A 57155-nucleotide genomic window follows, 5' to 3' on the forward strand; every position below is an offset into this window, starting at 1 on the left:
AACTGCAGGCGCGATAACGCCACGATATCAAGTTCCATAGTCTTTCTCCCACCCCCTACGGTGTGTCTGACAGGAAGGCGGCGCCAAATGCGCCGGACTGAAGATGGCAACCCAACGATCCGGAACAGACGAAGCTGTCGCGCAGGTCATCGGATCGTTACGGCATGAATAATGCAGGTGGGATGGCGGCTTGATCGAGTGCCATCGCCTCACGCTAAAGGTGGTTGTATCGTCTCGACCGGCGTATCTGGCGCCGGCATTGCAACGCCGAGATAGGGATCGATCCAGGCGATCTGATCGATAACGGATTTGACCCCTGGCACGTTCTCTGCAGCAACCTTAGCAGCAAGACGTTCTCGCTCGTCGAAAACGCTGCCCGACAGTTCGACGATGCCGTTCGACACATGGACATTGATGAAGCCGTTCCGGCTCCAGCTCTGATGCGCCAGTTCTGCGATCACCGCATTCGCGATCTCGTCGTCGCCGGCTGGCAGCTTGTCCTTCGGCGGCATGTTTGCCAATGCCCGCATCAGGTCGGATCTACAGACGATTCCGACCACTTTACCCTGGACGACGACCGGCAAGCGTTTGACGCCATGCTTTTCCATCAGGTCCACTGCAATGGCGAGCTCGGCATCTGGAGCTATGGTCACGACCTCGGACGTCATTACCTTTTCGACGGTCCTACCATGGGAGAGCACATATTCATCGGCGAGCTTGCCAGGGCTTGTCAGAAACTCCAGCAACCAGGATCGCTTGCGTTCGGTGCTCAATTCGCCGCGGCGAAGGAAATCTGCTTCGCTAACTATGCCGACAAGGTTGCCGTCATCGGCGATGACCGGAAGACCGCTAACGCGATGATCGAGCATAATCCTGACGGCATCGATAACAGACATCGCCGGACCCACAGTAATTGCGGGCGCATTCATGACGGCTTGGATCAGCATGTTCGTCTCCTTTTCAGAACGCATAGCGCAGCGAGGGGAGGCCTTGCGCGGCGTGATGAACCCAGAGTTATCAACACCTTCGCGGCGGCGCTTTGATCGGTGTCAAATTTGCGATGCGGCATGGAGGATAGGGTGATTTCAGCCGGCACGTCAGTTCCGCATAGCAGACGAGCGGACTCAAGGGCTTGAGCGCGAAGGCGAGGCCGCTGTTTCAACTAGGCCGGAACGAACATCATGACCGCGGCTACCCCCATGAGCGCGACGGTGATCCAGCCGATCCATGACGATATAGCTCCTATCCTATAGGGTCCCATGACCTTTGGATCTGCAGCCAACAACAGTATGACGGCAATCAGGGGGACCGCGAGGAGCCCGTTGATGACAGCGCTCCAGAATAGAGCGTTCATGGGCGTGATCGGTGAATACTGAATGATCAATGCGAGCAGCACACTTATTGCAATGACGCCATAAAAGCCCCGGGCATCATTCGGCGCTCGCTCCAGCCCGAATTTCCAGCCCATCGCTTCCGCCAAAGCATAGCCGGCGGAGCCCGCGAGCACTGGCACGCCTATGAGGCCGACGCCTAGAATTCCAAGCGCGAATATAAGGGCCGCGAATGGACCAGCCAGCGGTCGAAGGGCACTGGCGGCCTGAGCGGCAGTGTCGATCTGCGTGATACCGGCGACATTCAGCGTCACGGCGGTCGCCAGAATAATGAAGAACGCGGTAAGGTTGGAATAGAGCATACCGCTCCACGTATCCCAGCCAATCCGGTTAAGTTCGCGAGGTGCATTTGCGCTATCTTCGCACAGCGGCCTCGCCTCCGGTGCTGCATGCATTTCCTCAACCTCTTCCGAGGCCTGCCAGAAGAAAAGATAGGGACTGATCGTCGTGCCGAAAACGCCGACGACGACCGCCGCATAGGTCGATGTCGGAGTGATTGCCGGCCAGACCGTCCTTAGAGCAACTTGGTTCCAATCGACATGGACGGTGAAGAGGACCGCCGCGTAAGCCAAAAGCGAGATTGTGAGCCATTTCAGGAATGACACGTAACGATGGTAGGGAATGAAGACCTGAAGCGCGAGCGTGCCGAAGACGAAGAGCATTGTCATCAAATGACGGTTGAAACCGGTCACCAACTCCGCCACTTCGCCCATCGCGGCAACATCGGCGGCGATGTTCAATATGTTCGCTATCAGCAGCGAGAACACCACCACATAGAGCACAACTGGCGGAAATGTGCTCTTTATGTTTGCTGCGAGCCCGCGCCCGGTCACACGACCAATCCGTGCGCAAGTCGCCTGGACGACGGCCATCATCGGAAACGATACCGGCATGGCCCAAAGCATATTCAGGCCAAATTGTGCACCGGCTTGGGAATAGGTTGCGATACCACTCGGATCATCATCGGCGACACCGGTGATGAGACCCGGTCCGACTTTGGCGAGCGGATGTTGGCGCAGACGCGCCAAGCGATCCGGAAGTCGCGAATACCAAGATCTCGGCCGGTCGGCTAACAGCTCCTCGCTCATTTGGCACTGTCAGAAATATTGCTGACGCTCGCAGGCGAAATTACGGATCGATCAGTATAGCCGCCGGTGCCCCGCACCCTCTCGATAAGGGCCCGGATCGCCCGACGCTCGACATCGGAATCGAGCCGCCCCCGAATCTGCACCTGTCCGTCTTTGACGACGACCTCGACCTTGTCGTGGCCAATCCCGAGATCCGTCGCAAGCCGGGTCCGGATGGCAAGCCCCAGTGCCTCGTCCCCCCTCGCGATCGTCTCGACAGGCGCATCGATAATCAGGTTCAGCAAGTCGCACCGGCTGATGATGCCGACGAGTTGGAAACCGTCGATGATAGGAACTCGTTTGATCCCGTGAGAGGTCATTATGCCGGCGATCCGGCCGATTTCCGTATCGGAGCTCGCGCTTATCACGTCGCGGCTCATCGCTTCAGCGACGGACCAACCGTGGATTTGTATATAGTTGCTCAGTTCGTGCCGTTCATCGGCGCCGCTCGTGCCCTTGCCGATCGGACCCCAATTGCTCCCGAGCCGCGGCATAAGGTCGCCTTCGGTCAATATTCCACATACCGCACCGTCATCGCCGACTACCGGAAGGCCACTTATGTTGTTGGCCCTGAGCAAAATGGCTGCGTTTCGAACACTCATGGTTGGCGAGACCGTGATGACGTTCCGTGTCATGATGTCTTTTGCTTGCACGATTATTCCTCACCTTCGGTTACGACAGCTTTTCAACGGTTGTGTCAGCCGGCGCCCAGCTGCGACCCTCTACGTTTCTGCGCGAGGGAAAAGCTGTGGAGGCCGGTCAGTGCGGCTTGTCGCCTTTGGCTCCGCGCGTGGTTTGCTCTCCCTGTTTCCCTCGTGCGATGCAGTCTGTCGGGAAACGGTGCCTTTGCATTGATCGGTATCAATATTGGCGCGGCAGGAGCGCCTCTACCCACTAAACGCCCGAGGACTGCCTCGCGCATTTGACCTTCATGGAGAATGCACTGGTCCCCGGGGGGCAAGCCTTCATCGGGCTGAGCATTCAGATTCGATCTGGCGCAGACGAAGGTACCGAGTTGTCCTGATCGTTATTTCAGTAAGTGCTCCGTCAAGAGCCGCTCCACCATCGGCGTTGCTTCGAACATGCCGACGCCAGCCATCAGCGCAGTGGCGCTCGCCAAGAAAAAGCGTGCACCATAGTCGCGACTTCCAAGGGTCAAAGCATATGACGCCTTTGCCAGCGTATTGGCGATAACGGCCGCACCGAGAGCCGTTGCGGCAAATTCAGCACCAATGGTGTCAAGGATGCCAGCAATTGTGACGGTGATCGCATCAATATCTGCAAGCCCGGAGAGCGTTGAGACAACGAGCAAACCAGATTGCCCGAAAAAGGCGGCCGCGGCCCGCGCCAAAAAGCCGACAGCCACAAGAAGGAGCGCAGTTTTCAAAACGGAAAGCAGTTCGAACGGATTTCGTGCGCGGTGTTCAGTATGTCTCGCGGTATCATTCCGAGCAAAGATCAGCGAGAAACCGGCCATCACGAGGGCGGCGGCAACGAGTGCTGGGCTGAGGCGGCCTGCGATCGGTGGCGCAAGAATAGCAATATAGAGAAGTACTTTGAGATACGAAACGGCGTTTGCGGCCGTCGCGCCGGCAACCAAGAGTGCAGCCGAATGCCCCGCCGCGCTAAGGCGGGCATTCGTAACGGCAATCGCGGTTGACGATACCAAGCCGTTGACCGCTCCAGCGACGATCTCTCCACGAACTTGCCCGAATGCCTTGACTGCAACATAACCCAGGAAGGAAATGCCGGCGAGAAGAACGACCAATTGCCACGTGTCGGCAGGAGAAATCCCGCCGAATGGGCCGAGTGGTGCGGTCGGCAGGATTGGCAGGACGATGACAGCCATCGCAAGGAAAACAATCGCTGACCGCAACTCATTCCAACTCAATGTTCGAACGAACTGATGTAGTATTTCGCGGCTGGCCAGGATCGCTACGAGCGCAACGCCGCCTGCCGCCGCCAACCGCGCATTTCCGAGTACGGCGAGGGATCCCAGCGCAAATGTCGCCATCGCTGTGACGGTGGTGGTGACGCTGTAATTGCCCTCTGCGCGCAATTCCCGAAACTGATAGAGGCCGAAGATTGCGCTAAAGATCGCGAACATGGCGATGACGACCAGGCCATACCTTGCCGGCTCGACGGAAAGCGTCTGCTCAAGAAGGCCCGAAAGACCGCCCAGCATGCCGGCGATCATGAAAGTGCGGATGCCCGCGGTCCGTTTTCCGGCACTTTCCTCGCGCTCGCGCCAATGGCGCTCTACACCGACGACTGCCCCGATAGCCAGTGCCAAACCAAGCCGCTCAAAAGATTCGACACTCTCCATCCCAATTCCTTATTCGAACCCGTTGCATCTGTGTTGCTTCATCATCACATCTTTCCGGTGCGTCTGCTCAATGAAATCGCCGCTCCGATGGGCACCTGTCTTGAAACCAAGCCGATGATCAAGCGAGGCTGCACGATTATTGGCTTAATGTCATCGCCATAGACGAACGGGCGCCTCTTTCCAGCCGGCTGGACGTATCTGCTGCAGAGTCACCCTTGTGATCCATTCATCCCCATGTCGTCCTCCGCCAGCATATTGTTGTGACGTTCGGAGCGCTCGTGCATCGTATCGGTCGAAACAAGCTCGAATATGCCCGCTTGACGTTGTCGAAAACCAAGGCCGTGCCGGGCTTGGATGTCTTGGGTGCTACATCGGAGTGGGATCATGGTCTTTGGCCTCGCTTCGTGCATCGGGTCTCGTTAGAAAGCCTTAGCCGCACGATCGCCGAGCTCCGGAATACCTTAGGGGGGAGGGGCTCAGGCGACTGATCGCCGCATCGCACTATCGGGCGAGTTTGGCTCGCAGACGGCCGGCAGATGCGGTTGGATGCGCAGTGCCCGCAGAGCATTCAGAATGACGGCAACGTCGATCACCTCCTGCAGAAGAGCCTTGCACAGGCGTAAGATAGCCAAACGGCCGTCCTCGGCGACAGCAACAAGTACCGAGCCGGTCGAAAGTGCCTGATGACGACCTGCCGTTCGACCCGTTTGCCGCGCTACGAAATCGTCTCCACCCACGATGACGCTCCGACCGGCGACCTTTCCGATAACGCCTTCCCCCGGGATCTCGGTTGCATCCGATGGCACCAGTAGCGTTACACCTCGTTGCTGAGCAGCCGAAACGATGGCTTGGGCTACGGGATGCTTGGAAGCTTGGTCAAGTGCTGCAGCAAAACGGGGCACATCGTCTTCGGACATGCCTAAAGGGCTTTCGATCGCGATAATCTCCGGACGGCCGTCGGTAAGGGGGGCCTGTTTTAGCGAGCACCAATGTGCGGATGCGTGCCGCCATTTCGGGCGATGTCATCACCGCGTGGACAAGCATGACCATTCCCTCGCTTTTCTTTAGTCCTTGATAACCGCGATTTCGGGCGGACCGGCGAGTGTCAGCCGCAAGCGACCGCGGTCGACGCGTTGGAGCATGATCGGCCCGGACTTTTCCTCCAGTCGTCGGCGCAGCAGGATCAGCCGGGTTTCCAGATTGTCCTTGAAGTCCGGCAGCTGCAGACGTCGGTCGCGGCGGATTTCACGGTTGAGGAAGTCTTGCTTGCCGCTGCGTGCATAGTCTTCAAGAAAGTGCAGCAGCAGCCGTCCGGGCACGCCGCGAATGAGATAGTCGTCGTCGACAAACAACGAGCCATCTCGCTGGTAAAAGCGCACCGCGATCCGTCGACCGGTGGGCACGTTCGCAATCTCCACGGTCGGCACCTGCGCCTTCTCGTGCTGGTTCGTCTCCGTCCTCTCGCGTTCGTCGGAAAGGAAGGAGAGCGCGGTGGCCAGATGCGCGGCGATGACGGTCAGCGCCTCTTCGTCGCGATGACGGAAGGCGAAACGCTCCGTCGATTCGGAAAACAGCACGCCCACCAGCCGTCCTCGTGCGACAAACGGCAGCGCGATTTGGCTGAGCGGCTTGTCGAGCGCCGGAAGCGGGATCGGCGTCGTATCCTCGATGCCCGCCATGGCCCGCACCGCCTGGATGTAGCGCTGGCCGCGACTGAGGTCGGTGATCCGCACGTTGCGCCGTCGCTCGGCTGCTGCCCCGATAATGCCGCGCCCGAGCGGAACCTCGGCGCCGAAGCCGAAGCGGCCGTAGCCGCGACTGGCGATCGTCGTCAGTCCGCTGCGTTCGCCGTCCGGCACCAACACCATTGAATGCCGGTAGCCGAAGAGCTCGCCCAGGCCCTCAATCGCCACATCGAGCAGCGTTTCTGGATCGCCGCAGTCGGACATCTGCGTCGCCAGCCTTGCCACCTTGCCCATAAGGTCGGGCAGGTGGAGCGGCTCCGGCTCGACCAGCGGATTGGCGGCCGGTACGGCCCGACAATCTTCTACCCGGTAGATGTCGACTGCACGCAGCTTCATGATTCCGGTCAGCCGGCTTTCCAGAATCGCCAGATGGACCTCCACCTGTTCGAAGGTTTCTCCCTCCATCTCGGAGCGCTCGAACACCAGATCGAGCATGTGCTGCTCGCCGCTATAGCCGTCGACTACCATCACGGTCGCGAGCCCGTTGCGTGCCACATTAGTGGCAGTCTTCGAAAAGAATTGGTTGGAGAGCGCGACATGCGTCTCATCGACGTAATGCACATGCGAGAGATAGGAAATATTGGGCATTCCGTCCGCATCGATCGTGGCAATGATGGAGGGAATGACGCCCTCGAAACTGTCACGCAGCCTTTCGAGCGGAATCATGCGGCAGCTTCCGGCGTTAGCCTGCGTCCGGCGCCTGGGCCAGGCGTCTGCTCGAAGATCTCCCGAGGCTCGATTGTCAGGCAGACGAGTTCTTGGTCCGAGAGCGTGCTGGAGAGTTGCATCTGGGTGACGCCGAGCGCCAGCATCCGCGAGAGCTGTTCTGCGACGTAGGCCTGGCCCAACGCCTGCCAGGCGGCACTTGCGGGTTCCGCCTCCAGGATCCGCCCCTTAATCTGGCAGGCCTTGTAGTCGTCAGCCCGCACATAGGTCGTGGCAATCGGCCGACCGGCTAGTGCTTCGCCCACAGCCTTCGGCCATTGGCAGCGGGACGCGAGAAAGTGTATGTGCCTGCTCTGCCGGTCGAAGCGTACGCCCGAGCCGCGGCCAATCATCGGCCGGCCGGCTTCGTCGCGCGTCGCAAACAGGATCATGACAGGACTTTCTATGAATTCTACGAGTTCCGGCCCTAGCAATGTTTTCCCCCCTGAAATGCGGGAATAATATTTACTTAGGATATTCTTAGCAATCGTCCCAATTGCTTAGGATGGTTTTAGGAAGCGCTTTGGAAAGGCCTCGGCTATCTCTCGGCCATTAGCCCGGCACACAGGAAAAGGTGCCGGTCAACCAAGAGGAAAATCATCATGGGCCACGAATTCTCGCTTACCAGCATTCCCGATCTCAACGGGCGTTATGATATCTACGGGGCGGTGCACAAGGGCTTGCGCAAGGCCGGCTGTGACCTGCTGGGCCGCCTCGGCACGGCCGATTCTCACGATGCACAGGAGACGGCCTTGCTGATCGGCGACCTGCGCAACTACCTGATGCTCGCCGCGTCCCATGTCAGCCACGAGGACGAAAATATCCATGTGGAGCTCGCCGCCAAGGGCGTCTCGACCGTCAAGGTGGATGAGCAGCATGACGACCATCGCACCGCCTTCGGCGAGCTGGAAGAATTGATTGTCGCTTGGGAAAGGGCTTGGCCATCGCACAAGCCTGCTTGCGGCCGCAAGCTCTATCTCGCTTTCGCGGCCTATATGGCCGACGACCTCGCGCATATGCACGAGGAGGAAACGATGACCGCCCCGCTGTTGTGGCGCAACTTTACCGACAACGAAATCCTCGGCATCGAGATGAGCATCATCGCCTCCCTGCCACCGGAAATGAGCATGGCCTTCATGCGCATGATGATCCCGGCGATCAATCCAGTCGAGCGCGCCACACTCTTGGGCGCCATGAAGAAGGATGCGCCGCCGGACATCTTCCAGGCAGTCATCGATTTCGCAGTTCGTCCGAGCCTTTCAGCCAGCGATTTCACCCAGCTTGCCGACGCGCTGAAGCTGGCGGCTTGAGAAGACGACTACAGGCGGAGCCTCTATGCTCCGCCTGTAGCATCGCTTTGAGCTTCCGGAGAAGAGCCATGTGCAAACCAAACGGCCCGGCCAGCATGCAGGGCGAATGTCCGCGCCGCGGTGATTGTCGCGGCTGCTTTCCGTTATGGTCGGGGAGGGGATTGCCGCGCGTCTGAGGCACATCCAAGACTTGCAATGGTGAAGATAACGCAGCCGACGATGAAAGTCAGGCGATGCCCGTAAATATCGGCAAGCAGACCGGGGCTGATGAGGAGGGCGGCGTAGACAAGGTTGTAGGCATCCACCGCCAATAGCCTCCTCCGCAAGCCTGTCATTGAGTTTGTTGCTCACGGATGCTGGATCGATGCCATACATCGCAACATGACCCCTTCCGTGTCGGAGCCGCCGGAAGTCCCATCCGACCGAATTTAAGTGTGACGCCATCGGCCTCAACAAATTGCGGTCGCTCCAACTCCTCCTCCCGCCTGCTCAAATCCGAGGAACCCTTCCCTAGTCGCGTCTGTCTACCCATCTGCGTGGAGTTTAGCCTCAGGCTTGTGGCGTCAGTGATCAACAAACTGAGTAATTTGTGTTTTCTTGCACCTATTCTGAGATAGAGAACAAGTTCGCGAATTGTATTACACTGAAGACTATCATTTAGTTTGGGTTACTTCGAGCATTGTGGCTGTGTGATGATCGGCTTTCGCATGGCCTATTCAGCGTTCCCTCGGATTAATTTTATGTTAGGAGTGTGATGGCTGGGATATATTATCTGTGTGAGAACGTTCATGGCTGAATTCAAATTTGAAAAGGCACCTCAAGCAAGCGATGCTGCCGACATTTCGGGTGAGTGCCAGCGCCAATTGCAGCCGGTTGTCAAAGAAATAGTTCAAGCTGCAGTCGCTGCCGGTTGGAATCAGAAGGATATTCTTCTGGCAATGATCGACGTTGCTTGGGATCTTTACGAGAACCATCGCGATGATCATTAGCGGCCAACTGGCTATCAGCCACGTCGCCTAGTGAAGCGGAATTCCATCATATCGTTGCGCCGGATCTGTGGCAGATTTGGTTGTCAGTCAGCGGAGAGGTTCCGATAAGTTATTCTCTCCTTCTACGTGAAAAGTGCCCCTTTCAAACGCAGTGATTTGTACTATTTACTTCTCCTCCATAGGCCGATTTTGCGACAGCGTTGGGCAAGCCTTATTAGCAAATCGAGATCTCATACACGTATGGGACCTCGCGTGCCTATCGGAACTTGGGTAATTTCGTTCGGGCGGGGCGACGGAAAATGGACTGTGCGGCTGAGGTCCGGGAGCGGGCCGATCGATATGTGTTCGACATAATTCCAGAAAATGTAGGTCCAAGAAGGGCAATGATGCACGGGAGCGTCATCAGCTCGGTGCGCAAACCCGGATCGCAGACGTTTCTGGCCAAGGAGCATGCGATGGGAATCGTGCTCGCCCCCATGCGCGGCTTGCGAGCGTCTCTCGGCAGTGACCGGATCACCCAATATGATGCGCCGGTTGGCTGTCTCATCATCAATCCCGCCGGTGTGGACAGTAGCCTTGCCTGGTCCGAAGTCAGGAAAAATCTCGTCGTCGCCATTCCTCCCGGCACCCTGTCGGAACTGGCGCTTCAGGAGTTCGATCTTGCTAACGTAGAACTACGGCCGCCTGCTTTCGGGGTCGTCGATCCGATAGCTCTCGACATTGCGCAGCGGATGTCTGCCGAACTAACCGGGAAAGCAACTCCGAATGAACTCTATCTTGATTCATTGGTTACTCTCTTCAGCACGCATGTCCTTCGTACCTATGCAAGCCATATGAAACAGCCTCAGCCGCCCAGGGGAGGGCTCTCCTCCAAAAGTGCCCGTCGCATCGAAGAATATCTCCGTGAGCATTTTACGGAAAGGGTTCATGTCGCTGAACTGGCAGCCGTCGCCGGCATCTCGGCCAATCACTTTATAATAAGGTTTGCCAAGACGTTTGGAATGCCGCCACACCGTTATCTCATCAACATGCGGTTGGATTCGGCGGAAAGAATGCTCATTGAGGGCGAGATACCAATTGCGGAAATCGCTTATCTAACTGGCTTTTCGGATCAAAGCCATTTGGCAACGACGATGAAGCGATACCGAGGACGCACGCCAAAAGATTTGCGATTCGAGCGATAGCTTGTCGAGCCGAGAAAGGGTCTCGAACAATGGCGGCCCGAAGCCATACGGAAGAGCTCCGAGATTGCCGGATTGAATGGGTTGAAGGGCAACGCGTAATGGGTGTGGCAAAGCCGTCACACCTCCATGTGGCTGCGCAAAAACCGTAGTTTTCTAAAAAAAGTCCGGAATTTTCTAAAATACCGCTGCTGCGAAATAAGGCCATGTTCCCGGATGGTAACCATCCGGTGCTCTATGGACATTCAATTCCCTGAATTTGAAATCTTTGCTCCGAAGATCGAGGTAGCGTGGTCTGCCTTGCAAGACCGATATGCCAGCCGCCTGAGCGGCGCGGAAGTCGATTATCTGTTTGCTTCCCTTGTCTTCGGCCTGACCTCTCCGGCTTATGGAGAAGGGGAGCCGCTATTCCATTTCGATGTTTGCCGCGCCCTGGTGACGACGAAGCTCCCCTCCGATCGTGCCGACGCCGCATTGTATCGCGTTCCGGAGCTGACGCAGCCATGGGTCGATACCGTCCGCGAACAGCTCGAAAGCCAGGCCGCCAAAATGGGTCGCGCGCTTCGGCAAGTGCATAATTTCAATGACGACGCAGCCGCCGATGCGGGTTCACGCGTGCTCGGTCGTCCAGATAGCAGCGAGGAGAAAGCAGCATGAGCGAGTGCGTTGGGGAACGTCTGCAGACTAAATCGCCTATTGATGTTGTTGGAAATCGGGGGCCGGAGAGACGTGACAGTCGTTCCGCGCGCCGCAGGCTGATGGCAGTCCTGCGAACGGCTCATCGTGTATTGGGCATGAAACGCCTTCGGCTTGGTTTGGGAGTGCCGACAGCCGGCGGCACTGCCGGAGCGCTGCTTGTCCTTATCGGTGGCATGACCCCGCAGGCAGCTTTCGCGCAGCTTGCTATTGGTAACGGGGTCAATGTCAATGCCGCTGATTGTGGCACCAATCCGAGCGCAGTTGCGGCCGGCACGGCGATCGGCTGCGGAACCGTCGCCTCTGTCGCTGGCGCGACGGCCGTTGGCTACGGCACCAATGCGATTGGCCGGAACGCCACAGCGCTAGGCTCCAGCAACAGTGCAAACGGCGCCGGTGCGATCGCCGTCGGCTACGCTAATTCCGCTACCGGCATCAATGCGATTGCTTTCGGTCCCTTGTCCATTTCGAATGGCATCAATGCTGTCGCTATGGGTGGAGCGGCCCATGCCACGGGTGATGGGACGATGGCTTTTGGCGTCAACAGCGTTGCAAACGGCGTCGGCGCCACGACTTTCGGGAATAGCGCCCAGGCTCTGTCGGCGAACACGTTGGCAATTGGCACCAGCGCGACTGCCAATACTGCCGCTGGCGGCAGTATTGCGATGGGCACCGGCTCAAAGGCGGTGGCGACGGGCCAGGGTTCCCCGATTGCTATCGGCGTGAATGCCAATGCCAGTGGCACGGCACCGACCGGATTTAGTTTCGAAGCAGTAGCGCTCGGAACAGCGGCTAACGCCACAGGAGCCTGGTCGAGTGCCGTGGGTTCGAGCGCATCTGCGACGGGGACAGGATCCAGCGCCTTCGGCACGTCGGCCGCTGCAACGGCCGACCAGTCCACCGCGGTTGGGAATGGGGCAGCTGCTTCCGGCTTGAGGGGCTCGGCCATGGGTTACCTTGCCAAGGCCTCGAACACCGATACTATCGCCCTCGGCACGACAGCCACCGCATCCGGGACCAACGCGCTCGCCATCGGCCCTACCACGGTTGCGTCAGGAGATTTCGGGGTTGCTTTGGGCAACCAGGCACGGGCGCTCGCTGGCGGTGGTGCTGTTGCAATAGGCTCCGGCGCTGTCGTCGCCAGCACCGCGACCTCCAGCGTCGCGCTCGGCAACAATGCCAATGCCGGTGGTGTCCTGTCCGTTGCCACCGGCGCTGGTGCCAGCGCGAGCGGTGACAATTCTACTGCTACAGGACGTACGGCTGTCGCCAGTGGCACAAATTCCTCTGCATACGGATCCGGAACAAAGGCGACGGGAGACAATTCTCTGGCCGCCGGTGTCAGCGCCAATGCCGGCGGAGTGGCGGCCACGGCGGTGGGGCAGGGGTCGACAGCCGTCAGCGGATATGATGTGGCGCTTGGTGCCGGGGCAAAGGCTTCCGGTCAGGGAAGCGCCGTCAACTCGGCAGTGGCCATCGGCGCCGGTCAGGCGTTGAATGCAGGCACGATCGCGATTGGCAACGCCTTCAACGGCGGTGCGACCGCATCGGGACGTGACGCCATTTCGATTGGCACGGCGGCGTCGGCTGCGGGGGAATCCGGCATTGCCTTTGGCGCGGCGGCCAATGCAAGCCAGAAGAGCAGCGTTGCCATTGGCCCGAACTCCGCCGCCTCCGCTGAATCGGCCATCGCCATGGGCAATGGTGCCAATGCCTCTTCAACCGATGCGATTGCCATGGGCACCAATGCGAAGGCATCTGGCGGCAAGGCGGTCGCCATCGGCGCGGGTAATAGCGCTTATGGCGACGGCGCGGTCGCGCTCGGCGACCCGAGCTATGCCAGCGGCACAGGCGCCTTCACCGGTGGCGCCAACAATATCGCCAACAGCGATGGCACGGCGACCGCCACTGCGGCCAACCAGGCCGCCGGCGCAGTTGCGATCGGCAACAGCAACAAGGCGATCGGTCAGGGCTCGGTTGCGCTCGGCAACGGTTCCACCGCGGGTGCTTCCGGCTTTGTCGGCAATATCGCATTGGGCAATGGTGCGACAGCGACAGCCAGTTCCGGTGATGTAGCGCTCGGTTCGGGCTCGTCGACGCTTGCAGCGGTCGGCACCCCGAGCACTGTGATTGGCGGCAATACCTATAACTTCGCCGGTACGACACCGACCTCGACGGTGAGCGTCGGCGCAGCGGGCGCCGAGCGCACCATCACCAATGTCGCGGCGGGCCGGCTCAACAACGGTTCGACGGACGCCGTCAACGGCTCGCAGTTGTTTGCGACCAACCAGCAGGTTGATCTGAACACGACCGACATCGCCAATCTGAACAATACGATCACTAACATCAACACCGGCGGCGGCATCAAGTATTTCCACGCCAACTCCACGCTGCCGGATTCTCAGGCAATCGGGGTGAATTCGGTTGCAGTCGGACCGAATGCGGTCGCTAACAATGCCGGTGACGTGGCCATCGGTCTGAATGCTTCGTCAGGTGCGACAACGGCGGTTTCGGGCGCAACGATCGGCGGTACCGCCTATACCTTTGCAGGCACAAATCCGACCGGCGCTTTCTCCGTGGGTTCGGCGGGTGCCGAGCGACAGATTCAAAATGTTGCGGCCGGCCAGCTCAACGGCAGCTCGACGGACGCGGTCAACGGTTCGCAACTCTTCGCCACGAACCGAGCAGTCGATAGTCTTAACACAACGGTCACCACGATCGGCGGCAACCTGACCAATCTCGGCAACACGATCAACAACATCGCCGGGGATACATCGACGACTTATACCGATGCGAACGGTAAGGGCGTTCGATATGTCCGCACCAACGATCGCACCCTCGCCCTTAGCGATTCCTCGGCTCAGGGCATCGGCTCTACGGCGGTCGGCTACAATGCCACCTCGGTTGCCGACAATTCCCTTGCGCTCGGAAGAGATAGCCAGGCCACCATTGTTGGTGGGGTCGCTCTTGGCTCCGGATCGGTTGCCGATCGTGCCATCGCTCCGGCGGCGGGTCAGATTGCGGCTGGGCCGACGAACTTCATCCAATACAATACGACGGACAAAACCCTGTTGGGCGCCGTCTCGGTCGGCTCGAGCACGTCCTACCGACAGATTATCAACGTCGCGGACGGCACCAGCGCGCAGGATGCCGTTACCGTTCGCCAGCTCCAGGGTGCCATTGCTTCCGTGGCGACAACACCAGGCAAATACTTCCATGCGAACTCGGCTGCCGGTGATTCCCTTGCTGTCGGCGCTGAATCGGTTGCGGTCGGCCCGACGACTATTGTCAATGGCGACAATGGCATCGGTATCGGCAATGGCGCAGTCGTCGACCAGATTGCTCCGGGCGGAACGGCCATCGGCCAGAATGCCCACGTCATGCTGGCCGACGGCGTTGCCCTCGGCACGAACTCGCTGGCTGCGGGCGTGCAATCGGTGGCGCTCGGTGCTGGCGCGCAAGCCAACAACATCAACAGCGTTGCGCTCGGTGCCCAATCCACTACCACTGTGGGCGCGCAGACGAACTATACCGGTTTTGCACTCACAAGCCCGCAAAACTCGGTCGGCGAGGTTTCGATCGGCTCGGCCGGCTCGGCACGCAAGCTGACCAATCTCGCGGCTGGTTCAGCCGATACGGATGCGGTGAATGTCAGCCAGCTCAAGGGGCTTGGCACGAACATCACTAAGCTGATCGGAGGCAATACGACTGTAAACCCTGATGGGTCGATCACCGGCCCTACCTACAACATCCAGGGCAACAACTATAGCACGGTCTACGATGCCTTCGGGGCGGTTGATAACTCGCTGACTAACATCATGAATGGCGGTGGCATAAAGTATTTCCACGCCAACTCGACTCTGGCGGACTCCATCGCAAGCGGCACCGACAGCATTGCGATCGGTCCGCAGAGTGTCGCCAGCGGCACGAACAGCCTGGCAGCAGGCAACGGATCCACCGCCGTCGGTCAGGGTGCGGTTGCTCTCGGTCAGGGGGCGAAGGCCAATAATGCCAATGATGTGGCTTTAGGGTCCGGTTCCGTAACGCAGGCGGCTGTTGGTACATCCGGCACCACCCTTCAGGGAAAGCACTATGACTTTGCCGGCACCAACCCTGTCGGAACGGTGAGCGTGGGTGCGCAAGGGGCAGAAAGAACCATCACGAACGTCGCTGCCGGCCGCATTTCGGCCGACAGCACCGACGCCATCAATGGATCGCAGCTTTATGCGACCAATCAGGCGATCGACAGCCTGCAGACCGGTGTCGGGACGATCACCAAGAACGCCGTTACCTATGATCTCAATCCCGATGGCAGCAAGAAGAACAGTATCACGCTGCAAGGCGGTGATGTGAATGCGCCGGTGGTCATTTCCAATGTCGGCAGGGGTGTTGCCCCGACGGATGCGGTGAATGTGGCCCAATTGGGAGACAGCATCACTCAGGTCAAATCCTACACGGATACGGCTGCCGCCAATACGCTGGCTTCCGCTAACAACTATACGGATCAGAAGTTCGGGCAGTTGAACCAGCAGCTCGGCGACATCAGGTCCGAGGCGAGACAGGCGGCAGCGATCGGGCTTGCCGCGGCATCGCTTCGCTATGACGATCGTCCCGGCAAGCTGAGCGTCGCCGTTGGCGGTGGCGTATGGAGGGGTGAAGGCGCACTCGCATTCGGCGCAGGCTATACCAGCGAAGATGGACGAATTCGAGGCAATCTGTCTGGCACTGCCGCAGGAGGCCAGGTGGGCGTCGGTGCCGGCCTCAGTGTCACGTTGAATTGAGCGCTCATGCTAAGAGGAGCGCTCGCCGGCGTGCCGACTTTCGTCCTTTGCATGCTCTTGTTCGGCTCGATTGCGGCCGGACAAGACATGGTTCTCGTCGATTATCGCATCAGACCTTCCGACGTGGCGTTACCTGCGCAGGTGAAGCCTGGCGATTATCAAAGGGTCATTCGACCGTTCGAAAACTGGACGCTTATCTGTGACGAGAATCTGAAGATCCGCCAGCGGGTCTGCAACGTCACTCAGATCATCGAGAACGAGGCCGGGCAGGTCGCATTCAGCTGGTCGCTCGCCGCGACGAAGAAAGGCGACCCCTATATGATCTTGCGTGCGGCCCCGGTTGCCAAAAGCGACGGTGGTATCCTGCTGCAATTCGAGGGCCGCAAGGAGCCGATACAGGTTAGGTTCAACGGCTGCAACAATACGGTATGCGTCGGCATGCTGCCGGTCGGAGCCGTATTGCGCGAGCAGATTTCAAAGAATGCGGCGCCAACGGTTTCCTATCCGACTGTGGACGGGAGCACGATCAGCGTGACCGTAAATCTCAAAGGCCTTTCCACAGCGGTTAAGGCGATAAAGTGACGGATGGATTTCAATGACCCAGCAATCAATTCACGATCGCATCATGTCGCGAAGCACCAAGGGTGCCTCTATTGAGAACTTGGCCGTCGAGCAAGCCAAGCCGAAGCGAAGCTGGCGAAAGACCGCCGCCCTTTCGGTGATGGCCATCGCAATCGCTGGCGCTGGCGCCTATGCCGCCTTCCGATATGATGTGTTGGGTAACCTTCTCTCCCAGCCGGCGGTTGCGGCGGCGAACGACGCCAACCAGGCGCTGCCCGAAACGCCATTTCTCCAGCACGCCAAGCAGGCCGGTCTGCACTCCTGTTCGACCGTTTTCCCGGTTCTCGGACAGCTACTGACCAACGGCACGCAGTACAATGTTCAATCGGTGTGGAACGGTGAGGCGGCCGACAAGCATGCGGTACAGGCCCTCGTTGGCATGAACTATGCAACGCAGGGCTACAGCGGACCGGCCGCCGGCATCGTATTTGCAGCGCCAGTCGCATCCGGCTGCGAAGGAGCAATGGTTCGCGTCGCACCGTTCCCGGCTTCTTGCCCGGAAGTTTCGGCCAAGTTCCCGAATGGAAGCAAACTCGTCAACAATCTTGACCAGATCGGTGTCTACCAGCTCGGTAACGAAGGTGGTGATGCAATGCTTTTGCCGACAGGAAGCGGCTGCGTCGTCATATCGGTGGCTTCGGCAGCAGGAAAGCAAGGGAGCGCAAAATGAGATCGAAATCTGTGGTTGCAGCGATAGGCGTGCTGCTTGTCTCCACGGCCCATCTGTGGGCGGCCGATCTTTTTACGACAGAGCAGCCGCCGGCTCCGCCGCCTGACGAGCGCGGCATATGGGCAGCCATCGCCTATTCCGCCCCTGATGAAAAATACGGCTTCTTCTGGGGAGCCGACAAACGCCAGGAAGCCATGGATATCGCCCTCAAGCATTGCGAGCGGGATAAGGGCAGTAATTGCGTCGTTGTCAGCATCTTCCGCAATCATCGTCACTGGGATGACGACGATAAGTCCGGCTTTCCATACAATCATTGCGGTGCGCTTGCCGTCGGCAAAGAAAGTAGCAAGCGCATCACGCCGTGGGGTGCGAATTCGGCACCGACGCGCCGTGAAGCTGAAGGCCTTGCGCTTAAGGCATGTGAGCGTACCGGCTCTCAGTGCCTCGTTCGCGAATGGGTTTGTACGTGATCCCGTAAACCTCCGTCGGAATAGGCGTGAAAGCGTCGGTCGCTACCTGTTGTCAAGGACCCGAGACCGGCCCTGGTTGTCTCAGAAACGACAAGCAGAAGATGGCATTGAAACTGAAAGGTCTGCTCCATGTCACGTTCGTCATTCTATCCGTCTCGAGCGGTCGAGCGCATATCAACTGCAACGCTCGCCTTTGTCTGTGGAAGCTTTGCCCTGATGTTTGCTTCTTTTGCCGTCGCGCAGTCAGCTTTGCCAAATGGCGCTTCGAGCCTGCAGGAGACCTATCAGGATTGGCGTGTCGCGTGCAGCCAGCGCGAAAAGACGCTGGCTTGTCTGATCCAGCAAGATCAAACCCAGCAAAATGGCCAGAGATTGCTCGCCGTCGAAATACAGGTTCGACCTGATCGCAGCGCTGTCGCAACGCTGTTGCTACCCTTCGGAACTGCCCTTGATGCTGGCGTCACGACAAACATCGACGATCAGCCGCCTCTAAAGCCTGTGCGGTTTCGCACTTGTCTGCCGAATGGCTGTGTCGCCTTGCTTGCTATCGATGCGGAGACGCTTGGCAGGTTGAAAAGCGGCTCCCGTCTCAATCTCAAGGTCGTTGCCGACGGCGGCAACGGATTGAATTTTCCAGTATCACTACACGGTTTCTCTGCGGCTATCGATCGCGTTGCCGCCTTGGTTGCTCGATAGGCAAGCAGGTCATTCTAGTGCGGACGTTTCGACTATCTCTTGAAGGTGCGCACCTCTGATATCCGGCGCTATCGCATCGTCCTGGGAGAGAAGATCTCCAGCCTGCCTTTCGTCGCGAGCACCTCCACGAATGTGGTGATGCAGTCGGTGAAGGAAAACTGGTCCTAGAGCATGTCGCGCAAGACTGTGGACCGGTTTGCGACGACGGCACGCGTAAAGCCCAGGATTTTAAGTGCAGAATGCGCATCGAAAAGATCGCGATGCGCGCTGAATAGCTTTTGCTATGCCATTTCGAGCGTGGGTGCAATTTGGCCGCGTTCGACGATACCCCATCCTGTCACCAAGGCGATGATCTAGATTTCGCCATCCGAATCGGATCATTGCCGAGGGCTAAAATTAGTAAGGTGGAGTATGCATGGAAATGAATGCAAGCGACCGCGACCTAGTTGAGGTCATGAAGCGGTACTTTGCTGTCAAGGCCGAGGTAGAGGATGTAAAGAGCCGCCTCGAAGCGGCAAGGCGGGAAAGCGGCGAGGAGATCGAGATCTTCTACAATCCCCGCATCAATATTGATCACGCCGCCGATATTATTCACTCGCATTCCCTCAAGCAGGAGCTGGCCCGGTTGATGGATTGGGCCGAGGCGTGGGGCCGTCAGGGTTTGGCGACAGATCCTGCCTGACGGCCGCGTTCGGACCGTCAGGCAGGAATGGCCTGGTCGAATTGGCTCAGCTATCCGATTTCAGCTTGCCCGCCATTGCCCAAGAATCCTTCGAAATCTCGGTAATGATGATTTCCACCGATTCCGGTGGGCAAGCCAGCGTTTCGACGGCCGCCTTGGTCACCTCGCGAACGAAGGCGCGCTTCTGATCCTGTGTGCGGCCGGGATGCATTTCCAAGCGCAAGATGGGCATGGGTAACTCCTTGAGAAAATGTCGCCAATTGTTTGGCGCTACAGACTATCTTGCAAAACTCTGGAGCGATAAATACGCTCACACTTGCTTCATTCCAAACCTATGGGTACGCAATCATGGACAAGTTGGCTGGCATGGCGATGTTCGTCAGGGTGGTCGAGCATGGTAGTTTTGTCGCTGCCGCCGATGTCAGCCAGGTATCGGCGACAATGGTCGCCAAACACATCAGGACGATAGAGCAACGGCTCGGCGCCCGACTCCTTCATCGCACCACGCGCCGCCACCAGGTGACCGAGGTCGGTAAGCTCTACTACGAGCGCTGTAAGACCGTGCTGGCCGAGGTCGAGCTGGCCGAACAATCCGCATTCGAACTGCAGTCAGCGCCGCGTGGGCGCTTGCGGCTCGTCGCGCCCGTCAGCTTCGGGACGCAAAGCCTTGTACCGGCGTTGGTTGAATATCTGCATCAGAACCTCGACGTCAGCGTCGATCTGGCGCTGGACAACAATCTGCATGACATGATCGGTGAGGGCTACGAACTCGGTATCCATATCGGCGACCTGACGGATTCCGGCCTGGTCGCTCGCCCGCTAAAACCCTATCGGCGTATTCTCGCGGCATCGCCAAGCTATCTCGATCGCTGCGGCCGACCGCAAGTTCCGGAGGATCTCCTCAATCACATGTGCCTGGGCCATTCCTATTGGCGTTTGCAAGGCCGTTGGCACTTGGTTGGCCCTGAGGGTGAGGTCCGTGAGATTGCGATAAAGGGAAGGTTCACCGCCAACCAGGGAGGCGCTCTGCGTGTTGCCGCCCTGCACGGAGCAGGGATCGTTCTCCAGCCGGAGCTACTTTTGGCAGCCGATCTTGATGCTGGCCGATTGGAGCTCGTGTTGCCGGAATGGTCTTACAAGCCGACGCCGATGCATCTGGTCTATGCGCCTGACCGACGCCCGACCGCTATGTTGCGCAGCGCCATCGATTTCCTGGTTGCCCGTTTCGGCTGAGCTTTGCGTCTCTTTCGCGAGCTGCGAATCTATGATCAAATCTGATCATCGCATTGAAGGGTGAGGGGTAGGTGGCCAAGGTTACGTTGAAGGATGTGGCGGCTGCCGCAGGGGCTGGTGCCGCAACGGTGGAGCGTGCACTCAACGGGCGCGGCAATGTCTTGCCGGAGACTGCGGAGAAGATATTCATTGCAGCCAAACGACTTGGTTATCGCGCGCCGCTTGCCGGCACGAGACACGGTCTTGTGCGCATCGAGGTCGTATTGCTGCGGCCCGAGACCTATTTTTATTCGAGGCTCAATCGCGCCTTCGAGCGCATCGCCGCTCTGCTCGACAAGGATATACAGATCCAGAGGACCTTCGCGCGTGAGGACGACCCGGCCGATTTTTCCAGGCACATCGCAAATCCGAAAACGCGGCGCTCTGCCTTGATCGTCGTCGCGCCCGACCACCCTGATGTCGTCGGCAGTATTCGCCACGCTGCCGAGAGCGGCATACCCGTCGTCCAGATCATGACGCGGCCGGCTCGGGAGCTTGCTTATGTCGGCATCGACAACGAAGCTGCCGGCCGCACGGCCGCCTTCTATATGGCGCGCATGCAGGCCGGTACCGCCGGCACTTTCCTCGCACTTTGTCACAGCGGCGCTTACGAAAACCACAAGGCACGCATCCGCGGATTTTCCGACTATCTGCGGCATCAGGCAAACCCGTCGCATCGCTTCGTCGAGGTCATGTTCGATGAAGACGATGAAATGAAGACGATGGAGTTGCTGACGAGCGCCTTCGCCCGATATCCCGATATTGCCGGCCTCTATAGTGCCGGTGGCGACAACGCCGCGATCGCGACCGTTCTGCGCCGCCATCGGCAGCGGCCGGTCTTCTGGGTCGGGCATGAATTATCCGATGCGACGCGCGGCTATCTGAAAGAAGGCCTGATGACGATCGTGCTTGACCAGGCGCCGGAAGTTCAGGCGCGCCGCGCCATCGACCTGACGCTGAAGCGGCTGGGGCTGATCGACACGGATATCGATCCCGAGCCGGTTCGCTTTCTGACGGTTACCGCCGAAAGCCTTTGACGATATCAACCCTCTTGCTGATAAGGGAATGCCGGCAGAGATATCGCCAAACTCAAGGCTGACATAGCCGAAACCCCGCGTTCAGTCGCGGCGATCCGCTTGAGATTGTGACGAGGAGCAAGCTCAGGAGCCCGCCGCGCCAATCCCTTTCGGGCCATCCAAGCGGGCGACCTTCTGCTCCAAAGATCGCACCTCCTCTATCATAACGCCGAGTGCCGACATGATGAGCGCGTGGTCGCGGCCGTCCGCAGCCTTGGACAGAGCAAGAGCTCGGGCATTGAGCTCCTGACTTATCGAGTTGAGCCGATCGATCGTGTTCTGGTCCATAGCCATCTCCTTTGCAAACAACCGAACAGGGGTGCCATATGTTCGGGAATGCGCCGCGCGGGACATTTGTTCCGGTGATGGGCTTTCACCAAATTGCGGCAGGGCTCAGAGGGGTCGAGATAGTCTGGTCACCCGGGAAGACACGCCGGCCCGTTATAGGTAGCTTTCGCTGAGTCCGGGTCTGGTACTCACGCTTCTACCCGATTTGCAGCAATTGCTGTGCCGTCGAGCGAACGATATCGGCAAGTTGCGTCAACAGCGGACCGGTCGGCGCGCTCTTGCGCCAGCAAAGACCGATCCGGCGCGTCGGGTTGCCGTCTTCGAACGATAGCAGCCGTATCTTGTCCGATGACATCATGGGGCTGACGGTTGCCAGCGCAGGCAGCAAAGTGACGCCGACATTGGCACCGACCATGAGACGCAAAGTCTCCAGACTTGTTGCCTTAAAGGACGATCGGTGGCCTGCGCCGGAGAGTCGGCAGACGTCCAGCGCATGTTCGCGCAGGCAATGGCCCTCTTCCAGCAGCATCAGCTCGTGGCAGCCGAGATCGTCCATGTCGATGCTGTTGCGCTCGGCCAGCGGGTGCTTCTTGGGAACTGCCAGAAGGAACGGCTCCTCGAACAGGAACTCCGTCTGCAATTGATCGGTATCGACAGGAAGGGCAAGGAGCGCGGCATCGAGTTCGCCGTCCCTCAGACGCGACAGCAATGTGCCGCTCTTTTCTTCGATGAGCAGCAGTTCAAGCTCGGGAAAGCGCTCATGGATCGGAGGCACGACATGCGGCAGGAGATAGGGGCCGAGTGTCGGAAAGATGCCCAGGCGCAGCACGCCGAGTTCCGGATTCTGTCGCAGCAGCGCTGCATTCTTCAACTGCTGAACATCGACGAGAATTCGTGTTGCCCGCTCCACGGCATCCTTGCCGAAATCCGTCAGCATGACAGAGCGGGAATCGCGCTCGACAAGAGGCGTGCCAAGCTCGGTCTCGAGCTTGCGGATCTGGGCCGACAAGGTCGGCTGGCTCACAAGGCACGCCTCGGCCGCGCGACCAAAGTGGCGATACTTGGCCAGCGCGACGAGATATTCCAGTTCCCTCAACGTCATGAGACGTCTCGTGTCATCAGGCGGCCTTGGCTTCTTCTTCGTCCGGCGCAGACGTGCGGATCAGGTAGTCAAAGGCTGCAAGCGAAGCCTTTGCGCCTTCACCGAGAGCAATGACGATCTGCTTATAGGGAACCGTCGTGCAATCGCCGGCCGCAAACACGCCTGGGATCGATGTCTGGCCGTGATGGTCAACCTCAATTTCGCCGCGAGCCGAAAGGACGATCGTGCCCTTCAGCCATTCGGTGTTCGGCAGCAGTCCGATCTGCACGAAGACACCTTCGAGTGCCAGGGTGTGATTGTTGCCCTTCGCGCGATCCTCGTAGACCAGGCCGGTGACCTTGCTGCCATCGCCCAAAACTTCCGTCGTCTTCGCCGAAAGAATGATATCGACGTTGGCAAGGCTACGCAGCTTTCGCTGCAGCACGTCGTCGGCGCGCAGCTTGCTGTCGAATTCTATAAGCGTGACGTGCTTGACGAGGCCGGCAAGATCGATCGCCGCCTCGACGCCGGAATTGCCGCCGCCAATGACGGCAACGCTTTTACCCTTGAACAATGGACCATCGCAATGCGGGCAATAGGCGACGCCCTTGTTGCGATAATGCTCTTCGCCTGGCACGCCCATCTGGCGCCAGCGTGCGCCCGTTGAAAGGATGACGGAACGGGACCTCAGCGTCGCGCCGCTTTCCAGCTCGACTTCGAAGAGATCGCCGTGGCGACCGAGCTTCTGCGCACGCTGCAGATTCATGATCTCGACCGGATAGTCCTTCACATGCGTCTCAAGCGCCGTGGCAAAAGCCGGCCCTTCGGTATGCGGAACCGAAATGAAATTCTCGATTGCCATCGTGTCGAGCACCTGGCCGCCGAAGCGTTCGGCAACGACACCGGTGCGGATGCCCTTGCGGGCGGCATAGATTGCCGAAGCGGCACCGGCCGGCCCGCCGCCAACGACGAGGACGTCGAAGGTTTCCAGCGTCTTCAGCCTCTCGGCGGCACGCTTGACCGCACTCGTGTCGAGCTTGGCGATGATCTGCTCGACTTCCATGCGTCCCTGTCCGAAGACCTCGCCATTCAGGTAGATCGTCGGCACGGACATGACCTGTCGGTCGGCAACCTCCTTCGGGAAGACGGCGCCGTCGATAGCGACATGGCTGATCTGCGGGTTGAGGATGGACATCAGGTTCAATGCCTGCACGACATCGGGGCAGTTCTGGCAGGATAGCGAGAAGTAGGTCTCGAAGCGGAATTCGCCCTTAAGATCGCGGATCTGGTCGAGGATCGCCTGTTCGACGCGCGGCGGGTGACCGCCGGTCTGCAGCAATGCAAGCACCAGGGAGGTGAATTCGTGTCCGAGGGGGATGCCGGCAAAACGCAGGTTGATATCGTGGCCGGGGCTCGTCAATGCGAAGGAAGGCGCACGCTCGCTGCCATCGCGCTGTTCGGCAAGCGTGATTTTGTCAGAAAGACCGACGATGTCCTTCAGAAGAGCTACCATTTCCGCCGACTTGGCGCTGTCGTCGACATTGGCGCGGATCTCGATCGGACGCATGACCTTCTCCAGATAGGCCTTCAATTGGCTTTTCAGCGCGTCGTCAAGCATCGATATGTCTCCTGCAGGAAATGGGAATTCGTCGCCTGCCTGATGCGGCGGACGTATAGGCTCTCGTATCTATTGGGTGGCCTTCCCCTGATTCAGGGAAGGCCAATGGTTCTGAGATCAGATCTTGCCGACGAGCTGCAGCGAAGGAGCAAGCGTCTTTTCGCCTTCTTCCCACTTTGCCGGGCAAACTTCGCCCGGATGCGAGCGAACATACTGAGCAGCCTTGATACGGCGCAGGAGATCGACAGCGTTGCGGCCGATGCCTTCTGCGGTGATTTCCATGGCCTGAATAACGCCGTCCGGATCGACAACGAAGGTGCCGCGGTCGGCAAGGCCTTCGGCTTCGCGCATGACGTCGAAGTTACGCGTGATCGCGCCCGTGGGGTCGCCGATCATGGCATACTGGATCTTGCCGATGGTCTCGGAGCTGTCATGCCAGGCCTTGTGGGTGAAATGCGTGTCTGTCGAGACGGAAAACACTTCGACGCCGAGACGCTGAAGCTCGGAATAGTGGTCGGCGACGTCGCCAAGTTCGGTCGGGCAGACGAAGGTGAAGTCGGCCGGATAGAAGAAGAAGACCGCCCACTTGCCAGCGATGTCAGCTTCCGTGACTTCGACGAATTTTCCCTGCTTGAAGGCCTGGGCTTTGAACGGCTTAACGGCGGTATTGAGAACGGACATGGTACCCTTGCAATGTTTGGACAGATGTATTTCGCGCCGCAACATAGTGCGTGCGCCGCAATAAGCAAAATAGATAAATCAGAAAGAATCGATAGTTTCCATCTATCTTGGTTGGCTGGAGTTGCCACACTTGTGGATATCGCCAGCGCCTAAACGACGCAGTGCGACGAAGGAAACTGGTCGGGTGATCAAAGCGCTTACAGACTGGGTGAGGGCGGTTGCTGTTTAGATGGATGCCTTACGAATGATGCCCCGATTGAGATCTGCAGCTTTCTGCTACCAGCCAATCACGCAGCGTTTCGGCTTGCCTGGAAAGATGATCGGCTTCGATCAGCCAATAGAATTTGTCGGTATCCAAAGGTGATTCGAACAGAGTGACTAAGGTGCCGTTGGCCAATTCCTCGACAATAAGCGCGCCGGGGCAGAGACCGATGCCCTGGGAACCAACGATTGATCCGATCATCAAGCTGAAGTCTGCAAAGACGGGGCCAGGTCTCAAGGGCGTGCCAATCCCTGTATCCGCAAACCAGCGCGCCCAGGAGGCTGGCGTTTCGTCGTGAAGAAGTTCGAGGTCGAGCAGTTTGGCCGGTGTCTCGATGGGGCCGTGCCGACGTCGGTACTCAGCCGAACAGGTGGGGCGTGTCTCGCCGCTCAAGAGGGCAGTGGAATTTGCGCTGGGTTGGATTCCGTGCCGGATCAACAGGTCTACACTTGCCGCTTCCGGCGTCTTGGCATCAAGCGCATAGACGATGTTGATGCGAATATCGGGATGTTCTTCTCTGAATTTCGGCAAGCGCGGGATCAGCCAGCGAGTGGCGACGGACGCGATGCATGCGATGCTGACCGGTCGGTCATGGCGTGTCCCGGCCAACTTTTGCGCCGCGCTTTCGATTTGCCCGAGGCCACTTGTCACGGCCGCCCCAAATTCGCGGCCGGCTGCTGTTGCCGTCACCCCTCGGGCATGGCGCGTGAACAGCGCAACACCAAGCCAATTTTCGACGATTTTGACATGCTGACTTACGCCTGCGGCCGTAAGATTGAGCTCTGTTGCGGCCCTGGCGAAGCTCTCGTGGCGCAAGGCCGCTTCAAAGGCGCGAAGAGAAGCATAGGGGATGTGGCGCATGGAATAAGGCTAAGCGTGACTTAGCCAAAGAGCAAGAACATTGAGCGTTGTTTGTGGTCGCGATCGATTTACAGTGCGCATTCAATCGTAGCATGGATGGCGCCGCTTGCGACATTGCCCGCTTCGAATGCAAGCAAGGTTAAAATCCTCAACCGTCCAAGGACCTATATGACAATGAAGCAAGAAATCCGCGATGTTGCCGCGCCAGCTGATGCAGAGGAACGGCGCAGCAAGCCGCCGGTCGTTGTCTATCCGAATGAGACCTTACCGCCTTCCGGGTTGAATATTCTTCAGGCCGCAAGGCAAAGCATGACTAAGGTCGACGAGATCATCGTACCACCGCGGGAAGCCGGCGGCTTTCGGGTGCCGAAGGGCCACTTTTTTCGCATCGTCGGCAGGGAGGGGCCGCAGGTCGGCGACCTCAATCTGTGGAATGCCGACGACCTTTCGGAGCGCTTCTTTAGCGGCAAAACGCGAGCGCTTCACGCCACGCATGTCGGCGTCGGCGATCGGTTGTGGAGCAACTTGCCCTATCTGCGCCCGATGGCGACGATTACCCATGACACGCTTGGCTGGTATGGCTGGGATAACGATGGCGCCGGCGTTCACGATGTCATCGGCACGCGCTGCGATCCCTATACGAACCGGCTGCTGAAGGGTAATGATTACCACCATTGCTGCCACTCGAATTTGTCGCGCGCGCTTGCGTCAGCAACGGGCATTCCCGTTCGGGACGCTGAAATGCACGTGCATGATGTGCTGAATGTCTTCATGTGCACGGGCTTTACGCGCGACACCCATCAATATTTCATGAAAGCGAGCCCAGTGCGGCCCGGCGATTTCATCGAATTCTTTGCGGAGATTGATCTTTTGGGGGCCATTTCCGCCTGCCCGGGCGGCGATTGCGGCAGCGGCCACTCAAGCGATGCGGCGCCCTGCTATCCGTTGGGTATCGAGATCTGGCGGCCTGATCCCACGAGCCTTGCTGGTCGGAATTTTCCCGAGCCGAATGCCTATCCGAGAACGCATGGTCTTTAAGTGGGCGGATAGTCGCCAAATATATATTGCCGGCGGTCAGACCGCCGGCAAATCAAAATTCTTCATCAGATCTAGCATCTGAGAGGGCAGACAGCTCATCGGCTGCTTAGTTGCAGACGCGCACGCGCTCGTAGTGATAGCCGTCATCATACTGATTTTGAACCGGTTGGCTCTCGAACCAGCATCTCGGCGGCGGGGGGGCGACTTCATAGACCGGACCCCGGTTGGAAAGGGCGCCGCCGACGATAAGGCCGCCGATGAGGCCGGCAGCTAGGCCGCCTGCGATTGCCGCGCCATTGTTGTGACGGTGATGGCGGCGCCAGTCGTCATGTCCACGCCAGTCGCCACGATAGGGTGCTCGACCGTCATAATACTGCGCCTGTGCGTAGCTTGCGGGAGCCAGCGCGCCGCCTACCACCGTTGCGGCCAGCAAAACCGTGAGAATCTTTTTCTTTATCATGACTACCTCCAAAGCAGTCTTCGTGCTCAGCGAATACGCGAGCTATCTATTCAACGTCTAAAGCATGATTATGTTCAGCTGAATATTCTATGAATGGGCCGTTCATCGGCGCCAGTGCCTGAAAACTCTGCCGTTCTGGAGGCGATTCCGCAATGGGTCAGCCAACCGAATCGTGCCTGCGTGTCGATTTCAGCCATTCCAGTGTCCGCGATTCGGGATCGGGATTGCGCGTGATATCGGTCACGACGGCAGCGCAGTCGGCGCCGTTCTCGAATACCCCGGGGATCCGCTCCACGGTCAGGCCACCGATCGCGACAAGCGGAATATTGCCGGCAATGGCTTTCCACTCGCCGATGCGTTCGAGACCTTGGGGTGCCCAAGGCATGGCTTTCAGAATGGTAGGGTAGATCGGCCCGAGGGCGATGTAGTCGGGGTCGGCTGCGAGCGCTGTTTGCAGCTCGGCGCCGTCATGGGTCGAAAGCCCGAGCTTCAGCCCCGCTGTTCGGATGGCGCCGAGATCTGCCGCCGCCAGATCCTCCTGGCCGAGATGGAGGAAATCGCAGCCTTCCTCTATCGCCAATTGCCAATAGTCATTGACGACCAATTGGCATCCGTTGGTCGCGCAGATGGCCTTTGCCCTGCGGATATCCGCTCGGATTTCCGAAAGTGGGCGATCCTTGATACGCAATTGCACAAGCTTGACGCCGAGCGGCACCAGCCTCTCGATCCATGCCACACTATCGACGATCAGATAAAATGGATCGAGCCTCATGCAAACACCGCCTTTCCGATGACCGGCGTTGATGGCACGGCCATGTCGCGCGGCTCCAGCAGGCCCGCATTGAAGGCCTGCCTTCCGGCATCGATGGCCCCGGCAAACGCTTCTGCCATGATGCCCGGATCGCGTGCTCCGGCAACGGCGGTGTTCAACAGCACTGCATCGAAGCCCAGTTCCATGACGGTTGCCGCATGCGAGGGCCGGCCGATGCCGGCGTCTACAATCAACGGCATTTCGGGAAAATGCGCCCGTATCGAGCGAAGAGCGGACGGATTGAGCGGCCCCGCCGCGGTACCGATTGGCGCACACCAAGGCATGAGGACCTTGCATCCGGCTTCCATCAGTCGTTCGGCCACGACCAGATCGTCCGTCGTATAGGGGAAGACCTCAAAGCCTTCGCTTGTCAAAATCCGCGCCGCCTCGACCAGTGCAAAGACATCCGGTTGCAGCGTGTCATGATTGCCGATCACCTCGAGCTTGATCCAGTTGGTCTGGAATACCTCGCGGGCCATCTTTGCCGTCAGTACCGCTTCCGAGACGCCGTGGCATCCGGCGGTGTTGGGCAAAACGCGAACGCCGAGTTGACGGATCATCTCGAAGAATGCGCCGCCGCTGCGTCCGCCTGCCGCCTCGCGCCGTAGCGACACAGTGACGATCTCCGTCGCGGATCGCTTGACTGCCTCGGCGAGAACCGATGGTGAAGGATAGCGCGCGGTGCCGAGAAGAAGGCGTGATGCGACCTTGACGCCGTAAAGATCGAGCATGGTTCAGCCCCCTTGCATCGGAGTGAGGATTTCGATCCTGTCATTGTCGTTCAGCGCATGGTCGTCGCGATCCTCCCGGTGGACGAGATCGCCATTGACCGCCGTTGCGAGCCAGTCGCCCTCGTAGTCGAGCGCTGCAAGTAGCTGTGAAAGTGTGGTGACGGCGATGGTCTGGGTCTCGCCATTGATAATCAGGCGCATCTGGGGCTCCTCTGATTTGACTCCTCGGGAAAGACAAGATCCACAACGTCGACCGCCATTGCCGGCGCCAATAGGAAACCATGGCGGTAAAGGCCGTTGAGGCTTGTGGTTTTGCCTTCTCGGGTCACACGCGGAAAATTGTCGGGAAAGGCAGGGCGGATGCCGGCACCGGTTTCGACCACGGTGGCCTCGGCGAAGGCCGGATGCAGTGCATAGGCCGCATTCAACAGTTCCATCAGCGATCGTGCCGTGATCGGCCCGTCGAAGTCCGTTTCGATCATGGTGGCTCCGACCATGAAAAGCCCGTCGTCGCGGGGGACGATATAGACCGGAACGCGCGGATGCAGCAGGCGGATGGGTCGGGCGAGCGTGATCTCTTCCGTGTGGAGATACAGCATCTCGCCGCGAACGCCACGCAGGTCACAAGTGTGTCCGATCCGGGCAGCGCCTGTGCAATCGATGATCTCAGAGAAATCATCCTCGCAAACATCCGCTGCAACAAAAGCAACACCATGTGTCAGAAGCCGTGCTTTCAAACCAAGCAGCACGCGGCGAGGATCGAGATGGGCTTCCTCCGCAAAGAACAGTCCGTTCCTGAAGCGCCCGGCAAGGGCGGGTTCGAGAACCGCGATTTCATTCTCGTCGACCCAGCGATAACAGGTGGTGCGCGCGGCGAACCGCTTCAGCTCGTTCTGATCGCGTGTCGACGCGACGACCAGAGTTCCGTTGCGCACGACTTCGCCAGGTAGAATCTCCCCCCATCGGTCGGCGGCATCAAAGCCGCGCTTGAGCACGGCCTCATCGGCGTTTTCCCGTTCGCACCAGGGCGCCAGCATGCCGCCAGCGAGCCACGAGGCCGCTTGATCGAAGTTCGCGCATGGATCCAGAACGGTTACATCTGCCCCGCGAAGGGAAAGTTCGTGGGCGACGGTGAGGCCGGCAACGCCGGCCCCTTTGATGAGCACACGCATCTCATTCGGCCGGATGGGCCGACGTGTCGACCGGCATATAGAGGTCGCCGCCGTCGCGGTATTTGGCCGCCATCGCATCCAGTCCTTCCTTCTGCGCCTCGGCACGAATGTCGTGCGAAATCCGCATGGAACAGAATTTGGGGCCGCACATCGAGCAGAAATGTGCGACCTTGTGCGCTTCCTTCGGCAAGGTCTCGTCGTGGAAGCTGCGGGCGGTATCGGGGTCGAGCGACAGGTTGAACTGGTCTTCCCACCGGAACTCGAAGCGCGCGCGCGACAGCGCGTCGTCACGCACTTGCGCCGCCGGATGACCCTTGGCGAGATCGGCCGCATGGGCGGCGATCTTATAGGTGATGACACCGGTCTTGACATCGTTGCGGTCGGGCAGGCCGAGGTGCTCCTTGGGCGTGACATAGCAGAGCATAGCGGTGCCGAACCAGCCGATCATCGCCGCACCGATACCAGAGGTGATGTGGTCGTAGCCCGGCGCGATGTCCGTGGTCAGCGGCCCGAGTGTGTAGAAAGGCGCTTCACCGCAGACGGCCAGCTGCTTGTCCATGTTCTCCTTGATCTTGTGCATCGGCACATGGCCCGGGCCTTCGATCATCACCTGGCAATCCTTTGCCCAGGCGATCTTGGTCAACTCGCCAAGTGTCTCTAGCTCAGCGAATTGCGCTGCGTCGTTGGCGTCGGCGATCGAGCCCGGGCGCAAGCCGTCGCCGAGCGAGAAGGAGACGTCATAGGCGCGGCAGATGTCGCAGATTTCGGCGAAATGCTCGTAGAGGAAGCTCTCGCGATGGTGATGGAGACACCATTTGGCCATGATCGAGCCACCGCGCGATACAATGCCGGTGACGCGATTGACGGTCAGCGGAATGTAATGCAGGCGCACGCCGGCATGAATGGTGAAATAATCGACGCCCTGTTCGGCCTGCTCTATCAGCGTGTCACGATAGACCTCCCAGGTCAGATCTTCAGCAATGCCGCCGACCTTTTCCAGCGCCTGATAGAGCGGCACCGTGCCGATCGGCAGCGGCGAGTTGCGGATGATCCATTCGCGGATGTTGTGAATGTTGCGCCCGGTCGACAGATCCATCACCGTATCTGCGCCCCAGCGCGCGGCCCAGACCATTTTCTCGACCTCTTCCGCCATAGAGGATGTGACGGCGGAATTGCCTATGTTGGCGTTGATCTTCACCAGGAAGTTCCGCCCGATGATCATCGGCTCGCTTTCGGGATGATTGATGTTAGCCGGGATGATCGCACGCCCGGCGGCGACTTCCTGGCGGACGAATTCCGGCGTTACATCGTCGGGAATATGGGCTCCGAAGCTTTCGCCGTCGCGGACCAGGGCTTCGGCCTTCGCCTTGCGGCCGAGGTTTTCGCGGATGGCGATGAATTCCATCTCCGGCGTGATGATACCGGCTCGCGCATAGGCAAGCTGGGTCACGGCCTTGCCGTCCTTGGCCCGCAAAGCTTGCCGCTGCCCGGGAAACTCCGGCGTCAATCTGTCGCCGCTGACGAAGCCGTTGTCCTCCGGGCGGATATGCCGGCCCTCATAGGCTTCGACATCGCCTCGGGCGAGCACCCAGTCGCGGCGCAGCTGAGGCAGGCCCTGTTCGATGCGGATATCGGCACCTTCGATCGTGTAGGGACCCGACGAATCATAGACGACGACCGGCGGCTCGCCGGCTGTCGGATGGACGCTGATCTCGCGCATCGGCACGCGGATGTCGCTATGGATATCGCCGGGAATATAGATCTTGCGTGACGCCGGCAATGGGCCGGTGGTAACGGTTGGGGTGATGTTCTTTGCGGCAATGGTCATGGTTTGAGGCTCCAAGTTGCGGTTGGAGACCCAGTCATCAGCCGGAATGATGAAAAGACGCCGGCATGGAATCCAAGCGGGAATCCGAAGCCTTCAAGCGCTCGCACCGTCCCTACGCCAGTATGAACTGGATCAGGTTCAACGGGTCACTGCGCACGCTAGCAGTATCTCAGCCCCTTGCCGGGACCCCCCTGGTGAATGATGGAAGGCTAAGCCGTCTCTTCCGTTGCTGTCAACCCTGCTGGGGTTGTCATGGGTCACGTTCGACCAAAGCTGCTGATTCGTCATGGCGAAGTTGTTGAGGACGAGGGTGCCGCCTTCCTGCTCCGGCCGCGCTTGCCGACAGGACGGCCCCACTAACGGTTGCGGATCGGCATGCCATGCATCTGTGCCGGTTAACCCGTGGGCATATGCGGGGCGAGTGTTTCATGTGCTCCTGCCGATATGCGAGACACGTTATTTCCATGGCTGGGGAAATGTCGACGGCTCTCAGGCAGGAGTTGCATTTAGGCAACAGCACTCAAGACTAATGCCAGGTTGGGTTTCACATAATTGACAAACATACGGACTGTTTGTAACTCAGATGCGGGACACAAGTTGTCTTGCGGTCGAGTGATCGGCCGGATCGGTAGAGGCATTTCAAGGCCTTTGCCGCGGGGTCAAGTATGGAGGTTAGAGGGGACTCAAGCCAACATTATGTGCGTATCTGCCGGGCTGCCTGTCGCGTTTCGACCGAACCGAATTTTGAGGTGGTATTGCAGCTTTGCACTCGCGGTAAGTTCGAAATGCGAATTAAAACCAGGAGTTTATAATGAACATCAAGAGCCTTCTTCTCGGCTCCGCTGCTGCGCTGGCAGCAGTATCCGGTGCCCATGCGGCCGACGCCATCGTTGCCGCTGAGCCAGAGCCGCTGGAATACGTTCGTATCTGCGACGCATATGGTGCAGGCTACTTCTTCATTCCGGGCACCGAAACCTGCCTCAAGATCGGCGGCATGGTTCGTACCGAAGGCAAGTGGTATGACGCCTACAGCCCGAACACCCATAACGGCACGCTCTGGCACACCCGCGCAGAGTTGAGCATCGACACCGCGACCGACACCGAATACGGCCCGCTGAAGACCAACACTGTCATGCGTTGGGACTGGCAGGAAGGCAACTCCACAGACTCCAAGCTGTTGTTCGCCAACATCAGCCTCGGTGGCTTCCTCGTTGGTAAGGCCGATTCGCAGTATGTCTCGTACACCGGTTATGCCGGCGACGTCATCAACGACGACGTGGTCTATGACGGCCCGTACGAACTGAACCAGTTGACCTACAACTACGATGCCGGCAACGGCTTCACGGCAGTCATCTCGCTCGAAGACAGCAACTCCACTTCGGACGGCAAGAACTCCTACGGCTCCAGCTGGTGGACAGACGACAAGTCCAACCACTACGCTCCTGACGTTGTCGCCGGTGCTGGCTTCAAGTCCGGCGCATGGGGCTTCAAGGTTGTCGGCGGTTACGACTCGATCGTCGAAGAAGGCGCTATCAAGGCTCGTGTAGACGCTGACTTCGGCGTATTCTCGGCCTTCTTGATGGGTGGCTGGAACACCGACGGCAAGAAGCTCAACAAGTATGCCGGCACCAACGTCGACCGTTCGGCTTGCCCCGTTACGGATGCGTCGAAGTGCGGCTGGGGTGACTGGGCTGTTTGGGGCGGTGCAAGCGTTCCGATCAACGAAAAGCTGAAGTGGAATCTGCAGCTCGCCTACACCGACTCGAAGATCTTTGCCGCGACCACGAACCTGAAGTGGAACCCGGTCAAGAACCTGCTCATCGAACCGGAAGTATCCTACACCAACTTCGATTCTGTGAACCAGGATCAGTGGGCTGGTATCCTGCGCTTCCAGCGTAGCTTCTAATTGAGAGATTACCCGGCCCCGCGCCGGGTAAGAGAGGCCTGATGTTCCAATCCGTCAGGCTTCTCATCGTGATCGGTTGACCTCCGATCAAAGAGAAAGGATCCGGCTTTCCCTCCGGATCCTTTTTAGTTTCAGGCGACAGGCGTCGCCATGTCGTGTGTCTGGACCGACGGAAACCAAGTCTTCAAAACCATCTTGATGAACATCTGCCCGCAAGGCACGAGCTGGAAATTGCCCCGATCCAGCGTCCATTCGGTGATCAGGCCGCCGATGACGGCTGTCAGCGCTGACGCAGCGGTATCCGGCGTCCAGGGCGACGGCAGTTGGGTCTTCTCATTCATCAACTTGAAAATACGCTCGAAATTGTCGTGCATGTCCTGCCGGAAGGAGCTGGCACGGTTCGTCGTGCCGTCGCAGAAAGCCATATCGAGATGCATCATGACCTTCAGCATGCTGCGCTTGCGCGGGTCGTGCTGAACGTCCTCGAATATGGATGCAATGGCGTCGGCAACAAGGTCGAGTGGGTTGGGCGGCAATTCCCGCGACATCCGCTCGGCCAATTCATCGAATGGCTGCTGGGCCTCGTCGCGGATTGCGAACATCAGCCCCTGCTTGTTCTTGAAGTGCCAGTGAACCGCCCCCCGCGTCACACCGGCCGCCGTGGCAATTTCTTCCAGGCTTACGTTTTCATATCCTTTGTCGAGAAACAGCGCTTTTGCGGACTGCAAAATCTCATTCCTCGTTTCTGCAGCCTCCTCCTTAGTGCGCCTCATTCAGTTCTCCACATGTGCCCATTCTCAAGCGACCCCCTCATTCTTATTCTTAGTTTCTTGCTCCATCAACGTCGCACCGGTGCTCGTCATCTTCTTGGATCTGCAGCATAGGGCGGCGAAGCGAAGTTTGGACATTCTCTAAAAATCGAGAAAGAAAATCGCAACGAGAGGTATTCGTCAAGCACCTATAAGCCACGCACAAGTTTCCCTGTGCAATTTCGCGGCGTTGGGAAGTGCAATATCGAAAATGTGCAGATGCCGATAGCGCCATGACGGCGACAAATAACTTCGGGCGATTCTGAGTTCAGCCGCTTCATGATTGGCTTTATCCGCCAAACCGGGGCACAGAGCGGCTTTGATCTCCGTCCTCGGCAATCCTCCGCCCATATCGATGGTCAAGAGCCGTGGCATTGCGTCTGCGCGGGCGTGCCTTGGCGGTTCTGTGTTGAGTTCGTGTGGCGCGCAGGCCATCGGAGTCCCTCTCAACGCTCGCACCTGGAGGCCCCAATGACGAGCATTACCTCAGTTCTGTCCAATCGCTATTTTCAGTATCAGACATCTCGCTCAACATCGTCTGTCAACGACGATTCGGCATCCTTGATCCCGGCCGCCGGCTCTTCACCCGATGCAGGTACCTCTTCGTCATCGGACGACCAGTCTCAGATTTCTGCCGCCCAGCAACTGATCGCGCAGTTGATGAACGTTATTCTCACTCTTCAGTCCGGTAGCGGCGGTGGCGATGCTGACAGTTCGAGCGCGAACTCCGACGGCGATTCTGCCGGCTCGACATCAAGCTCTCAATCTGTAGCGGCGGCGAACTCTCAACGCAGTAAGCAGGCTGATCTGATCAAAGCCATGGACACCAATGGCGATGGCGATATCAGCGAGGCGGAATTCGTTGCCGCGCGTCCGGCAAGTGTCAGTGCGGACCAGGCTAGCAAGCTGTTTGAAAGCTTCGACAAGGATAAGACCGGCTCGCTCACCGAAGAGCAACTGGCAAAGGCGATGAAGGCCGGCCATCATATGCACCATGGCGGCAGGACGGGCGATGAGGAGCTCTCCAAGGCCTTTTCCTCCATGGATACCGATGGCGACGGTAATGTCACGGAAGCTGAATTCGTTGCTGCGCGACCGTCCGACATGGGTGCGGATCAGGCGACTGCACTGTTCGGCAGCCTTGATACGTCTGGCTCGGGATCCCTAACGCAAAGCCAGTTCGAAGCGGCAGTCAAGGCGCAGCGCCCGCAGCCCGCGGAACTTGGCAATCTCTACGCTTCCGATACGCAGGATCAGACGACAACCGACCTGCTGACACTCTGATAAGAAATCGCCTCGGTATTCGGATTTTTGCATGGGCCGGCAGCTCGGTGGGAGACCTTGCGGTCTTCCGGCCTGCGCGAGCCGGCTTTTTGTGGTTCCCGAAAGAGACATCGGGTCTGCGGAAATAATCCAAGATCGGCGATGCCGGAGCGACGGATTTCGACAGCCTGGCCGTTCAACGGTTGAGACCCCATGCTTCATGTCGAAGGAAAGAGACGCTGCGATCGGATTGGTATCCCGTGCCGGGAAAGACGAACAGACACAGCCCTCTTGTCAACGGCGGGGAAGGGGCGTGCAATGCGCAGAGCGCTCGAATTTTGGACGGTGGCGATTGTCGATGAAAAGGGATCGCACGCCCGAGAATGGCGACCTGGAAGGGGATCTGGTGGGCCGCATCGCCGCCGGCGATGTGCCGGCGATGCGCATGATGGTGACGCGGCAGCTGCCGCGTATCCTTTCAGTGGCAACCCGAATGCTCGGTGATGCCGCCGAAGCTGAGGATGTGGCGCAGGAAACCTTCCTGCGCGTGTGGAAAAATGCCGGCGGCTGGCGCCAGCGCAACGCTCGCTTCAGCACATGGGTGCATCGCGTGGCGATCAACCTTTGCTATGACCGCCTGCGCCGGCGCAAGGACGTTCTGGCCGAGTCGCCGCCCGAAATCGAATATGAGGGGCCGGCACCGGATGCGGGGCTGATGAGCGAGGAAGATCCATCGCGGCGGGTGGAACTGGCCATGCAGATGATTGCGCCTCGGCAGCGCGAGGCAATCATTCTGGTTTACTATCAGGCGCTGTCGAATGTGGAAGCGGCTGCGATCATGGATGTCAGCGTGGACGCATTGGAGAGCTTGCTGGCGCGGGGAAGGCGCTCGTTGCAGGCGCTTTTGTTGAAGGAGCAGGGCGATGGTTGAACATATCGCAGGTCCGATGAGTAGCGAGCGGTTCGCCGACATGGCCGACGCCTATGGCGGCGATATCAGCCGCTGGCCGCAGGCAGAGCGCGCGGCTGCCCGCGAATATGCCGCACAAAACAATGCGTATGATGTGCTGGATCGCGCCGCTGATCTCGATGCATTGCTTGACACCTATACGCTGAAACCGGTTTCCGCGCGCCTTGGTAGCCAGATCGTCGGGCAGCTTTCGCGCCGGTCGCGGATCCGCAACTGGTTCCGGTTCGGCTCGGCGGGCATTGGTCTTGTCGGCGTCGGACTTGCCGGCGCCTTTGCCGGCAGCGTCGCCATCGCCGTGCTGGCGCCAAGCCTAACATCGGAAGCCACCGTCGTGTCGGAGGGGACGAGCACCATGTTCGGCGACATCGGATCGGACGTGACCATAACGCAGGAAAGCCAATGACAGATCGCAGTTTCCGAATATTGGTCATAGCGCTGCTCGTGTTGAACACCTTTCTGATCGCGGGGCTGGCGGGCGGGGGATTGACCTGGATCCGCAATTCGCGGGCACCCGTCGGTGCAATGCCCCTGGGCGGCGAACAACTGCCGTCGGGTGAGAGGAAGGCACTGAGGGCTGCTCTCAACGAGGCACGCAAGGAAGAGCGCCAGACCATTCTCGATGCGCAGCAGGCCAAGGTCGATGCCGCTTCGATTTTAGGCCAGCCGACACTGGATACGGCGGCACTCTCGGCTGCATTGGCAAGGGCGCGCAACGCCGATATCGGCTTGCGGGCCAAGCTTGAGCAACGCGCCGTGGATTTCGCTGCAACGCTTTCTTACGACGAACGCCGCGCCCTTGCCGAAAGCATGATCCGGCGCAGCGTGCCGAGGGCCGCCGTCACGAAATGATCACACTCGCCGACCGACGGATCGGAAACGCACTCGCGTTTAAGCTATGTGTTTGATACAGGAGTTGGCAGGAACATGGCTCAGCAATCGAATGATGTTTATGCCGCGCTCGCCCTTTCCCGGTTCGGGTTGGGAGCTGACCACAATGGCACCGCGCCGATCGCATCCGATCCGCGCGGAGCATTAATGGAAGAGATCACCGAACGCTTCGTTCCTGTTCCAGTCGGGCCGGAACTTCAATCGACGGCCAATCTTCTGGTTTCTCTTTATGCTTTTCAGGAGCAGCGCAAGCAGGCGAGGCAGAAGGCGGTCACTGCTGTTGCCGCCGCGCCGCAGGACAAGCTGGTGCAAGGTCCGCCACGGCCGCAGCAGGCTGCACCACAGCCTGCCGGTGCCATGGCTGCCCAACCGGGTAATCAGGCAATGGTGCCGCCACCCGGCAAGCCTGCCGACAAGCCGATGCAGCCCGCCATGCCCTATCTTCCGCAGCAGATCCTGCTTGCCGAGGTGGATGCCCGCTTTAACGGCACCATCCGGCAGCCGCTCATCGGTTTTGGCGAGCGGCTTGCCATGTTCTGGGCAAACCACTTCGCGGTCGCAGTCTCGAAGAGCGAAGAGGTCCATATCGTTGCCGGCGCTTTCGAGCGCGAAGCCATTCGCCCGCATGTCTTCGGGCGTTTCGCCGACATGTTGCTTGCCGTCGAAACCCATCCGGCCATGCTCGGCTATCTCGACAATCAGCAGTCGATCGGGCCAAACTCCAAAGCCAACGGCAACAAGAAGCGCGGTCTGAACGAAAACCTCGCTCGCGAAACGCTGGAACTTCACACGCTTGGCGTCAATGGCGGCTACACGCAGACCGACGTGACGACGCTTGCCAAGATCATCACCGGCTGGACGGTGGCGCGCGCCGAAGGAAAGCTCGGCGCTCCCGGGACTTTCGTCTTCAATGCCGGCGCACATGAGCCCGGCGATCAGACACTCCTTGGTCTCACCTATGCCGACAACGGCGTTGGGCAGGGGCGTGAAGTGCTGCGGGATCTTGCCCGCCACCCCGCGACCGCGCAGCATATCGCCACGAAGCTAGTCCGGCATTTCGTCGCCGACACGCCGCCGCCGGCACTTGTGCAGACGGTTGCTGCCACCTTCAGCAAGACCGATGGCGATCTCTCGGCCGTCTACAGCGCGCTCGTCGGCTCTGAAGACGCCTGGAATCCAACACTTTCAAAGGTTCGCTCGCCGCTGGAATTCATGACCGCGCTTCTGCGCGCGAGCGGCGAAACGCCGAAGCCGAATGTCATTCTCGGCACCCTGAATGCCATGGGTCAACCATTCTGGGCTCCAGCCGGACCGAACGGGTTTGCCGATACCGTCGATGTCTGGGCGTCCAGCGAGAGCCTTAGCATGCGCATGGATGTTGCCAACATGATAGCGAATGCGGTGCCACCGCAGATCGATCCCCGCCGTTTCATCTCCGACAGTCTGGGGCCGCTTCTTTCGAAGGAAACGCTGCAGGCCGTGTCGCGAGCGGAAACGCGCAGTCAGGGCCTAGCGATCGCCTACCTTTCCCCCGAATTTCAAAGGCGTTGATCATGACTTGCGAATTGATGACTCCTACTCGCCGCGCCATTCTTGGCGCTTCCGGTGCCCTGTTTGCCTGGGCCTTCATCCCGCGCTTCGCCTATGCCGCGGGCGGGCGTGACCCGCGTTTCATCACCATCATCCTGCGTGGTGCGCTTGACGGGTTGACGGCCGTCCCACCCATTGGTGACCCCGATTATCAGGCTTTGCGGCAATCGATCGCCATGACGACGAGCGGTCCGCATGCGGCGCTGCCGCTCGACAGCTTCTTTGCGCTGCATCCTTCGATGCCGAATTTCAACCAGCTCTATCGTGCGGGACAAGCGGCTGTCGTCCATGCCAGCGCGACGCCCTATCGCGATCGATCGCATTTCGACGGTCAGGACGTGTTGGAATCCGGTTATGAAATGCCCGGCCGCGTCGATTCAGGCTGGTTGAATCGGATGCTCGAGGGGCTTCCCAAGGGCGATAAAGTTTCTCCAGATGCATCGGCGGTCCGTGGATTGTCGGTTGGCGCCAATGCGCCGCTGGTTATTCGAGGCAAGGCGCCGGTCCTCGGCTGGTCGCCGTCCAATCTTCAGCCCGTCAGCGACGACTTGCCGCCGCGGTTGATGGATCTCTACACTCACACTGATCCGCTTTTCGCGAAAATCCTGGCGGAGGGCATTTCCACCGGAAAGATCGCGGCCGGGCTCGACGTCAAGGCAAGGGGCGGTCCTGGCGATCCGACAGGCATGGAGCAGATGGCGAGAGGCGCTGCGCGCCTGCTGGCGCAAGATGACGGTCCCCGTGTCGCTGCCCTTGCCTTCGAAGGCTGGGACACCCATGCCGGTGAAGTTGACCGGCTGAACAAGCTGCTTGTCGGGCTCGATAATTCACTGGCGGCCTTCCAGCAAGAACTTGGACCGGTGTGGAAGGATACGGCGATCGTCGTTGCGACCGAATTTGGCCGGACGGCGCAGGTCAACGGCACGGACGGCACCGACCATGGCACCGGGACAACGGCTTTTCTTGCCGGTGGTGCGATCAAGGGCGGCCGGGTGATTGCAGATTGGCCGGGTCTCAAGCCGCCGCAACTGCGTGACGGCCGAGATCTTGCCGCGACGACCGACCTGCGCGCAGTCATCAAGGGGATCGCCGTCGATCTGCTTGGTGCGTCACCTGCGGTGCTGGCGCGCGACGTCTTCCCAGGTTCCGATCATGTCATGCCGATGAAGGGACTGATCGTATGATCGATATCCGGATGTCCCGATATCAGGGCCAATCGGCGTAGCCCGAGGACAAGGTGACCGTTGAGGCCTCGCTCTTACGGGCGAGGTCTCGATAGATGGCGGGCGAGAAGCCGGTTTTTTTCTTGAAGAAATGGCTGAAATAAGTGGGATCGCGGAAGCCGAGCCCATCGGAAATCTCCTGGACGGTGCGAGCGGATCGCTCCAATCGCAGTTTCGCCTCCTGCACGACCCGCTCGTGCAGCAACTGAACGGGCGAACGGCCAAGCTCGCTGCGGCAGATGGAGTGCAGCCGATCCGTGGTCACGCCGAGCTCCCGGGCATAATCCGTTATCGATCGATGCTGCCGGAAACCGATCTCGACAAGCTGCCGGTATCTTTGCAGCACCGATGCTCCACCGCCACGTCCGCGCTGCTCGGCAGCTTCCGTGCCGGCGGCCCGCCAAAGCGCCATCAAGATCAGGCGCATATAGGCTGCAATCGCCATCCATGAGGCGCGGGAGGGGTCGCCGAGCTCGCGCACGAAGCCCGCGACCAGCGGCTGCAGCTCGTTGACGGCGCCGGCATCCGGCTCGGCCATGAACCATGGCCGCTCGCTGAAGATTCTGAGCGCATAGGATTCGGCGCGATCACCGATTGCGTCGACGATGATTTGCGGCGAGGCACCAATGATGAAGCACGCGGCCCCGGCAGCCATATGCAGCTCGCAGCGCGACTGCGGCGGCATATAGGCGATGGTCGGTGCCTGCAGGGATCTTGGCTCTTCTCCCTCCAGCGCCAATGTCGCCGTTCCCGCTTGCAGCACGTAGAGATGATGAAACTGCGCGTATAGGCCCTTCTGAAAGCGGATCGTCCGAAGCGTCAATGACGGCTCGTGCCATTCTCCTCGCGCATGCAGATGAATGCCGCTGTCGGAAACCAACGCACTCTCCTCTGTGTGGCATGACGAACCGATGACATGATTGCCAGATACTTGCAATATTAACCCAGAAAATCACATTCAAAGCTCTCGGTAACCACGTAATCTCTCTCCATGAGCCTTTGGGAGGAGGCCTCCACAGGAACGATCAGGCGCTTGCGGTTCCATCTCGCTACGCCGGCCTGCGTCCCTCTCCCATCCGGAAAACTGCAGGCGGTGCCTGCACAAATGTGGACGATCGCGATGTTTGTGGCAAAGCTGCTGATCGATAATGAAGCGTCCGATGCTTTGGACGCAGCCACTTTCGAACGCATCGATCCGGCGACCGGCGATGTCGCCACCATCGCGCCGGCGGCTTCGGTGGCGGATGCCGCCCGCGCTGCCTCAGCCGCAGCGGCGGCTTTTCCCGCCTGGTCGCAGACCGGGCCTGGTGAGCGCCGGATATGTCTCAACCGAGCGGCCGACATTCTGACGGCACGTCGGGCAGAATTCGTTGCAGCGATGGTCGGCGAAACCGGAGCAACCGCGCTCTGGGCTGCGATCAATTGTGACCTCGCAACCGAAATTTTGCGCGAGGCAGCCGCCATGACGACGCAGGTCGCTGGCGAAATCATACCCTCCAGCGACCAAGGCAGCCTCGCTATGGCCGTGCGTCAGCCAGCCGGGGTCTGCCTTGGGATTGCCCCGTGGAACGCGCCGATCATTCTCGGCGTCCGTGCTATCGCCATGCCGCTTGCCTGCGGCAATACGGTCATCCTGAAGGCATCCGAACTTTGCCCTCGAACTCACTGCCTTATCGGCGAGGTGATGCGCGATGCGGGTTTCCCGCCGGGTGTCGTCAATGTCATCACAAATGCTCCCAAGGATGCAGCGGCAATCGTCGAGACATTGATCGCGCATCCTGCCGTGCGCCGGATCAATTTTACCGGCTCGACGCGCGTCGGCCGTCTCATCGCCGAAGCCTCGGCGCGGCATCTCAAACGATGCCTGCTGGAACTTGGCGGCAAAGCGCCGTTCATCGTGCTTGCCGATGCCGATATCGATGAGGCCGTGCGGGCCGCCGCGTTCGGTGCCTTCATGAACCAGGGCCAGATCTGCATGTCGACCGAACGCATTATCTTGATGGAGGCGATTGCCGATGAGTTCGTCGACAAGTTCAAGGCGAAGGCTCAGACACTTGTCGCGGGCAATCCGCGCGACGGCAACACGCCGCTCGGAACGATGATCACTGCGGAAGCGGCAAGGCGTGTTCGCGCCCTCGTGGAAGATGCCACGCAGAAAGGGGCGGTGATCGCCTGTGGCGGGCAAGCGCGCGGCACTTTGATCGACGCCACGATCATCGACCAGGTAACGCCCGCCATGCGCATCTATCGCGAGGAAAGCTTCGGGCCGGTCGCTGCGATTATCCGCGTCGAGAGCATCGATGAGGCGATCACCGTCGCCAATGACAATGAATATGGCTTGTCGTCCGCGATATTCAGCCGCGACATCAATCAGGCGCTCATCGTCGCAAAGCGCATCGAGACCGGTATCTGCCACATCAACGAAGCAACGGTGGCAGACGAGCCGCAAATGCCGTTCGGCGGCGTCAAATCAAGCGGCTACGGCCGCTTTGGCGGCAAGGCGGCCATCGACGAATTCACGGAGCTACGCTGGATCACGCTTGCATCGGGCAGGCGAGACTATCCGATCTGACGTTGGCGGCCGGAAATGCACAAGGGCATGCGGAGTAAGAGGGCTCCGACAAAAAGGGAGGAAGATCACATGACGGATAAGTTCAACAGACCGATATTGACGAGTGGGTTGACGCGGCGCGGGTTTATGGCGGCGACGGCAGCCGGTGCCACCGCAATGGCAATCGGCAACCGTGCCGCTTTTGCCGCAGACGATACGCTGAAGGTCGGCTTTATCAGCCCGCGCACGGGGCCGCTTGGCGGTTTCGGTGAGACGGATGGCTATGTTCTGGATCTCGCGCGCAAGGCCCTGGCCGGCGGCCTGCAGGCCGGGGGTAAAACATGGAAGGTGGAGATCCTCGACCGCGACACGCAGTCCGATCCTTCACGGGCCGGACAATTGGCAAAGGATCTTATCAACAATCAGGCGGTGGATCTGATGCTGGCCGTTTCGACGCCGGAGACGATCAATCCCGTTGCCGATGCCTGCGAGGCGGCGGGCGTTCCCTGCCTGTCGACCGTTATGCCGTGGGAGGCCTGGTATTTCGGTCGTGGCGCCAAGCCCGGCGCACCGTCGCCGTTCAAATGGACCTATCATTTCGGCTTTGGCGTCGGAGAATTCCTGAAGACCTATATTTCGCAGTGGAACCTGATCGAGACCAACAAGAAGGTCGGCGTCATGTATCCGAACGATGCGGATGGCAATGCGATCCGCGCCAATCTGGCGCCGGCGCTCGCCAAGGCCGGCTTCACCATCGTCGACCCCGGCGCCTACGAGACTGGAACGACAGACTTCTCCTCGCAGATCGCGCTGTTTCGCCAGGAAGGCGTGGAGATCTTCAACAGCTTCCCGATCCCGCCGGATTTCGCCGCTTTCTGGCGGCAGGCGGCGCAGCAGGGGCTCACCCAGCAGATCAAGATTTGCCAGATCGCAAAGACCGGGCTCTTTCCGTCTGACATCGAGGCGCTCGGCGATCTCGGCATGAACATCGGCAGTGCCGCCTATTGGCACAAGGCCTTTCCCTACAAGTCGACATTGACGGGTGTCTCCGGAACCGAGCTTGCCGATGGCTATGAGGCGGTAAGCGGCAAGCAATGGACTCAGCAGCTCGGTGCGAGCCTTTCGCTTCTCGATGCCGGTTTTGACGCTCTCAAGGCTGCTTCCGATGCCAAGAGCAAGGAGGCCGTCGCCAAGGCAATGAGCACGCTGAAGACAACCACGATCGCCGGAAAGGTGGACTTCACCAGCGGTCCCGTCGCCAACGTGTCTCCAGGGCCGATCATCGGCACGCAATGGGTGAAGGCGCCTGCAGGTTCGAAATTCGCGCTCGACTATGTCGTCACTGAGCACGCGACCGATCCGAACGTGCCCGTCGCGGCCAAGCTCATTGCTTATAATGGGTGAGACTATCGTGCGGGAGCAAGAACGACATAGGCCAGACCGGGATTTCCTGTCGGCCAAGGGAATCCACAAGCGCTTCGGGGCGCTTGTGGTTCTCGAAAACATCGATTTTTCCATGGGAGACGGCGACGCCGTCGGCATTGTCGGTCCGAACGGAGCGGGAAAGACGACCTTGCTGAGCGCGCTCGCCGGTGCCTTTCCGCTGAGTGCGGGGACGATCTCCTTCGATGGAAAGAACGTCACCGCCTTGACGGCGGCCGATCGCTGTCGGTCTGGCCTGGTGCGAACGCATCAGATTCCCAAACCATTCAGTGGCATGACAACCTTCGAAAACGTCTTTGTCGCCGCCTCCCATGGCAAGGCGTCCGGGCGCGACGAGGCCTATGAGCGGGTGGTTGATTCCTTGCGGCTCTGCGGCATGCTCGGCGTCGCCAACCGCCGGGCGGACACGCTTGGCCTGCTCGACCGCAAGCGACTGGAACTGGCCCGCGCCCTTGCAACGGCCCCCCGGTTGCTGCTGCTCGACGAGATCGGCGGTGGATTGACCGACGGCGAAGCTGCGGAACTGGTCGAGACCATTCTCGAATTGCGCCGCCGGGGCATCGGCATCGTCTGGATCGAACATATGGTCCATATCCTGCTGCAGGTCGTCGATCGGCTGATCTGCATGGATGCCGGTAAGATCATTGCCGATGGTGATCCGAAGGCTGTCATGAACGACGCCGACGTGGTGCGTGCCTACCTGGGAGGAACGCCCGCATGACGATCCTTTCCATTCGCGATCTCGATGTTCGCCACGGCTTGCTGCAAGCAGTGCGCGGCCTCAGTTTCGACCTCGCCAAGGGTGAAGTGCTCGCCCTCGTTGGAGCCAATGGTGCCGGCAAGACGACATTGCTGCGCGCCATTGCCGGCGCGCATCTTCCCGCCGGTGGTCAGATCTTGCTCGACGGCGCCGATATCACGCTCATCCCGTCGCACAAACGCATTGCGAAAGGCATTGCCCTGGTGCCGGAAGGCAGGCGGTTGTTTTCGCAAATGACGGTCGAGGAAAATCTGCTGCTCGGCAAGAGTTCGGGCCGCAAGGGCGCCTGGACGGTCGAGAGGGTCTTCGACGCCTTTCCGAATCTGAAGCCGCGCCGCCATGCCAAGACCGGCCATTTGTCGGGTGGCGAACAGCAAGCGACTGCGATCGGCCGGGCGCTGATGAGCAATCCCGATATTCTGCTGCTCGACGAGGTATCGCTTGGGCTATCGCCGCTGGTCGTGGATCGGGTTTACCAACAGCTGCAAGGCCTTTTGTCATCCGGCACGACGATCGTTCTCGTGGAGCAGGACCTGTCGCGGGCGATGAGCGTGGCAAACCGCATCATCTGCATGCTCGAGGGGCATATCGTCCTTGATAGACCGGCGTCAGGCGTCACGCGCGACGATGTCACCAGAGCCTATTTCGGCCTGCATCGGGCAACGGCCGAAAGGAGCGCGTCATGATCAATACCTTGCTTCAAGGTGTCCTGCTCGGTGGCTATTATGCCGTCATCGCCTGCGGATTGTCCTTCATGTTCTCGGTCATGCGCGTCATCAATCTCGCGCATGGCAGCCTTGCCGTCGTCGCTGCCTACGGCCTTTGGTTGCTGGCTGCGAAACTCGGCGTTCCGCCTTTCGCCGGCTTGCTGATCGTCCTGCCAGTCATGGCGGTCATGGGTTGGGTGCTGCAGAGATTTGTGCTCGAGCGAAGCGCTCGCGGCGGCACGCTTCTGCCGATCCTGACGACGTTCGGCTTGTCGATCGTGATCGACAATCTGCTGTTCGAGCAGTTCGGCGCCGACACGCGCTCGCTGGCGCCGTTTATCGGCAATCTCTCTTACGCTTCTTGGCAACTGCCGGGCCATATCTTCGTCGGTAAGCTGGCCGTGCTGATGATGGCGAGCGCGATCGTTATTCTCGGCTGCCTGCAGCTCTTCCTCAGCCGTTTCGCCCTCGGCCGGTCCATTCGTGCGACGGCGGAGGATCCCGATACGGCAGGTCTCGTCGGCATCGACGCTCGCAAGGTCAATGCGGTTGCAACCGCGATTACCATGGTCACCGTAGGCATCGCCGGGGCGTTCCTCGCGATGCGGGCGACCTTCAATCCCTATTCGGGTGGGCCGCAGCTGCTGTTTGCGTTTGAAGCGGCGGTGATCGGCGGTGCGGGTTCTCTCTGGGGAACCCTGTTTGGCGGCATCGTTCTCGGCCTGGCGCAATCCATCGGCGCTCAAATCCACCCGCAGGGTTTCCTGATCGGTGGCCACATCGCCTTTCTGCTCGTCCTATTCGTTCGGCTCCGCCAGCTCCCTTTGCCGGGGCTCAGTAGGATCCGCGCTCTTCTTCGGAGCCCGACATGACCACGATTGTTCCCGGAATATCTGTCGAGCGCTGGACCGCCTCGTCCCGACGGACATTGGCTCTGATGATCGTTGTTGTCATCCTGTTGGCCGCTTCGCCCGCGGTTCTCGCGGCCGGCGCCATCGACCGGATGACCACGCTGTTCATTTACGTCGTCCTTGCTGCCATGTGGAATGCGCTGGCGGGCTTCGGCGGTCTGGTTTCCGTCGGCCAGCAGGTCTTCTTCGGTCTCGGCGCCTATTTCACCATTCGTCTGGCGGATGCAGGACTGGATCCATTTGTCTCGGTGTTTGCCGCGGCTGTTATCACCGGCATTCTGTCCGTGCCGTTGTCATGGCTCATGCTGCGGCTGAAGGGTGGGGAATTTGCGATCGGCATGTGGGTGCTCGCCGAGCTTGCCCATCTGCTCGTCAATCTCGATCGGCTCATTCAGGGGGAAACCGGCACCTCGCTCATTGCATTGAATGGCTATGACAACAGTGTGCGGCGAGTGGCGATCTACTGGCTGGCACTTGCAGCGATGATCGCCTTGCTTGGTGCCCTCTTTGCCCTGATGCGCAGCCGGGCTGGCGCTGCGATGCAGGCGATCCGTGACAATGAGGACGCAGCAACCTCAGTCGGCGTCCGCGTCGCCGCGACCAAGCGATTGCTCTTCGTTCTTGCTGCTTTTGGTATCGCCGTTGCCGGCGGATTGTGGCTGGCGACCGCGGTCACCTTCCAGCCAAAGACCTATTTCAGCGTGCAATGGACGGCCTACATGATCTTCATGGTGCTCGTGGGCGGCATCGGCAAGTTCGAGGGCGCGATCCTCGGGGCGCTGTTGTTCTTCGTGATTGAAACCGTCTTTGGCGGGACGGGGGTCTGGTATCTGGTTGGTCTCGGCGCGGCAGCTCTGCTGTTTTCGCTCTATTTGCCGCAGGGTCTGTGGGGCGCGATCGAGCGACGCTTTGATCTCCAATTGTTGCCGGTCGGCTACCGGCTGACCATCTCGGATCTTTTCAAAGACAAGCAATAGCGACACAGCCAATCGTCGCGTTTCATGAGGAAGGTGAAATCATGCTTTTCGGCAAGACCATCGTCGTCACCGGGGTCGCTTCGGGTATAGGCGCACGCACCGCTGAACTTGCGGGCCAGTTGGGCGCTGATGTTATCGGGATCGACGTGCGCGAACCATCGCAGGGCATCGCGTCCTTCATCAAAGGCGACATTTCGAACGCTGCGGGCGTGGCCGATATCGTCAGGCAATTGCCTCGCAGGGTCGACGCATTGGCCAACGTCGCCGGCCTTTCCGGCAGTACTGGTATCGCGGCAACGCTTGCGGTCAATTTCTATGGCCTGCGGGCGCTTTCGCAGGTGGTCGCCCCTCATTTGCGGGAGGGGGGCGCGATCGTCAACGTCGCCTCGATCGCAGGCTATGGTTGGCGGGCCAATCTGGAGCGGGCAAAGACGCTGACGGCGATCGAGGGCTTTCCCGACGTCGCTGCCGTCGCTGCGGAGCACGGCTTGAAGAACGAAGAGGGTTATCCGCTGTCCAAGGAATTGCTACTGCTCTGGACCATGCAGGCGGCCCATCAGCCGCTGTTCAGGGATCGCGGCATTCGCGTCAACGCCATTAGCCCCGGCCCGGTGGAGACGCCGATCCTCAAGCAATTCCGCGCGGTGCTCGGTGACGAGCGCGTCGATAGCGACATCACGCGCGTCGGGCGGGCCGGAACGTCAGCTGACATCGCGCCTGCGATCCTGTTCCTCTGCTCGGATGGCGCGCGCTGGGTAAGCGGCGCCAATCTTCCGGTCGATGGCGGGCTCGAAGCCTCCATCAATGCCGATGTCCTCGGCTTCTAAAGCGCATCGCGAACCTTCGGGTTCGCTCCTCGCGCTTTAGGTCTTTGAGTTCACGCATGTCGCGCAAAACCGCTACGCACTTTTGCGCGACTGCATTGGAAAACATCCTCATCAGGAGACAACAGATGAATATTTCCCTTCTCATCAACGGCGTCGACAGGCCGGCGGCCAGCGGGCGCACTTATGACCGCCTCGACCCCTTTACCGAGAAGCTCGCAAGCCGCGCACCGGCCGCTGGTCTTGAAGATGTTGCCGCCGCGATCGAGGCGGCTTCCAACGCCTTTTCCGCATGGTCGAGCACCGGTCCAGGGCAACGTCGCACGATCTTGGCGAAGGCGGCCGATATCATGGATGCGAAGGTCGGTGAATTCACGCGCCTGATGATGGAAGAGACAGGCGCGACGGCACCCTGGGCCGGCTTCAACGTCATGCTGGCGGCCAATATCCTGCGCGAGGCCGCGGCGATGACCACCCAGATCGGCGGCGAGATCATTCCGTCAGACAAACCCGGCACGCTTGCCATGGGTGTGCGTCAGGCGGCCGGTGTCTGCCTTGCCATCGCACCCTGGAATGCACCTGTCATTCTCGCCACACGCGCGATCGCCATGCCGATCGCCTGCGGCAACACCGTCATCCTGAAAGCCTCCGAGCAGTGCCCCGGCACGCAGCGGCTGATCGCGACCGCATTGACGGAGGCCGGCCTTCCTGCCGGGGTTATCAACGTCATCACCAACGCACCCGAAGATGCGCCTCGGATCGTCGAAGCGCTGATCGCACACCCCGCAGTACGTCGCGTCAACTTCACCGGCTCCACCAAGGTCGGCAAGATCATCGCGGAGCTCAGCGGCAAGCATCTGAAGCCTGCACTGCTGGAACTTGGCGGCAAGGCGCCGCTCGTTGTGCTTGACGACGCGGATATCGATGGGGCCGTCAATGCCGCCATTTTCGGTGCCTTCATGCATCAGGGCCAGATCTGCATGTCGACGGAGCGCATTATTGTGCATCAGGCTGTTGCCGATGCCTTCGTTGCCAAGCTCGCCGCGCGCGCCGCAGCACTTCCGGCCGGCGATCCGCGCGGTCATGTGGTCCTCGGCTCGCTGATCAGCCTCGATGCAGCCAAGAAGATGGAAGAGCTGATTGCCGATGCGCAGGCAAAGGGAGCCAAACTGGTTGCGGGCGGCAAGCGCACCGGCACCGTCGTCGAGGCGACGCTGCTCGATTTCGTGACACCGGATATGCGGGTCTATGCTGAAGAATCCTTCGGTCCGGTGAAGCCGATCATCCGCGTCGCCGATGAAGACGAAGCCGTACGTGTCGCCAACGATACCGAATATGGTCTCTCGTCGGCCATCTTCAGTCGCGACGTGCAGCGCGCCCTGGCCGTGGCGGCGCGTATCCAGTCCGGCATCTGCCACATCAACGGCCCGACCCTGAACGACGAGGCGCAAATGCCGTTCGGCGGCGTCAAGGGCAGCGGCTATGGCCGCTTCGGTGGGAAGGCGGCAATTGCTGAATTCACCGATCTCAGATGGATTACCATCGAAGATCCGGCGCAGCATTATCCCTTCTGATCAAACGGCATTGCGGCGGCCAAAGCGTGTTGGCCGCCGCAATGCGAATTCACCGCATGCTCCTGAGCTGCGCCCGTCAGGCAGGACGAGCCGCATTGGCGACGACGACCGGGATCAACAGGTCGCCCCAGTTGCCGTCCCCGCCATGGTGGCGGGACGAGCGGACGAGTTCGACGGAGACGCCCGCCTCGACCGCATTCATGACCGCCTGGTTGAGGCGGTGCAGTTCATTGGCCAGCATGCGGATAACGGCCTGCTGATCGGAATTCATGGTGAGAGATTGCTCCTCGGCTCTCTCGCGAACGCGTGCTATCGACGGCATGTCTTTCTCCTCCTTTGATCTCGATTTCACTCTGCTGCCGGTTTGAACTGGGCATGCTCGGTCGAGCCGTGCATGGCCGTAGTCGATGACTGGCCGCCGGTGATTGCCAGCGACACCGCGTCGAAATAGCCGGTTCCGACTTCGCGCTGGTGCTTGGTGGCGGTGTAACCATTGACCTCCGCTGCGAATTCCGCCTGCTGCAGCTCGGAATAGGCAGCCATTTGGCGGGCCTTGTAGCCGCGGGCAAGCTCGAACATGCCGAAGTTCAGCTGATGGAAGCCGGCAAGCGTTATGAACTGGAACTTGTAGCCCATCGCCCCCAGCTCGCGCTGGAACTTGGCGATCGTCGCATCGTCCAGGTTCTTCTTCCAATTGAACGACGGCGAGCAATTGTAGGCAAGCAGCTTGCCCGGATGTACCCGATGCACGCCTTCCGCGAACTTCCGCGCCTGCTCGAGATCCGGCTTCGACGTCTCGCACCAGATGAGATCGCAATTCGGTGCGTAGGCGACGGCGCGGGCGATGCAGGGCTCGATGCCATTCTTGACCTGATAAAAGCCCTCGATCGTACGTCCCGCATCGTAATCGACGAAAGGCTGGTCGCGTTCGTCGATGTCGGAGGTCAGGAGCTTGGCGGCTTCCGCGTCGGTCCGCGCAACGACCAATGTCGGTACGCCCATGACGTCGGCCGCCAGACGAGCTGCGTTGAGATTGCGGATGTGGGCGGCGGTCGGGATCAGAACCTTGCCGCCAAGATGGCCGCACTTCTTCTCCGATGCCAGCTGATCCTCGAAATGGACGCCTGCAGCGCCTGCCTCGATATAGGCCTTCATGATCTCGAAGGCATTAAGAGGGCCGCCGAAGCCGGCTTCGGCGTCGGCAACGATCGGAGCGAACCAGGTGTCGACCGACAGACCTTTTCCTTCTGCGGTCTCGATCTGGTCTGCGCGCTGCAGTGTCCGGTTGATGCGCTTCGCCAGTTCCGGACCGGCATTGGCCGGGTAGAGGGACTGGTCGGGATACATGGCCGATGCGGTGTTGGCGTCCGCAGCAACTTGCCATCCCGACAGGTAGATCGCCTTCAATCCGGCGCGAACCATCTGCATGGCCTGATTGCCGGAAAGCGCTCCGAGTGCGTTGACGAAATCTTCTTCGTGGATGAGCTGCCACAGGCGGTTTGCACCCATCTCGGCCAGGGAGTGGCGAATGGCGACAGATCCGCGCAGCCGCTTCACATCCTCGGCGGTATAGGGCCGTTCGACGCCATCGAAACGGCCTGTCGGTGCGCTTGGAACCAGTTTGTAAAAATCTGTCATGCCAGTCTCCCAATGCTGTTCTTCTGATCGTGATGTCGATGTTGAATGCATGACGATATTTACAAAATACTCGTGTGAATGGCCAGGAAAACCGATAATCCCCAATGGATAAAGGGGTTATGATGTGTTATCGTTGACAAAGTGGATGTGTAAATTTGTAAATAGTGTAAATCACACCTCCGGCGTACCGCTGTAAAAGGAATGACAAATGGCCGAGCGCAAGATCTTTGCCGGACCTCGGGTTCGACGCATCCGTACTGGTCTTGGCCTAATGCAGACGACGATGGCGCAGGCGCTGGACATATCACCGTCTTATCTCAATCTCATTGAGCGCAATCAGCGACCGTTGACCGTGCAACTGCTGTTGAAGCTGGCGGCCGTGTACAAGGTGGACCTCGACGAATTGCAGGGCGAGCAAAGTGGCAATGCCGGGCAGTTGCGCGAAATCTTCGCCGATCCGCTGCTGGTCGGTGAGATCCCGGGCGATCAGGAGCTGATCGAACTTGCTGAAGCGGCGCCCAATGCCGCCAATGGTATGATCCGGCTCTATCGGGCCTATCGGGAACAGGCAGCGAGATTGTCGGATCTTGCCGAACTCCTGTCCCGCGAGGGCAGGATCGCTGAGGTTGCCGGTCCACGCCTGCCGCTGGATGAGGTGCATGATCGACTGCATGGCAGGGCGAATTTCTTTGCCGGGATCGAGGATGCCGCCGAGGCCTTTCACGCCCGCCTTGTGCCCGGCGACGATATCGCCGGCGCTCTGAAAGCCTGGCTGAAAAGCGAACATGGCATTGCCGTGCGTCTGCTGCCGGTGCACGCCATGCCCGGTTTGCGGCGGCGCTACGACCGGCACTCCATGCGCTTGTTCCTTTCGGAGCGGTTGTCGCCCTTCGACCAGCTTCGCGAGATCGCAACCGAGGTTTCGCTACTTGTCATGCGTGACGAACTTGCCGTCGAGGTCGACGCCCTTGGTCTCTCAACGCCGGAAGCCAGGCGGATCGCCCGCTTCGAATTAGCGCGCTACGCATCGCATGCACTGTTGATGCCCTATGCCGCGTATCTTTCGGCGGCGCAGCGCTTGCATTACGACATTGAGGGGCTCGGCGCGCGTTTCGGCGTGTCCTACGAGCAGGCGGCCACACGGTTGACGACGTTACAGCGTCCAGGTGCCGCAGGCATCGCTTTCTTTTTGATGGAAGTCGATAGCGCCGGTCATCGCCTTCGAAAGGCTGGGGCACAGGGCTTCCCCCAGGCCCGTTTCGGTGGGGGCTGTCCCAAGCTCAACGTTCACACCGCCTTTGCTCAGCCGGGACAAATACTGACCGAAGCCACGGAAATGCCTGACGGTCTGGGCTTTCTGACGATATCGCGGACCATCGAAGGCCCTCGGGCGGATTTTGGCGAAAGGATTCGCCGCACCGCGCTTCTCGTGGGCTGCGACATCGCGCACCGCGATGAGGTGGTTTACGGCAAGGCACTGAGCTCGATGCCGGTTGCGATCGGTCCTGCCTGTCGCTTGTGCGAACGCCAGGGCTGCCTTGCAAGGGCAGAGCCGCCGGTTACGCGACCGCTTGGTCTAGACGAGATGGCGACAGGCCTTAGCGTGTTTGATTTCCAGTGAGGGCGAAAGCCCATCGGGCAAAAGTGTGCGGCGATCTTGCCCGCGCAGTTGGGTGACATGTAAGAGTGGCAAGCCGAGATGCGAAGGCTCGGCTTGCCATGATCGGTTGATACCAGCCCGTCAGGCGTAAAGCCCGAACTGGGCATTGTGCAGCCGGGCGTAAGCGCCATGGCGTGCGATCAGCTCGTCATGCGAGCCCTGCTCGACAATGCCCCGATCACCCATGACGATGATGCGATCGGCGTTGCGGATCGTCGAAAGCCGATGCGCGACGACAAGGGTGGTGCGTCCTTTCGCCAGTTCCAGCAAGGCCTGCTGAATTGCGTACTCGGTGGCTGTATCGAGCGCGGAGGTGGCCTCATCGAGAATAAGGATCGGTGGGTCTTTGAGGAAGATGCGAGCGATCGCAAGTCGCTGTTTCTGACCGCCCGAAAGCTTGACGCCGCGCTCGCCGGTCGGCGTGTCGAGCCCGCCGGGCAGCGAACGGACAAAGTCGGCAAGTGAAGCGCGCTGCAGCGCCTTCATGATATCCTCGTCGGTCGCGCCGAGCTTTCCATAGGCGATATTCTCGCGGATGGTCGATCCAAACAAAAAGACATCCTGTTGCACGATGCCGATCTGATTGCGCAGCGACGTCTGCGTCAAGTCCCTGATATCGATGCCATCGATGGTAATGCTGCCCGATGTGACGTCATAGAAGCGCGGCAACAGCGAGCAGATCGTCGTCTTGCCGGTGCCAGATGCGCCGACGAAAGCGACTGTCTCGCCGGGAGCGATGGTCAAAGTGAGATCATTGAAGATCGCGCTTTGATCGGAATAGCCGAAGCTGACGTGTTTGTAGGCAATATCGCCTTTCAGGTGATCGACCGCGATGGCGTTCGGCCGGTCGGCAAGATCCGGCTCCGTGTCGATCAGCGAGAGGAAGCGTTTGAAGCCCGCAATGCCCTTGGGGTAGGTTTCAATCACTGACGTAATCTTGTCGATCGGCCGGAAGAATACATTGATGAGCAGCAGGAAGCTGACGAAACCGCCATAGCTCAGCTCTCCCGATATGACGAACCAAGTTCCTGCCATCATGACGATGAGCTGTACCAGACGCGTGCTGAAGTAGCTGAGAGCGATGCCTGCCGTCATATAGGCGTAGCCGTCGAGCTTGGTCGCCTTGTAGTCGTCATTGTCGCTGGCAAACAGCTGGCTCTCGTATTTCTCGTTGGCAAAAGCCTTGACCACGCGAATGCCGCCGACGGTCTCCTGCATGCGGGTGTTGAAATTGCCGACCTTGCCGAACAGGCTGCGTGAATTGAGCGTCATCTTCGAGCCGTAGCGGCTGACCAACCAGGTCATGAAGGGCACAATGGTGGTGGTCAGCAGCGCGAGCTTCCAATGGACACTGAACATCAGCAGGAAGGCGCCGATGAAGGTCATGATCGCAATGAACAGATCCTCGGGGCCGTGATGGGCAATCTCGCCGACTTCCTCGAGATCCTTGGTGACATGCGTGATCAGATGTCCGGTCCGGTTGTTGTCGAAATAGCGGAAGGACAGTTTCTGGATATGGTCGAAGGCCTGGCGACGCATGTCGGACTCGATCGAGATGCCGAGTGCGTGGCCCCAATAGTTGACGATGGCAGAGAGGCCAGTGTTGAGCGCGTAGACGACAAGCAGCAGCGCAGCCGTTCCGAAGATCAGGCTCCAGTCACGGCTCGGCAACAGTTGATCGATGAAGAGCTTGATTGCCAGGGGAAAGCCGAGTTCCAGCAGGCCTGCGAGCACAGCGCAGCCGAAATCGAGGAAAAACAGCTTCCTATAGCGTGCATAATAGGAGAAGAAACGACGAAGCATATATGCCCTCCATGGGCATCAAGAGGATGGGAATGGGCGAGAGCGGACCGAGGGACAGCCCGAATTCGGTGCTGCCAGTCAGCGTCAGTTGGAACCGAAATTTCTCATCTGGGCGATCCTCCTGCTTGAGTCGCGGAGACTGATATAATCCACGCGTGCATCGCTGTCATCCCCTTAACCGATGGATGACCCGCCCTTGGACCAAGAACTGACTGTCTGCGCCTAAGGCGTGCCTGGCAGTTGAGCCGCGTTCATCCGCGCGATGACCTCGGCCCGCGTCGGAGCGCCCGACCGCCCGCCAAAAACCTCGCATTTCATGGCCGCGGCAACCGATGAGAGCTGGATTGCATCCGCCGGCGTCATCCCTTCAGCGATTGCAAGCGCAAAGGCCCCGTGAAAGATATCGCCGGCTGCCAATGTGTCCAAGGCCCTGATGCCAATCGTCGGACTGTGTCTGATGAGATCGCCTTGGTCATCGAACCAGAAACTTCCGGCGGCCCCGGCTGTTACGCAGATGAAGGCATGGCTGAATTTTTTCTTCAGGAGGCGGGCCATTTCCGCGAAGTCCGCAACGCCGGTAAGGCGTCGGGCGGCAGGTTCGGAAAAAACGATATGGGTCGCTTCCGGTGCCAGGCGTTCGATGATGCCGTCCGGTGCCACATCGCCATCGAGAACGGCCGGCTTGCCCAGGCCGCGTGCTGTCCGCAGTACTTCAAGCGCCAGGGATGGCCAGCGCACGTCGACGAGTACCGCGTCGAAACCGGCGACATCGTCATGCGTGAAGTCTTTGACGTCGTGATGCAGTTTCGGATCGTAGAAGGGGACGATCAGTCTTTCGCCGTGATCGTCGACGAGGATTGTCGATACGGCAGACCGGGCGCCTTCGACACGCAGCATGCCTTCGGTGGCGACGCCGGCAGCGGTCAGATCACGGATGATCCGCTCGCCGGTTTCATCGCTGCCGACAGCACCCCAGAGGCTCGCTCGTCCTTCGAGCCGAGCAACGGCATAGGCCGCGCTCGAAGCCATGCCTTCGGCGATCTGCAGCATCTCATACGGCAAGACCTTGCCCTCGCCGGAGGGCAGCGT

At 59.7% G+C, this 57155-nt stretch carries 53 protein-coding genes, 2 pseudogenes and 1 riboswitch (1 of these 56 running past the window's edge); of the genes and pseudogenes, 30 read left to right on the forward strand and 25 right to left on the reverse strand.

Features of this window, described 5'->3' with window-relative positions; genetic code table 11:
• Positions 1 to 209: 209 nt before the first annotated feature.
• From GGD46_RS18990 to GGD46_RS19020, 7 genes are all read right to left on the reverse strand, one after another.
• On the reverse strand, positions 210 to 947 hold the full coding sequence (locus tag GGD46_RS18990) for a CBS domain-containing protein (protein WP_184706715.1): 738 nt from the start codon (positions 945 to 947) through the stop codon (positions 210 to 212).
• A 215-nt stretch (positions 948 to 1162) separates the two neighbouring features.
• Complete coding sequence (locus tag GGD46_RS18995) at positions 1163 to 2419, reverse strand: NRAMP family divalent metal transporter (protein ID WP_246806380.1); 1257 nt, start codon at positions 2417 to 2419, stop codon at positions 1163 to 1165.
• A 56-nt stretch (positions 2420 to 2475) separates the two neighbouring features.
• Positions 2476 to 3153, reverse strand: a complete 678-nt coding sequence (locus tag GGD46_RS19000; protein WP_210325639.1) for a CBS domain-containing protein — start codon at positions 3151 to 3153, stop codon at positions 2476 to 2478.
• A 392-nt stretch (positions 3154 to 3545) separates the two neighbouring features.
• Positions 3546 to 4844 carry an MgtC/SapB family protein gene (locus tag GGD46_RS19005; protein WP_184706721.1) on the reverse strand — a complete coding sequence of 433 codons (1299 nt, stop codon included), beginning with the start codon at positions 4842 to 4844 and terminating at the stop codon, positions 3546 to 3548.
• 476 nt (positions 4845 to 5320) lie between these two features.
• On the reverse strand, positions 5321 to 5761 hold the full coding sequence (locus GGD46_RS19010) for a hypothetical protein (protein WP_184706723.1): 441 nt from the start codon (positions 5759 to 5761) through the stop codon (positions 5321 to 5323).
• A 147-nt stretch (positions 5762 to 5908) separates the two neighbouring features.
• Positions 5909 to 7255, reverse strand: coding sequence for a GAF domain-containing protein (locus tag GGD46_RS19015; RefSeq protein ID WP_184706725.1), 1347 nt, complete (start codon positions 7253 to 7255; stop codon positions 5909 to 5911).
• Complete coding sequence (locus GGD46_RS19020) at positions 7252 to 7686, reverse strand: hypothetical protein (protein WP_246806382.1); 435 nt, start codon at positions 7684 to 7686, stop codon at positions 7252 to 7254. Before GGD46_RS19020 ends, GGD46_RS19015 begins: the two co-directional genes overlap by 4 nt.
• A gap of 210 nt (positions 7687 to 7896) precedes the next feature.
• Here GGD46_RS19020 and GGD46_RS19025 point away from each other — a divergent pair, with 210 nt between their 5' ends.
• The 11 genes and pseudogenes from GGD46_RS19025 (at position 7897) to GGD46_RS19075 (ending at position 19390) form a co-directional block, all read left to right on the forward strand.
• Positions 7897 to 8604, forward strand: coding sequence for a hypothetical protein (locus GGD46_RS19025; protein ID WP_184706729.1), 708 nt, complete (start codon positions 7897 to 7899; stop codon positions 8602 to 8604).
• Between the two features lie 788 nt (positions 8605 to 9392).
• Entirely contained in the window at positions 9393 to 9593 is a 201-nt protein-coding gene (locus GGD46_RS19030; protein ID WP_184706731.1) for a hypothetical protein, read from the forward strand.
• Between the two features lie 455 nt (positions 9594 to 10048).
• Entirely contained in the window at positions 10049 to 10777 is a 729-nt protein-coding gene (locus tag GGD46_RS19035) for a helix-turn-helix domain-containing protein (protein ID WP_246806383.1), read from the forward strand.
• Positions 10778 to 10903: 126 nt separating this feature from the next.
• Complete coding sequence (locus GGD46_RS19040; RefSeq protein ID WP_246806384.1) at positions 10904 to 11431, forward strand: hypothetical protein; 528 nt, start codon at positions 10904 to 10906, stop codon at positions 11429 to 11431.
• A gap of 137 nt (positions 11432 to 11568) precedes the next feature.
• Positions 11569 to 16251, forward strand: coding sequence for a beta strand repeat-containing protein (locus GGD46_RS19045; protein ID WP_409527692.1), 4683 nt, complete (start codon positions 11569 to 11571; stop codon positions 16249 to 16251).
• Positions 16252 to 16257: 6 nt separating this feature from the next.
• Positions 16258 to 16833, forward strand: a complete 576-nt coding sequence (locus GGD46_RS19050) for an invasion associated locus B family protein (RefSeq protein ID WP_184706737.1) — start codon at positions 16258 to 16260, stop codon at positions 16831 to 16833.
• A 13-nt stretch (positions 16834 to 16846) separates the two neighbouring features.
• Positions 16847 to 17542: a hypothetical protein gene (locus GGD46_RS19055; RefSeq protein ID WP_184706739.1), complete on the forward strand. Its 696-nt coding sequence runs from the start codon at positions 16847 to 16849 to the stop codon at positions 17540 to 17542.
• Positions 17539 to 18012 (forward strand): DUF4189 domain-containing protein, encoded by a 474-nt coding sequence (locus GGD46_RS19060; protein WP_184706741.1) that lies wholly within the window; start codon positions 17539 to 17541, stop codon positions 18010 to 18012. The genes GGD46_RS19055 and GGD46_RS19060 overlap by 4 nt, the downstream gene beginning before the upstream one ends.
• Before the next feature lie 216 nt (positions 18013 to 18228).
• Entirely contained in the window at positions 18229 to 18708 is a 480-nt protein-coding gene (locus GGD46_RS19065; protein WP_246806386.1) for an invasion associated locus B family protein, read from the forward strand.
• 21 nt (positions 18709 to 18729) lie between these two features.
• Positions 18730 to 18876: pseudogene (locus tag GGD46_RS19070) on the forward strand (Lrp/AsnC ligand binding domain-containing protein); the annotation flags it as partial.
• A 247-nt stretch (positions 18877 to 19123) separates the two neighbouring features.
• Complete coding sequence (locus tag GGD46_RS19075) at positions 19124 to 19390, forward strand: hypothetical protein (RefSeq protein WP_184706745.1); 267 nt, start codon at positions 19124 to 19126, stop codon at positions 19388 to 19390.
• A gap of 46 nt (positions 19391 to 19436) precedes the next feature.
• On the opposite strand, the pseudogene GGD46_RS19080 reads toward GGD46_RS19075, so the two are convergent.
• Positions 19437 to 19634, reverse strand: a pseudogene (locus GGD46_RS19080) (4-oxalocrotonate tautomerase); the annotation flags it as partial.
• 104 nt (positions 19635 to 19738) lie between these two features.
• Between GGD46_RS19080 and GGD46_RS19085 the strand changes: the two are divergent.
• Entirely contained in the window at positions 19739 to 20623 is an 885-nt protein-coding gene (locus tag GGD46_RS19085) for a LysR family transcriptional regulator (RefSeq protein ID WP_184706749.1), read from the forward strand.
• 71 nt (positions 20624 to 20694) lie between these two features.
• The gene (locus tag GGD46_RS19090; protein ID WP_184706752.1) at positions 20695 to 21699 is read left to right on the forward strand and encodes a LacI family DNA-binding transcriptional regulator; all 1005 of its coding nucleotides are present in this window, start codon (positions 20695 to 20697) and stop codon (positions 21697 to 21699) included.
• A 123-nt stretch (positions 21700 to 21822) separates the two neighbouring features.
• Here the strand turns inward: GGD46_RS19090 and GGD46_RS19095 are convergent, their stop codons facing one another.
• The 5 genes from GGD46_RS19095 to GGD46_RS19115 all read right to left on the reverse strand — a co-directional run bounded on the left by GGD46_RS19095 (position 21823) and on the right by GGD46_RS19115 (position 26529).
• Positions 21823 to 22026: a hypothetical protein gene (locus GGD46_RS19095; RefSeq protein WP_184706755.1), complete on the reverse strand. Its 204-nt coding sequence runs from the start codon at positions 22024 to 22026 to the stop codon at positions 21823 to 21825.
• A 196-nt stretch (positions 22027 to 22222) separates the two neighbouring features.
• On the reverse strand, positions 22223 to 23128 hold the full coding sequence (locus tag GGD46_RS19100) for a LysR substrate-binding domain-containing protein (RefSeq protein ID WP_184706757.1): 906 nt from the start codon (positions 23126 to 23128) through the stop codon (positions 22223 to 22225).
• 16 nt (positions 23129 to 23144) lie between these two features.
• A complete protein-coding gene (gene ahpF, locus GGD46_RS19105; RefSeq protein ID WP_184706759.1) occupies positions 23145 to 24725 on the reverse strand; it encodes an alkyl hydroperoxide reductase subunit F in 1581 nt (526 codons plus the stop codon).
• 117 nt (positions 24726 to 24842) lie between these two features.
• Positions 24843 to 25406: an alkyl hydroperoxide reductase subunit C gene (ahpC, locus tag GGD46_RS19110; RefSeq protein WP_184706761.1), complete on the reverse strand. Its 564-nt coding sequence runs from the start codon at positions 25404 to 25406 to the stop codon at positions 24843 to 24845.
• A gap of 238 nt (positions 25407 to 25644) precedes the next feature.
• A complete protein-coding gene (locus GGD46_RS19115; RefSeq protein WP_184706763.1) occupies positions 25645 to 26529 on the reverse strand; it encodes a LysR substrate-binding domain-containing protein in 885 nt (294 codons plus the stop codon).
• A 174-nt stretch (positions 26530 to 26703) separates the two neighbouring features.
• On the opposite strand from GGD46_RS19115, the gene GGD46_RS19120 reads away from it, so the two are divergent.
• A complete protein-coding gene (locus GGD46_RS19120) occupies positions 26704 to 27567 on the forward strand; it encodes a DUF1989 domain-containing protein (protein ID WP_184706765.1) in 864 nt (287 codons plus the stop codon).
• A gap of 106 nt (positions 27568 to 27673) precedes the next feature.
• Here GGD46_RS19120 and GGD46_RS19125 read toward each other — a convergent pair whose 3' ends face one another.
• The 6 genes from GGD46_RS19125 to thiC all read right to left on the reverse strand — a co-directional run bounded on the left by GGD46_RS19125 (position 27674) and on the right by thiC (position 32569).
• The gene (locus GGD46_RS19125; RefSeq protein ID WP_184706768.1) at positions 27674 to 28027 is read right to left on the reverse strand and encodes a hypothetical protein; all 354 of its coding nucleotides are present in this window, start codon (positions 28025 to 28027) and stop codon (positions 27674 to 27676) included.
• Between the two features lie 157 nt (positions 28028 to 28184).
• Positions 28185 to 28799: a thiamine phosphate synthase gene (locus GGD46_RS19130; RefSeq protein ID WP_184706770.1), complete on the reverse strand. Its 615-nt coding sequence runs from the start codon at positions 28797 to 28799 to the stop codon at positions 28185 to 28187.
• The gene (locus GGD46_RS19135) at positions 28796 to 29569 is read right to left on the reverse strand and encodes a thiazole synthase (RefSeq protein WP_184706771.1); all 774 of its coding nucleotides are present in this window, start codon (positions 29567 to 29569) and stop codon (positions 28796 to 28798) included. Before GGD46_RS19135 ends, GGD46_RS19130 begins: the two co-directional genes overlap by 4 nt.
• Positions 29570 to 29572: 3 nt before the next feature.
• Positions 29573 to 29770, reverse strand: a complete 198-nt coding sequence (thiS, locus tag GGD46_RS19140) for a sulfur carrier protein ThiS (protein ID WP_184706773.1) — start codon at positions 29768 to 29770, stop codon at positions 29573 to 29575.
• Positions 29761 to 30741, reverse strand: a complete 981-nt coding sequence (gene thiO, locus GGD46_RS19145; RefSeq protein WP_184706775.1) for a glycine oxidase ThiO — start codon at positions 30739 to 30741, stop codon at positions 29761 to 29763. The genes thiS and thiO overlap by 10 nt, the downstream gene beginning before the upstream one ends.
• 1 nt (position 30742) lies before the next feature.
• A complete protein-coding gene (gene thiC / locus GGD46_RS19150; RefSeq protein WP_184706777.1) occupies positions 30743 to 32569 on the reverse strand; it encodes a phosphomethylpyrimidine synthase ThiC in 1827 nt (608 codons plus the stop codon).
• A 91-nt stretch (positions 32570 to 32660) separates the two neighbouring features.
• A riboswitch (TPP riboswitch) is annotated at positions 32661 to 32772 on the reverse strand.
• Positions 32773 to 33380: 608 nt separating this feature from the next.
• On the opposite strand from thiC, the gene GGD46_RS19155 reads away from it, so the two are divergent.
• Positions 33381 to 34475 carry a porin gene (locus GGD46_RS19155; RefSeq protein WP_184706779.1) on the forward strand — a complete coding sequence of 365 codons (1095 nt, stop codon included), beginning with the start codon at positions 33381 to 33383 and terminating at the stop codon, positions 34473 to 34475.
• Positions 34476 to 34606: 131 nt separating this feature from the next.
• Here the strand turns inward: GGD46_RS19155 and GGD46_RS19160 are convergent, their stop codons facing one another.
• Positions 34607 to 35248 (reverse strand): TetR family transcriptional regulator, encoded by a 642-nt coding sequence (locus tag GGD46_RS19160; RefSeq protein WP_184706781.1) that lies wholly within the window; start codon positions 35246 to 35248, stop codon positions 34607 to 34609.
• A 507-nt stretch (positions 35249 to 35755) separates the two neighbouring features.
• Here GGD46_RS19160 and GGD46_RS19165 point away from each other — a divergent pair.
• From GGD46_RS19165 to GGD46_RS19190, 6 genes are all read left to right on the forward strand, one after another.
• Positions 35756 to 36568: an EF-hand domain-containing protein gene (locus GGD46_RS19165; RefSeq protein WP_184706783.1), complete on the forward strand. Its 813-nt coding sequence runs from the start codon at positions 35756 to 35758 to the stop codon at positions 36566 to 36568.
• A gap of 199 nt (positions 36569 to 36767) precedes the next feature.
• Positions 36768 to 37478: an RNA polymerase sigma factor gene (locus GGD46_RS19170; RefSeq protein WP_281414680.1), complete on the forward strand. Its 711-nt coding sequence runs from the start codon at positions 36768 to 36770 to the stop codon at positions 37476 to 37478.
• A complete protein-coding gene (locus tag GGD46_RS19175) occupies positions 37471 to 37920 on the forward strand; it encodes a hypothetical protein (RefSeq protein WP_184706787.1) in 450 nt (149 codons plus the stop codon). The genes GGD46_RS19170 and GGD46_RS19175 overlap by 8 nt, the downstream gene beginning before the upstream one ends.
• On the forward strand, positions 37917 to 38366 hold the full coding sequence (locus GGD46_RS19180) for a periplasmic heavy metal sensor (RefSeq protein WP_184706789.1): 450 nt from the start codon (positions 37917 to 37919) through the stop codon (positions 38364 to 38366). The genes GGD46_RS19175 and GGD46_RS19180 overlap by 4 nt, the downstream gene beginning before the upstream one ends.
• Before the next feature lie 75 nt (positions 38367 to 38441).
• Positions 38442 to 39956, forward strand: a complete 1515-nt coding sequence (locus tag GGD46_RS19185) for a DUF1800 family protein (protein WP_184706791.1) — start codon at positions 38442 to 38444, stop codon at positions 39954 to 39956.
• Positions 39957 to 39958: 2 nt separating this feature from the next.
• The gene (locus GGD46_RS19190) at positions 39959 to 41179 is read left to right on the forward strand and encodes a DUF1501 domain-containing protein (protein WP_184706793.1); all 1221 of its coding nucleotides are present in this window, start codon (positions 39959 to 39961) and stop codon (positions 41177 to 41179) included.
• A gap of 22 nt (positions 41180 to 41201) precedes the next feature.
• Here the strand turns inward: GGD46_RS19190 and GGD46_RS19195 are convergent, their stop codons facing one another.
• Positions 41202 to 42098, reverse strand: a complete 897-nt coding sequence (locus GGD46_RS19195; RefSeq protein ID WP_184706795.1) for a helix-turn-helix transcriptional regulator — start codon at positions 42096 to 42098, stop codon at positions 41202 to 41204.
• A 240-nt stretch (positions 42099 to 42338) separates the two neighbouring features.
• On the opposite strand from GGD46_RS19195, the gene GGD46_RS19200 reads away from it, so the two are divergent.
• The 8 genes from GGD46_RS19200 (at position 42339) to GGD46_RS19235 (ending at position 50965) form a co-directional block, all read left to right on the forward strand.
• Positions 42339 to 43790, forward strand: coding sequence for an aldehyde dehydrogenase (locus tag GGD46_RS19200; RefSeq protein ID WP_184706797.1), 1452 nt, complete (start codon positions 42339 to 42341; stop codon positions 43788 to 43790).
• A gap of 69 nt (positions 43791 to 43859) precedes the next feature.
• The gene (locus GGD46_RS19205; protein WP_184706799.1) at positions 43860 to 45173 is read left to right on the forward strand and encodes an ABC transporter substrate-binding protein; all 1314 of its coding nucleotides are present in this window, start codon (positions 43860 to 43862) and stop codon (positions 45171 to 45173) included.
• An 85-nt stretch (positions 45174 to 45258) separates the two neighbouring features.
• On the forward strand, positions 45259 to 45933 hold the full coding sequence (locus GGD46_RS19210) for an ABC transporter ATP-binding protein (protein ID WP_409527693.1): 675 nt from the start codon (positions 45259 to 45261) through the stop codon (positions 45931 to 45933).
• Positions 45930 to 46658, forward strand: coding sequence for an ABC transporter ATP-binding protein (locus GGD46_RS19215; RefSeq protein ID WP_184706804.1), 729 nt, complete (start codon positions 45930 to 45932; stop codon positions 46656 to 46658). The genes GGD46_RS19210 and GGD46_RS19215 overlap by 4 nt, the downstream gene beginning before the upstream one ends.
• Complete coding sequence (locus tag GGD46_RS19220) at positions 46655 to 47551, forward strand: branched-chain amino acid ABC transporter permease (protein ID WP_184706806.1); 897 nt, start codon at positions 46655 to 46657, stop codon at positions 47549 to 47551. The genes GGD46_RS19215 and GGD46_RS19220 overlap by 4 nt, the downstream gene beginning before the upstream one ends.
• Positions 47548 to 48567: a branched-chain amino acid ABC transporter permease gene (locus tag GGD46_RS19225; protein ID WP_184706808.1), complete on the forward strand. Its 1020-nt coding sequence runs from the start codon at positions 47548 to 47550 to the stop codon at positions 48565 to 48567. The genes GGD46_RS19220 and GGD46_RS19225 overlap by 4 nt, the downstream gene beginning before the upstream one ends.
• Before the next feature lie 41 nt (positions 48568 to 48608).
• Entirely contained in the window at positions 48609 to 49394 is a 786-nt protein-coding gene (locus tag GGD46_RS19230) for a coniferyl-alcohol dehydrogenase (protein WP_184706810.1), read from the forward strand.
• A 125-nt stretch (positions 49395 to 49519) separates the two neighbouring features.
• A complete protein-coding gene (locus GGD46_RS19235; RefSeq protein ID WP_184706812.1) occupies positions 49520 to 50965 on the forward strand; it encodes an aldehyde dehydrogenase in 1446 nt (481 codons plus the stop codon).
• Between the two features lie 76 nt (positions 50966 to 51041).
• On the opposite strand, the gene GGD46_RS19240 is transcribed toward GGD46_RS19235, so the two are convergent.
• Both GGD46_RS19240 and aceA read right to left on the reverse strand, forming a co-directional pair.
• Positions 51042 to 51287: a hypothetical protein gene (locus GGD46_RS19240; RefSeq protein ID WP_184706814.1), complete on the reverse strand. Its 246-nt coding sequence runs from the start codon at positions 51285 to 51287 to the stop codon at positions 51042 to 51044.
• Between the two features lie 26 nt (positions 51288 to 51313).
• Complete coding sequence (gene aceA / locus GGD46_RS19245) at positions 51314 to 52603, reverse strand: isocitrate lyase (protein WP_184706816.1); 1290 nt, start codon at positions 52601 to 52603, stop codon at positions 51314 to 51316.
• 208 nt (positions 52604 to 52811) lie between these two features.
• On the opposite strand from aceA, the gene GGD46_RS19250 reads away from it, so the two are divergent.
• On the forward strand, positions 52812 to 54224 hold the full coding sequence (locus GGD46_RS19250; RefSeq protein ID WP_184706817.1) for a short-chain fatty acyl-CoA regulator family protein: 1413 nt from the start codon (positions 52812 to 52814) through the stop codon (positions 54222 to 54224).
• 120 nt (positions 54225 to 54344) lie between these two features.
• Here the strand turns inward: GGD46_RS19250 and GGD46_RS19255 are convergent, their stop codons facing one another.
• Complete coding sequence (locus GGD46_RS19255) at positions 54345 to 56066, reverse strand: ABC transporter ATP-binding protein (RefSeq protein WP_184706819.1); 1722 nt, start codon at positions 56064 to 56066, stop codon at positions 54345 to 54347.
• A 222-nt stretch (positions 56067 to 56288) separates the two neighbouring features.
• Positions 56289 to 57155 carry the 3' portion of a sugar kinase gene (locus GGD46_RS19260; RefSeq protein WP_184706822.1) on the reverse strand. It continues 96 nt past the right edge of the window, so the window shows 867 of its 963 coding nt (coding positions 97–963); its start codon lies off the right edge, out of view — the gene reads right to left on this strand; it ends in the stop codon at positions 56289 to 56291.

The sequence above is a fragment of the Martinezella lusitana genome, assembly GCF_014207095.1.
Taxonomy (GTDB): Bacteria; Pseudomonadota; Alphaproteobacteria; order Rhizobiales; family Rhizobiaceae; genus Rhizobium; species Rhizobium lusitanum_B.

Coding starts and splice junctions, on each gene's coding strand:
- GGD46_RS18990 (WP_184706715.1), bottom strand. CDS start 947: ATGCTGATCCAAGCCGTCATGAATGCGCCCGCAATTACTGTGGGTCCG.
- GGD46_RS19000 (WP_210325639.1), bottom strand. CDS start 3,153: ATGACACGGAACGTCATCACGGTCTCGCCAACCATGAGTGTTCGAAAC.
- GGD46_RS19005 (WP_184706721.1), bottom strand. CDS start 4,844: ATGGAGAGTGTCGAATCTTTTGAGCGGCTTGGTTTGGCACTGGCTATC.
- GGD46_RS19010 (WP_184706723.1), bottom strand. CDS start 5,761: ATGTCCGAAGACGATGTGCCCCGTTTTGCTGCAGCACTTGACCAAGCT.
- GGD46_RS19015 (WP_184706725.1), bottom strand. CDS start 7,255: ATGATTCCGCTCGAAAGGCTGCGTGACAGTTTCGAGGGCGTCATTCCC.
- GGD46_RS19020 (WP_246806382.1), bottom strand. CDS start 7,686: ATGATCCTGTTTGCGACGCGCGACGAAGCCGGCCGGCCGATGATTGGC.
- GGD46_RS19025 (WP_184706729.1), top strand. CDS start 7,897: ATGGGCCACGAATTCTCGCTTACCAGCATTCCCGATCTCAACGGGCGT.
- GGD46_RS19030 (WP_184706731.1), top strand. CDS start 9,393: ATGGCTGAATTCAAATTTGAAAAGGCACCTCAAGCAAGCGATGCTGCC.
- GGD46_RS19035 (WP_246806383.1), top strand. CDS start 10,049: ATGGGAATCGTGCTCGCCCCCATGCGCGGCTTGCGAGCGTCTCTCGGC.
- GGD46_RS19040 (WP_246806384.1), top strand. CDS start 10,904: ATGTGGCTGCGCAAAAACCGTAGTTTTCTAAAAAAAGTCCGGAATTTT.
- GGD46_RS19045 (WP_409527692.1), top strand. CDS start 11,569: ATGAAACGCCTTCGGCTTGGTTTGGGAGTGCCGACAGCCGGCGGCACT.
- GGD46_RS19050 (WP_184706737.1), top strand. CDS start 16,258: ATGCTAAGAGGAGCGCTCGCCGGCGTGCCGACTTTCGTCCTTTGCATG.
- GGD46_RS19055 (WP_184706739.1), top strand. CDS start 16,847: ATGACCCAGCAATCAATTCACGATCGCATCATGTCGCGAAGCACCAAG.
- GGD46_RS19060 (WP_184706741.1), top strand. CDS start 17,539: ATGAGATCGAAATCTGTGGTTGCAGCGATAGGCGTGCTGCTTGTCTCC.
- GGD46_RS19065 (WP_246806386.1), top strand. CDS start 18,229: ATGTTTGCTTCTTTTGCCGTCGCGCAGTCAGCTTTGCCAAATGGCGCT.
- GGD46_RS19075 (WP_184706745.1), top strand. CDS start 19,124: ATGGAAATGAATGCAAGCGACCGCGACCTAGTTGAGGTCATGAAGCGG.
- GGD46_RS19085 (WP_184706749.1), top strand. CDS start 19,739: ATGGACAAGTTGGCTGGCATGGCGATGTTCGTCAGGGTGGTCGAGCAT.
- GGD46_RS19095 (WP_184706755.1), bottom strand. CDS start 22,026: ATGGACCAGAACACGATCGATCGGCTCAACTCGATAAGTCAGGAGCTC.
- GGD46_RS19100 (WP_184706757.1), bottom strand. CDS start 23,128: ATGACGTTGAGGGAACTGGAATATCTCGTCGCGCTGGCCAAGTATCGC.
- ahpF (WP_184706759.1), bottom strand. CDS start 24,725: ATGCTTGACGACGCGCTGAAAAGCCAATTGAAGGCCTATCTGGAGAAG.
- ahpC (WP_184706761.1), bottom strand. CDS start 25,406: ATGTCCGTTCTCAATACCGCCGTTAAGCCGTTCAAAGCCCAGGCCTTC.
- GGD46_RS19115 (WP_184706763.1), bottom strand. CDS start 26,529: ATGCGCCACATCCCCTATGCTTCTCTTCGCGCCTTTGAAGCGGCCTTG.
- GGD46_RS19120 (WP_184706765.1), top strand. CDS start 26,704: ATGAAGCAAGAAATCCGCGATGTTGCCGCGCCAGCTGATGCAGAGGAA.
- GGD46_RS19125 (WP_184706768.1), bottom strand. CDS start 28,027: ATGATAAAGAAAAAGATTCTCACGGTTTTGCTGGCCGCAACGGTGGTA.
- GGD46_RS19130 (WP_184706770.1), bottom strand. CDS start 28,799: ATGAGGCTCGATCCATTTTATCTGATCGTCGATAGTGTGGCATGGATC.
- GGD46_RS19135 (WP_184706771.1), bottom strand. CDS start 29,569: ATGCTCGATCTTTACGGCGTCAAGGTCGCATCACGCCTTCTTCTCGGC.
- thiS (WP_184706773.1), bottom strand. CDS start 29,770: ATGCGCCTGATTATCAATGGCGAGACCCAGACCATCGCCGTCACCACA.
- thiO (WP_184706775.1), bottom strand. CDS start 30,741: ATGCGTGTGCTCATCAAAGGGGCCGGCGTTGCCGGCCTCACCGTCGCC.
- thiC (WP_184706777.1), bottom strand. CDS start 32,569: ATGACCATTGCCGCAAAGAACATCACCCCAACCGTTACCACCGGCCCA.
- GGD46_RS19155 (WP_184706779.1), top strand. CDS start 33,381: ATGAACATCAAGAGCCTTCTTCTCGGCTCCGCTGCTGCGCTGGCAGCA.
- GGD46_RS19160 (WP_184706781.1), bottom strand. CDS start 35,248: ATGAGGCGCACTAAGGAGGAGGCTGCAGAAACGAGGAATGAGATTTTG.
- GGD46_RS19165 (WP_184706783.1), top strand. CDS start 35,756: ATGACGAGCATTACCTCAGTTCTGTCCAATCGCTATTTTCAGTATCAG.
- GGD46_RS19170 (WP_281414680.1), top strand. CDS start 36,768: ATGTCGAAGGAAAGAGACGCTGCGATCGGATTGGTATCCCGTGCCGGG.
- GGD46_RS19175 (WP_184706787.1), top strand. CDS start 37,471: ATGGTTGAACATATCGCAGGTCCGATGAGTAGCGAGCGGTTCGCCGAC.
- GGD46_RS19180 (WP_184706789.1), top strand. CDS start 37,917: ATGACAGATCGCAGTTTCCGAATATTGGTCATAGCGCTGCTCGTGTTG.
- GGD46_RS19185 (WP_184706791.1), top strand. CDS start 38,442: ATGGCTCAGCAATCGAATGATGTTTATGCCGCGCTCGCCCTTTCCCGG.
- GGD46_RS19190 (WP_184706793.1), top strand. CDS start 39,959: ATGACTTGCGAATTGATGACTCCTACTCGCCGCGCCATTCTTGGCGCT.
- GGD46_RS19200 (WP_184706797.1), top strand. CDS start 42,339: ATGTTTGTGGCAAAGCTGCTGATCGATAATGAAGCGTCCGATGCTTTG.
- GGD46_RS19205 (WP_184706799.1), top strand. CDS start 43,860: ATGACGGATAAGTTCAACAGACCGATATTGACGAGTGGGTTGACGCGG.
- GGD46_RS19215 (WP_184706804.1), top strand. CDS start 45,930: ATGACGATCCTTTCCATTCGCGATCTCGATGTTCGCCACGGCTTGCTG.
- GGD46_RS19220 (WP_184706806.1), top strand. CDS start 46,655: ATGATCAATACCTTGCTTCAAGGTGTCCTGCTCGGTGGCTATTATGCC.
- GGD46_RS19225 (WP_184706808.1), top strand. CDS start 47,548: ATGACCACGATTGTTCCCGGAATATCTGTCGAGCGCTGGACCGCCTCG.
- GGD46_RS19230 (WP_184706810.1), top strand. CDS start 48,609: ATGCTTTTCGGCAAGACCATCGTCGTCACCGGGGTCGCTTCGGGTATA.
- GGD46_RS19235 (WP_184706812.1), top strand. CDS start 49,520: ATGAATATTTCCCTTCTCATCAACGGCGTCGACAGGCCGGCGGCCAGC.
- GGD46_RS19240 (WP_184706814.1), bottom strand. CDS start 51,287: ATGCCGTCGATAGCACGCGTTCGCGAGAGAGCCGAGGAGCAATCTCTC.
- aceA (WP_184706816.1), bottom strand. CDS start 52,603: ATGACAGATTTTTACAAACTGGTTCCAAGCGCACCGACAGGCCGTTTC.
- GGD46_RS19250 (WP_184706817.1), top strand. CDS start 52,812: ATGGCCGAGCGCAAGATCTTTGCCGGACCTCGGGTTCGACGCATCCGT.
- GGD46_RS19255 (WP_184706819.1), bottom strand. CDS start 56,066: ATGCTTCGTCGTTTCTTCTCCTATTATGCACGCTATAGGAAGCTGTTT.